Here is a 57,671-nt window from a genome sequence, read left to right as displayed (position 1 = left end):
AGGAGCTATTTTATTAATTGGGCTAGGGTTCTATATCGTATATTCGTCTATTTTAGAAGGGGAAGAGACTAGAACTGCTCCAATTGGAATTAGTTTATTTGTATTTGCATTTGGTGTCAGTATAGATAGTTTTTCAGTAGGTCTTAGTCTTGGAATTTACGGAGCAGAGACAATTATTACGATATTATTGTTCGGACTAATAAGTATGTTACTGGCTTGGATGGGTTTATTGCTTGGTAGCCATGCCAAAAATATACTTGGCACATACGGTGAAATAGTAGGTGGTATTATTCTTGTTGGGTTTGGATTGTATCTCCTTTTTCCTATATAATTTTATGTAGGAGGGAATTATGAACAAGCTATTGGAATGGTATGTTAAGCTTTTAACCTTCTTTCCTCGATGGCTAAGAAGACTTATAATATTGGGTGTTATTTTGCAAATTTCGATGTTAGGTTGGATTAAGTTAATTCGTGAATGGTGAGATAGTTCCTTTCTGTGCATAGTTTCGTTTGTACTATATTGATCACACTAAAAAATTACAAATATAGAAAGGATGAGATGAATGACGAGATTGAAGCAAGTTTTTGGTATTATTATTAGTTTTTTTGTTTTTTGGTTCAGTATGCTCGGTGTACAAATGTTTGCTGAGTTTTTAGATATTGAGTCATTGAAGTTTGTTGCAGGAAAATCGGAGGCGGCGCGTACTTTTTATTCTCCGTACCCGTTTTTAATTGTTTTCCTTATTACGTTACTTTCCTTATATTTCTTTGTAATAAAGCTTGGTAGATCTAAAAAAGAGAAATTCCCGGCATTAGAGGAGAAGAACGAAGAATTACGATAAAAAATCCCCCGCTGAAAGCGGGGGGTTTATGTTTAGGTGATGGAAGTGAACGTGCCCCTTCCGCTTTTAGGGGATATATCCAGTTCCAGTGGCCAGCTTCACCTCCTAGGCCCTTGAGTCTAAGAACCTTCCCCACGAGAAGATAAAAAGCATCTTCTGTGAGGAAGAACCTTAGCCACCGGGCCTGGGCAGTCGGTTCCACTTTTAAATGTATCCAGCTCCAGCGGCTAGAATGGTCGGTGGCTTCGCGCCTTCCTGCGAGGCAAAAAGCGCCTCTACGTCAGGAGCTCCATCCCCCTCTCATTCTGAACGAGCCGCTTCCGCCTTTAGGGTGTGATATCCAGTTCCGGCGACTAGCTCTTCGCATCTAAGAACCTTCCGCCCGAAAGGCAAAAAGCGCCTTTAGGGCGAAAGAACCTTAGCTGGTCAGAGCTGAACGAGTCGCCTCCACTTTTAGATAGGCCTCACTAATTCAAATTGTTCTCCTAGTTTTGCGTAGTTGTGTCCTGCTAGGCGGCTTATTGGTTTTAGTTCTTCGGCGTGAATTCGGCCGTTTTCGTATAAGTGTTCAGCGACGTGAAAGCGGACGACGCGGCCGATTAGTAGGTCACAAGCTGGCGAGTCTTCGGTTCCGCCGAGTGGGATAGCGCGTTCTAATATGCACTCCATTCGAATGTTTGCTTCTTTAACCCCTGGTACTGAAATGACATCACTGTCAATCGGTGTTAGTTTTGCTAATTCGATTTCACTTTCATTAGGAGGTAGGTTCGCTGCTGTTTCGTTGATTGCTTCTACGTAAGATTCATCAGAAATATGTACGACAAATTCCCCTTTTTCTATTGCGTTTCTGGAAGTGTCTTTCGGTTTTCCTTCTTTGCGTTGTACTGAAACTGAGATAAGTGGTGGATTGGCAGCGACGATATTGAAATAACTATATGGCGCACCGTTCAATACGCCATCTTTAGTTACAGAAGTAACGAATGCAACAGGACGTGGAATGATACTTCCTGTTAGTAATTTGTAATTATCTTTTTCAGTTTGTTCGTTTGGATTAATGGATAACATGTTGTAATCCCCTTTCTAAATATGAATACTTATTGTTCCTTTACAAGATATCAATGAGAATCTCCTGCTGAAAATAATATTTTTTTGATGATGTAAAAAAAAGAGATTACCTCGATTGTACTGAAGTAATCTCTTTTTTGGTAAATATCTTGAAATAGAGATAAATATTAAAGTAAAACGTAAGCGCCAGGTCCAATTAAAGCTACACCGATAGCGACAGCGATTAACATTAAATTATATTCGAATCCGTTTTGTGTTACCCAGTAACCATTTTTTCCGTGAACTGTGAAAATTGCTACTAACATTGTTCCTACGATAAATAATGAACCAACTACAGTGAAAATACCTGCTGCGAATAAGAAACCACCTAATAGTTCAGTTGCGCCAGCCATAAATGCCATAAATACACCAGGACGTAAGCCGATTGACTCCATCCAGCCGCCAGTTCCCTTTAAGCCGTAACCGCCGAACCAACCAAATAATTTTTGAGCACCATGACCCATGAATGTAATTCCTATAATAAGACGAATAATAAGAAGACCGATATCCATCATTTAAAAAAACCTCCTAAAAGTTATTAACTTATCTTATGTAAGTAATAATAAAATAGTTACTTACTTTAGTCAAGTTAGTTTCAACAAAAATTTGAAAGGAATTTTACAAATTAACAACAAAAAATAAAATGTAGTAAAGACCTCTAGACAAGTGAGTGGAAAAAAGAGAAAATATAAGTAGAAGTTAACTTCTCATTGTTATTCAGACAATCAGAATTGACTGGGATTTTGTGAAGCGCTACAATAAGAGTCTAGTAGTAATGACATGATTTATTTCGAAAGAGTTTTTACAATATAACATTCGAAGTATGAAGTCTTACGTGTATTTCGATCTTGAATAGAGATTGCCCTATAAACTTTTAGGTAAATTATAAGGAGGACTATCCTATGTTTAAAAAATTATTCGGTTTTGGTTCAAAAACAAATGAAGAAACAATCGTAGCTCCATTAACTGGAGCAGTGAAAAATATTGAAGAAGTACCAGATCCAGTATTCGCTGGTCGTATGATGGGTGACGGTGTTGCGATCGATCCTACTGAAGGTGTAGTTGTATCTCCAGTTGATGGTGAAATCGTACAATTATTCCACACGAAACATGCTATTGGAATTAAAGCGAAAAACGGTACAGAAATTTTAATCCACGTTGGATTAGAAACTGTAAAAATGGAAGGTGAAGGTTTCGAAGCTCACGTTTCTGAAGGACAAGCTGTAAAAGCTGGAGATAAATTAATCTCATTCGACTTAGAATTAATTCGTGAAAAAGCGAAAAGCACAATTACTCCAATCGTTATTACAAACACAGATGCAGCTGAGTCTATTAAGACAACTGTAGGTGTAACAGCTACAAAAGGTTCAACAGAAGTAATGAAAGTTACAATGAAATAATTATTTGATAGAAGGAATCCGTTTCATATGAAATGGATTCCTTATTTTGTTTCGTAGTGTGTTCATTATGTATGGTAAAATATTTTGGGCACTTGGAAATAGGGTTTCATATATGTGGATAAGGCGCATTTTTCTTAGAAAAAATATAAGAGAAATGCGCCTTTCGTATGTTCACATTTCTTTTGTTCTATTCTAATGTACGCTATGATAAAGTGAAACTTTAATGAGTGGAGGGTGTTCATCCCCCGCTGATTATTAGCCTTCACCAATCGGGATAAATGTAGGAAACAGAAAAAAAGGGGTGGGTTTAGATGAAACGGGTGTTATTTGTTTGCACTGGAAATACATGCCGTAGTCCGATGGCTGAGGCTTTGCTTCGTCATTATGGAGAAGGTAAATTTGAAGTGCAATCTGCTGGTGTTTTCGCCTATCCTGGAAGCGATGTGTCGATACATGCAAAGGAAGCTTTAGCTGAAAAAGGAATTGTAATCGATCATGCCGCGCAGCAGGTAAACGATACTTTGGTTGATTGGGCGGATATTGTAGTAACAATGACGGAAAACCATAAGCAAACTGTACTTGGGTATTATCCGAGCGTGGAAAAGAAATTGGATACATTATATGGATTAACTAAGGGTATAAGTAAGGATATTTCAGATCCATTTGGCGGATCGCTTTCTATTTATAAAGAAACGTTAGAAGAGATGGAAAAACTTGTACAGACTTTACTGAAAAAGCATTCAGAAGGTTGATGTTTCGTGTATAATACGATATTGGAGATCACTTTGTTCCATTAAGGTAGCGAGTGTGAAATGAAGATAATTGATTGAAACTTCGGAGGGGTAAAAATGAAAGTAGTAGTAGCATCTGATCACGGCGGTATGAATATCCGTAAAGAACTTGTAAGTTTATTAGAAGAGTTAAATATTGAATATATTGATTTAGGTTGTGAATGTGAAGCTGGTTCTGTTGATTACCCTGATTTTGCGTTTCCAGCAGCAGAAATGGTCGCGAATGGTGAAGTGGATCGTGGTATTTTAGTTTGCGGGACAGGCATTGGTATGTCAATCGCAGCAAACAAAGTAAATGGTATTCGTTGTGCATTAGTTCATGATACTTTCAGTGCGAAAGCGACGAGAGAGCATAATGACACTAACATGTTAGCGATGGGCGAGCGTGTAATTGGAGCTGGTCTAGCGCGTGATATCGCGAAAATTTGGCTAACAACTGACTATGAAGGTGGCCGTCACGAAAACCGCGTAGGAAAAATTAAAACGTACGAAACAAAGTAATAGATTCTAACTATAAGTAGTATGAAATATAATTTGGTGAACCAACCTGTGAAAGGAAGAGGCGTAATGACAGAAATCGTAAAGGTAAGAGAACAGCTACAAATGTCGCTTTCTGATTTCCAAGAACAAGCCACGCTGCAAAGAGGCCAAATTTTTGTAGTGGGGTGTAGCACGAGCGAAGTGCTAGGTGAAAGAATTGGAACATCAGGAACGATGGAAGTGGCAGAGGCGATTTTTTCTGAATTAAAACAATTTCAAGAGAGAACAGGTATTGAATTGGCGTTTCAATGTTGTGAGCATTTAAATCGTGCTTTAGTAGTTGAGAGAGATGTAGCGATGAAATATCAATTTGAAATTGTAACAGTTACGCCTGTTAGATCAGCAGGTGGTGCATTAGCGACGTATGCGTATCACAATTTTAAAGATCCGGTAGTAATTGAGTTTATTAAAGCAGATGCAGGAATGGATATCGGCGATACATTTATCGGTATGCATTTAAAGCATGTAGCTGTACCGGTTCGTACAAGTGTGAAGGAAATAGGAAGTGCGCATGTAACGATGGCGAAAACACGTGGGAAACTAATAGGTGGAGCACGTGCCGTTTATGCGGCAAATGAAGAAGCTATTCCTTGCCGTTAAACATGAAAAATTATAAAGTCTTATAACAGCTGTATATCGAAAGGTAAAAGGTATGTGGTCTGACTTTATAATAGAAGAAAGAAAAGACCAATTTTGGTCTTTTTTTTTCTTTTATGATATAGAAAGTCATGTTAGAATGTAGTTGAAAACATGAAGGTTCGAAAGAATTACAACCTGAATTTTCGTTTTTTCTGAATAAATGAGAAAAAACTATTGGGAATTGATGTAATTCGTTCAGAAAAGGGGGATTTTGGTGAATCATTTAAAACGTCAAGATGAAAAGGTATTTGCTGCAATTGAGGCAGAACTAGGAAGACAGCGTTCAAAGATCGAGTTAATTGCTTCGGAAAACTTCGTAAGTGAAGCAGTAATGGAGGCGCAAGGTTCTGTTCTAACGAATAAGTATGCTGAAGGATATCCTGGAAAACGTTACTATGGTGGTTGTGAACACGTAGACGTAGTAGAAGATATCGCACGTGATCGCGCGAAAGAAATTTTTGGCGCAGAGCATGTAAATGTTCAACCACATTCTGGTGCACAAGCGAACATGGCAGTATACTTCACGATTTTAGAGCAAGGCGATACAGTACTTGGCATGAATTTATCTCATGGTGGTCACTTAACACACGGAAGCCCTGTTAACTTCAGTGGAGTACAATATAATTTCGTAGAATATGGCGTGGATGCTGAATCTCACCGTATTAATTACGATGATGTATTAGCAAAAGCGAAAGAACATAAACCAAAATTAATCGTTGCAGGTGCAAGTGCATATCCTCGTGTTATCGATTTCAAACGATTCCGTGAGATTGCAGATGAAGTGGGCGCGTACTTAATGGTTGATATGGCACATATCGCCGGTTTAGTAGCAGCTGGTTTACATCCAAATCCAGTACCACATGCACATTTTGTTACAACAACAACACATAAAACATTACGTGGCCCACGTGGCGGTATGATTTTATGTGAAGAGCAATTTGCAAAACAAATTGATAAATCAATCTTCCCTGGTATTCAAGGTGGCCCACTTATGCATGTAATTGCTGCAAAAGCTGTTGCATTTGGTGAGACACTACAAGATGAGTTTAAAACATATGCACAAAATATCATTAATAATGCGAATCGTTTAGCTGAAGGCCTTCAAAAGGAAGGACTTACACTTGTTTCTGGTGGAACAGACAATCATTTAATCTTAATTGATGTTCGTAACTTGGAAATTACAGGTAAAGTAGCAGAGCACGTATTAGATGAAGTTGGTATTACAGTGAATAAAAATACGATTCCATTTGAAACAGCAAGCCCATTTGTAACAAGCGGTGTACGTATCGGTACAGCGGCGGTAACATCACGTGATTTCGGTTTAGAAGAAATGGATGAGATTGCAGCAATTATTGCTCATACATTAAAAAATCATGAGAATGAAGCTGAACTAGAAGAAGCGCGCAAACGTGTAGAAGCGTTAACGAGCAAATTCCCAATGTATACAAATCTATAATAGATTAAAAAAGACTGCTGAAACGTAATTGTTTTAGTAGTCTTTTTTTGTGGACATATATTGTTTTTAAAGTATGTATACAAATGATGAATAAATTTTGGCGATATAATGAAGGATACAGCTCCCATAATTGGTAAAGATACTAGATAGATTCATCGTAAAATCATGATTTTACCAAATTTGCCCTTGAATATTAGTAGCGTTTTCTTTACAATCGTAAATAGTGTAAAGAAGCGTGTAAACGCATGAATATCATCTAAAGGAGAGATTCACATGGGAAAACTGTATGTATTTGATCACCCGTTAATTCAACATAAGATTACATATATTCGCGATAAGAATACAGGTACGAAAGATTTTCGTGAATTAGTGGACGAAGTAGCAAGCTTAATGGCTTTCGAGATTACTCGTGACCTTCCACTTGAAGACATTGAAATTGAAACACCTGTAAGCAAAGCGACAACAAAAGTGATCGCTGGTAAAAAACTTGGTTTAATTCCGATTTTACGTGCAGGTTTAGGAATGGTTGATGGAATTCTGAAATTAATTCCAGCAGCAAAAGTAGGACACGTTGGTTTATACCGTGACCCTGAAACATTGCAACCGGTAGAATACTATGTGAAACTTCCAACGGATGTAGAAGAGCGTGACTTTATCGTACTAGATCCGATGCTAGCAACAGGTGGTTCTGCGGCTGAAGCAATTAATTCTCTGAAAAAGCGCGGTGCAAAGCAAATTAAATTAATGTGTATCGTAGCTGCTCCAGAAGGAGTAAAAGTAGTGCAGGAAGAGCATCCTGATGTTGATATTTATGTAGCGGCATTAGATGAGAAGTTAAATGACCATGGTTATGTAGTTCCAGGTCTTGGTGATGCTGGTGACCGTTTATTCGGAACGAAGTAAGACAACAGACGAGAGGGGGATTCCCCGCTCGTTTTTTTTTCGCCCTCAGCGCACGGGGGAGGGGGAGATAAATATACAGGGTATATACAACATAAGTTATATACACATCACATATAATATAGAAGTCTTACGTCTCGGGGACACTATATTATGGAAGGAAAGCGCTATATCTTAAAAATATAATAGTGACAAACTTGTGAACATTTTCTTCTATTATAAAGAGAAAACTGTTAGAAATTGCATATCTCTAACCAGTATTTAGAAGGGGAACGTTTTCATTTTTGGGAGGAAATGCCTAATACTCAAATTTTTTGATTTTTTACGATTTCTCGTTGACACTGTTAATACCCTATTGTATGCTAACAACGGGGATAGATGGTAGGGCTTTCAGTGACAAAAATGCATCTATTCCGTGACGAAAATGTAAACTTTTTATTTTGTATAGAATTTATGCAGAAAAATGAGTTATTATTAACACATCGTGAATGAGGGTTACATATTGGAGGGATGAATCCTTGCAAAAAAACGATCGCAGCCATATAAAAGCGTATGCTTTAATGTCAGGAATACTTGCTCAGTTAGTTGGTTCTATTCTTATCGGAATCTTTGGTGGGCAATGGATTGATAATAAGGTTGGAACGTTTCCGTTGTTTCTTATTATAGGGTTATTACTCGGGTTAGGAACAGGGGTATACGCAATGATTCGACTCATTCAACATTACTATTCGGGAGAGCAATGATGATAGACGTACATGGACTTGTCCAACGACAAAAGAAATATATGTACTACTTGCTTGCGCTTCTAGTGCTAGGATGGGGAATTACCTCTTACAAGGATGTATTTCTTGGACTGATTATCGGAACGATTTTCAGTTTTCTTAGTTTGCGCATCATTGCACGTAGAACAGACAAGCTATTAGATCGCGTAACAAATGGAGAAAACGTGAAGTTTAAGGCGACAGCGGTAAGTACATATTCAAGATTCGCCACGATTGGGTTATTAATTTTATTTGCAGCCAAATATCAAGAGTTAATTGCGATGTGGGGCTTAGGTGTAGGATTGCTGACAGGATACCTTGTCATGATCATAGATTTTCTTTATTTAGAGTATACGAGCAGGGAAGAGAGGTGAATTACTAGTGGAACACGGTAAATTAGTTGAATTTCTAGGTTTAACGTTCGATTTGTCATCAGTTATGATGGTTACTGTAGCAGCAGTTATTGTTTTCTTAATCGCTGTTATCGGAACTCGCAGCTTAGCGCTTCGCCCAACCGGGATGCAAAATTTCATGGAATGGGTGTTTGACTTCGTGAAAGGGATTATCAATAGTACGATGGATTGGAAAACAGGTGGACGTTTCTTAACGCTTGGCGTTACGCTCATCATGTTTATCATCGTATCGAACTTCCTTGGTTTACCATTCATGTATTCAACAGTTGAGGCTGGCGAACATATTGCATGGTGGAGATCACCAACGTCTGATCCAGCAGTTGCATTAACATTAGCCGTGATGGTAGTTACCCTCACCCATTATTATGGAATTAAGATGAAGGGTACGAAAGAATATGTTAAAGGTTATTTCCAACCTATGAAATTCTTATTCCCATTAAAGGTTATTGAGGAGTTTGCTAACACATTAACGTTAGGTCTTCGTTTATTTGGTAACATTTACGCAGGTGAAATCTTATTAGGATTACTTGCTAAGTTAGGCGGGGCATCATTCTTAGGAGCATTAGGTGCACTTGTACCGATGTTAGCATGGATGGGATTCAGCGTATTCGTTGGTTCAATCCAGTCATTTATTTTCGTAATGTTAACGATGGTTTATATGGCTCATAAAGTAAGCCATGACCATTAATATAATTTAAGTAAGAAAAAATTTATTTTTTTATAATACAAAGGAGGACAAATTAAATGAGTTTAGGTGTAATCGCAGCTGCAATTGCAATTGGTTTATCAGCATTAGGTGCAGGTATTGGTAACGGTCTTATCGTATCACGTACAATCGAAGGTGTTGCTCGTCAACCAGAATTAAAAGGCGCACTTCAAACAATTATGTTCATCGGGGTTGCATTAGTTGAGGCACTTCCAATTATCGGTGTAGTTATTGCTTTCATCGTAATGAACAAATAAGGGAGACTCCCCTTACATAGATGGCGAAGAGTGTTTTTCCGAACTTTCTTCGCCATTGCTTTATGAACGAAACGTATGTCTTTTTTTTTCATATGATCAATTTAGATATTTTGAAGGGAGTGAATCCTTGTGCCAACTTTATTATTAGGGGCTTCCATTCCATTTGGAACGATTGCTTATACATTGTTCATTTTCTTACTTCTATTAGTAATGCTACGCAAATTCGCGTGGGGTCCTTTAATGGGAATTATGAAAGAACGTGAAGAGCATGTTACTAATGAAATCGACGCTGCAGAAAGAAGTAATGCTGAAGCGAAGAAATTAGTAGAAGAACAACGTGAAATGTTAAAACAATCGCGTGTTGAAGCACAAGAGTTAATCGAAAGAGCGAAGAAACAAGCTGTAGATCAAAAGGATGTTATTGTTGCTGCTGCGAAAGAAGAAGCAGAATCAATTAAAACATCTGCTGTACAAGAAATTCAACGCGAAAAAGAGCAAGCGATTGCTGCTTTACAAGAACAAGTTGCTTCTTTATCTGTTCATATTGCTTCTAAAGTAATTGAAAAAGAATTAAAAGAAGAAGATCAAGTGAAGTTAATTCGCGATTATATTAAAGAAGTAGGAGAAGCGCGATGAGCAATGGGATTGTAGCAAAACGTTATGCTGTCGCTCTTTTCAAAATTGCAAAAGAAAAACACGTATTAGAAATGTTTGAAGAGGAATTACGCCTTGTACAAAACGTTTTTACAAAGAACGGAGAACTACATAGCTTTTTAACGCAACCGAACATTTCAAAAGAGCAGAAGAAAACGTTTCTTGCAAACGTATTCGCATCTGTTTCTGAATCTATTTTAAATACGTTATATATTTTAATTGATAACAAGCGTATTGATATCCTACCTGAAATTGCAAATGAATATGTTGTTCTTGCTAATGAAGAACGTAACGTAGCGGATGCAACTGTATATTCTATTCGTCTTCTATCGGAAGAAGAAAAACTTAACATTGCAGAAGCATTTGCAAAAAAAACAGGAAAAGATGCAATTCGCGTGAAAAATGTTGTGGATGAAGATTTACTAGGCGGCATTAAAGTACGTATTGGAAATCGCATTTACGACGGAAGCTTACAAGGAAAATTAGCACGTATTCAGCGTGAATTAATGAAGAATAGATAGGGGTGAAGCACATGAGCATCAGAGCTGAAGAAATTAGCGCACTGATAAAGCAACAAATCGAGAACTATCAGTCTGAAATCGAAGTTAGTGATGTTGGTACAGTTATCCAAGTCGGTGACGGTATTGCGCGTGCTCATGGTCTTGATAACGTTATGGCTGGTGAACTTGTAGAGTTCTCTAACGGCGTTATGGGACTAGCACAAAACTTAGAGGAAAACAACGTAGGTATCATTATTTTAGGACCTTACACAGAAATCCGTGAAGGTGACGAAGTTCGTCGTACTGGTCGCATCATGCAAGTACCAGTAGGAAAAGAACTAATCGGTCGTGTTGTAAACCCATTAGGTCAACCAGTTGATGGTTTAGGCCCAATCAATACAACAAACACTCGTCCAATCGAAAGTCCAGCACCAGGTGTAATGGATCGTAAATCTGTTCATGAGCCACTTCAAACAGGTATTAAAGCGATCGATGCTCTTGTACCAATTGGCCGTGGTCAACGTGAGTTAATCATCGGTGACCGCCAAACAGGTAAAACAGCAGTTGCACTTGATACGATCATTAACCAAAAAGATGAAGATATGATTTGTATCTATGTAGCTATCGGACAAAAAGAATCAACAGTACGTAACGTAGTAGAAACACTACGTAAGCACGGTGCATTAGATTACACAATCGTTGTAACTGCATCAGCTTCTCAACCAGCTCCATTATTATACCTAGCTCCTTACGCTGGTGTAACAATGGGTGAAGAGTTCATGTACAATGGTAAACACGTATTAGTAGTATATGATGACTTATCAAAACAAGCAGCGGCTTACCGTGAGCTTTCATTACTATTACGTCGTCCTCCAGGTCGTGAAGCATATCCAGGGGATGTATTCTACTTACATTCTCGCTTATTAGAGCGTGCAGCAAAATTAAGTGATGCAAGAGGCGGCGGTTCTTTAACTGCACTACCTTTCATCGAAACACAAGCAGGGGACGTATCAGCTTACATCCCAACAAACGTAATTTCTATTACGGATGGACAAATCTTCTTACAATCTGACCTATTCTTCTCTGGCGTACGTCCAGCAATCGATGCGGGTACTTCTGTATCTCGTGTAGGTGGATCAGCTCAGATTAAAGCGATGAGTAAAGTATCAGGTACACTTCGTCTTGACCTTGCATCTTATCGTGAGTTAGAAGCGTTCGCTCAGTTCGGTTCTGACCTTGATAAAGCAACACAAGCGAAATTAAACCGTGGTGCTCGTACAGTTGAGGTATTAAAACAAGGATTACACAAACCGTTACGTGTAGAGAAACAAGTTATCATTCTTTACGCTTTAACACGTGGATTCCTAGATGATATCCCAGTAGTAGATATCACTCGTTTCGAAGAAGAATTCCATGCTTGGTTAGATTCAAATGCAACTGACTTATTAAGCGAAATTCGCACAACTAAGAAACTTGCGGATGACGACAAATTTGCAGCAGCAATTAACGGATTTAAAAAAGTATTCGTAGCTTCTGAATAATAATTAAAAGTGAAGTCGACTGTTCAGCCCCATCGGCTAAGGTTCTTTCCCACAAAAGGTGCTTTCTACCTTTTGGTGGGGAAGGTTCTTAGACGAAAGGGGCTAGGAGACGGAACTAGATAAATAAAAGCGGAAGCGGCTCGTTCTGAATGTGAGGGGAAGAAGTGAAGCCACCGAGCATTCAAGCCGCTGGAGCTAGATAATATAAAGGCATCTCAAACTTTGAGATTGCTGACGGTTATGTAAAGGAAAAGAGTAGGTGCACCTATTCTTTTCCTTCAATCATGAGCAAGAATATCTTGCAACGTAGATTAGGAAGAGGATTCTTACTAATCGTGCCAACTTCCGGAAAAAAGGTGGTGAAAACTGTGGCATCTTTACGCGATATAAAAGCGAAGATTAACTCGACAAAGAAAACGAGTCAAATTACGAAAGCGATGGAGATGGTATCTGCATCTAAGTTAAACCGTGCAGAACAAAATGCTAAATCTTTCGTTCCGTATATGGAAAAGATTCAAGAAGTAGTAGCGAGCATTGCGCAAGGAAGTAAAGGGATTAATCATCCAATGCTAAATGCGCGTCCTGTAAAGCGTACAGGGTACATCGTTATTACATCTGATCGCGGACTAGCAGGTGGTTATAACAGTAACGTATTACGTACAGTAAGTAACGTAATTCGTGAACGTCATAATATGGATTCAAACCAATATTCAATTATTGTGCTTGGACGACTAGGACGTGATTATTTAAAACGTCGCGGCTTTAATATCATTGATGAAGTAGTTGGATTATCTGACCACCCATCATTTACTGATATTAAAGATATTGCTTCTCGAGCAATTGCGATGTTCGCAGATGGTGCTTATGATGAGCTGTATATTTACTACAATCATTATGTAAGTAAAATTTCACAAGAAGTAACGGAAAATAAAATTTTACCGCTTACGGATGTGGCGTCTGATAAACCGACGACAGCTTATGAATTCGAACCTTCTGAAGAAGAAATTTTAAAAGTATTATTGCCACAATACGCAGAAAGCTTAGTGTACGGTGCATTACTAGACGGTAAAGCAAGTGAGCACGCGGCGCGTATGACAGCAATGAAGAGTGCTACAGACAACGCAATGGAAGTTATCGATTCACTTACACTTTCATTCAACCGTGCGCGTCAAGCAGCGATTACGCAAGAAATTACGGAAATCGTTGGTGGAGTAGCAGCGTTAGAATAGTATTAAAAAGCGTAGGTGGCTTGCTCAGAAGGGGAGGGCATTGGAGCTCCTGACGAAGAGGCGCTTTTGGCCTCGTAGGAAGGCGCGAAATGACCGACTGTTCTAGCCGCTGGAACTAGATTCAATAAAAAGCGGAAGCGGTTCGTCCAGAACAGGAGAGTCGCGTAAGCTATAAACTAATAAAAATTAAAAGCCGACTTCTCTTAGAAAGCTGGCTAATTAAAAGAAAGCTAGGAGGGAACCCGATGAATAAAGGGCGCGTTACGCAAATCATGGGTCCGGTTGTAGACGTTAAGTTTGATGGCGGAAAGCTACCAGAAATCTACAACGCCCTTACGGTAAAACAAAGCAACGAAAACGGAGCAAGCATTAACTTAACATTTGAAGTTGCACTTCATTTAGGTGATGACACAGTTCGTACAGTTGCAATGTCTTCCACAGATGGACTTGTTCGTGGCACAGAAGTAGAAGATACTGGTAAAGCAATCTCTGTACCAGTTGGGGATGTAACACTTGGTCGTGTATTTAACGTATTAGGTGATGCAATTGACTTAGATGGTGATGTTCCTGCGGATGTACGTCGTGATCCAATTCACCGTCAAGCGCCTGCATTCGAAGAGTTATCTACTAAAGTAGAAATTCTTGAAACTGGTATTAAAGTAGTAGACTTACTTGCTCCTTACATTAAGGGTGGTAAGATCGGTCTATTCGGTGGTGCCGGCGTAGGTAAAACAGTATTAATTCAGGAATTAATTAACAACATCGCACAAGAGCACGGTGGTATCTCTGTATTCGCTGGTGTAGGTGAGCGTACTCGTGAAGGTAACGACTTATACCACGAAATGAGCGATTCTGGCGTAATTAAGAAAACTGCGATGGTATTCGGACAAATGAACGAGCCACCTGGAGCACGTCAACGTGTTGCATTAACAGGTTTAACAATGGCTGAACATTTCCGTGATGAGCAAGGACAAGACGTACTATTGTTCATCGATAACATCTTCCGTTTCACGCAAGCGGGTTCTGAAGTATCTGCCCTTCTTGGTCGTATGCCATCTGCGGTAGGTTACCAGCCAACACTTGCAACAGAAATGGGTCAATTACAAGAGCGTATTACATCTACAAATAAAGGATCTATCACGTCTATCCAAGCGGTATACGTACCAGCCGATGACTATACGGATCCAGCACCAGCTACAACGTTCGCTCACTTAGATGCAACAACAAACTTAGAGCGTCGTTTAACACAAATGGGTATTTACCCAGCCGTAGATCCATTAGCATCTACATCTCGTGCGCTTTCTCCAGAAATCGTAGGAGAAGAGCATTATGGAGTAGCTCGTCAAGTACAGCAAACTTTACAGCGTTATAAAGAGCTTCAAGATATCATCGCTATCTTAGGTATGGATGAGTTATCTGAAGAAGATAAGTTAGTTGTACATCGTGCTCGTCGTATTCAATTCTTCTTATCACAAAACTTCCACGTAGCTGAACAGTTTACAGGTCAAAAAGGTTCTTACGTACCTGTAAAAAATACAGTTAGTGGTTTCAAAGAAATTCTAGAAGGAAAATATGATGACCTTCCAGAAGATGCGTTCCGTCTTGTTGGTAGCATTGAAGAAGTTATTGAAAACGCGAAGAAAATGATGGCGTAAGGCCTTAGGAGGGACGAATTATGAAGACATTTCCAGTCAGTATTGTAACTCCTGATGGACCGGTTTACGAAAAAGAAGTAGAAATGGTAAGCGTAAAAGCAGAGAGTGGGGAAATGGGGATCTTACCAGGTCACATTCCAACTGTTGCACCTTTAAAAATTAGTGCGGTTCGTCTGAAAAATGGTGGGCACACTGATTATGTAGCAGTAAGCGGTGGCTTTATCGAAGTTCGTCCAGATAAAGTAACTGTGTTATCATCATCTGCTGAAGAAGCAAACCATATCGATATCCATCGTGCAAATGAATCGAAACGTCGCGCTGAGCAACGTATGCAAGATAAACAAGCGCATGTTGACTTTAGACGTGCAGAAATGGCCTTGCAGCGTGCTGTGAACCGTTTAAACGTTTCTGATATGAAGTAAAAAAATCCGTAAGGGCTCTTGCCTTTACGGATTTTTTGTTATGGATATAAATAAAAAGGGGAAAAAAATGCCTCTCTTTAGGTAGGAGAGAGCATTTAGCCGTCAGAGCCTTTTTTTGCCCGATGCCAAGTGAAAATCAAGAAATAAAAAGAACTGCAGGTTCGTTTTTTGTTATGCATAGATGTGTTTTATTTAAATGTCGAAGCTGAAACTCAATTTAATATATAGAATAAACTGACAAAATTGGTATAATTATATTGTTGTTGTATAAGTAGAAAATATATAACAATTTATATTTCATAAAGGAGATGAACAAATGATCGGTGAAATGAAACGAGAAGCATTGTACTCTTTAAAGGGAAAATGGGGACTAGGTGTTGGATCAACGATTTTACATATTATTTTAAGTTATGTTGTTTCAATGGCTGCAATGCTTATACTTTTAATTCCAGGAATTATTATATTTTTCTTAGTTGTTGGTTTAGCGGGTTCAATTGAAGAGGAAGCGATATCAGTCGGGGCAGGTATTACATTTGGAATTTTTTATTGCATAATGATCATTTTGAGTAATGCATCTTATGGTATTACATCATACGGTTATACGAATGTGTTGCTACAAATTAGTAAACGAGAAGATGCTAGAGTAGATTATTTATTTGAAGGATTTCGTGGCTTTAAAAGAATGATGAAAACAATGTGGGCTATGCTTGCGATTTTGTTATATACAGGTACGTGGATTCCGATGTTGTTACTAGGTGTATTCGCATTTTTTGGTGAGGAAGGGAATGTATCGTTAACAATTGCTTTCTTTGTACTATTAGCCATTTCGATTGTTGTAATGATTGTGATGTATTTTTCTTATGCGATGACGTATTATGTTATGGTTGAAAATCCAGATTATAGCGTTTCACAGGCGATGAAAGAAAGTAAGAACTTTATGAAGGGGCATAAACTAGATTTATTTCTTTTATGGCTTAGCTTCATAGGATGGGCTATTTTAGCAATTCTTACTCTTGGAATAGGATTTCTTTGGCTTAGTCCATATGTAGGTACAACGACAGCGCATTTTTATCGCTATATTGCAAAAGGTGAATTGCAGTAGGGACGTGCTATACTAATAGAATTATTACGTATAGGAGGTTAAGTATGATTAGTGATTTAAAAGGAGAAGCGCTAGATTCACTGGAAGGAAAATGGGGCTTAGCTGTTGGGGCAACATTACTTATTTCGATTCTTACTTCAGCTTTTAGTTTTAGTATTCAGTTCCTTCTCTCTCAGGTTTGGGAGTGGAAAGAAGTGAATAGCTCACTTTCAATAGAGGTTATTACAATATTGCTGGTGGGTCCTTTAACGCTAGGGGGTTATTGTTTAGCACTGCATATAATTCGTGAAAAAGAAGCGCGTATTGGGCATATATTTAGATGGTTTACAGAAGGAAGTAAGTTTATAAAGTCATTTTTATTATATATAGTAGTGAACATTTATATTTTCTTATGGTGTTTACTATTTATTATTCCAGGCATTATTAAATCATTTTCTTATGCGATGACGTATTTTATTATAAATGATCATCCTGAGTATTCAATAAATCAAGCTATTACAGAAAGTCGTCGTATGATGGCTGGACATAAGATGGAGTATTTCATTTTATGTTTAAGTTTTATTGGCTGGTTTATATTAAGTTGTATTACATTAGGAATTGGATTTTTATGGTTGATTCCATATTTTTATACAACGACAGCAGCTTTTTACGAAGAGATTGCAGAAGAATATTACGAAAAAAGAATTCCGACACTTTAAAAAACACCCAGTGTGAACTATTGGTTCATACTGGGTGTTTTTTGTAGGAATTTTATAAACTGTTTACTTGTTAGAGGTTTACTGAAATAGTAACCTTGCATGTATTTACAGTTGTTTTTTTGCAGAAACTTAAGTTGTTTTTCTGTTTCAATTCCTTCAGCAACGACAGAGAGATTTAAAGTATTTGCAAGGGAAAGGATAGTGGAGACGATGGCTCTTTCTTCAGGCCGATGATCGGCTAGTTGTGTAAATTCTTTTGGTACTTTTAATGTATCGATAGGGAAAATTGATAAATAAGCAAGAGAAGAGTAGCCGGTACCGAAGTCATCAATGGACGTTTGAATACCATATTCTTTTAATTGCTTTAGTCTCGATAATGTTTCTTTTTCATCAATCATCGCAATTCGTTCTGTTAGTTCAAGTGTTACATCTTTCGGGTCAATTTTAACGTCCTTTAGTATTTGTGAAATATTTTCGATTAATTGATTTTGTTGAAATTCTTTCGCTGATAAATTGACACTCATTTTTAAGTTTGTGTATCCAAAACTTTGCCATATTTTTAGTTGACGACAAGATTCTCGTAGCACCCAATGCCCAAGTGGGATGACCTGCGGAGTCTCTTCCACAATTGGAATGAACTCACATGGTGAAATGTCACCTAATAGTGGATGTTTCCAACGGATTAAAGCTTCGGCACCGATGATTTTATTCGTTGTAATGTCAACTTGTGGTTGATAGACGAGAAAGAATTCTTTATTTACTAAAGCAAGTGGTAAATCTTTTTCAATTCGAGCTTTTCGCTCCATTTTTTTATATAACTCTTTCGTATAAAGTGAGCTACCATTCTTTCCTTTATTTTTGGTTTCGTACATGGCCATATCAGCATGTTGTAAAATAGATAACGGATCTTCGCCTGCTTCTGGGTATATTGCAATCCCGATACTTGGCGAGATTTGTAAATGTTGATTTTCAATTTCGAATGGCTCATTCATAGATAGTACAATCATATCAGCTATTTTTTGTACATCTCTATCTTCTTTATAATCTTCTATAAGAATTGTGAACTCATCCCCAGCTAACCGAGCAAGTTTCATATTTGATGTCGATATTCGTTCTAGTCTTTTTGCTACAGCAATTAAAAGAAGATCTCCTACCCGGTGACCGAGAGTATCGTTAATAACTTTAAAACGGTCTAAATCGAGAAACATAACAGCAAAAGGTCTTTTCGATAGTTTTGCTCGTACAATTGCTTGTTCTAACTGCAGATGAAATGAACGGCGATTTGCAAGTTCCGTTAAAGTATCATGATATGCTAGGAAATTAATTTGCTCTTGTTGCTGCTTGCTTTCTGTAATATCTTTGATCATTAAATAGGCCCCAGAAATATGTTCCTTTAAAAAGATGGGAACAGCTGTAACATGTAAGTAGTAAATATCTCTATTTTTATGATATGCCCGTATTTCTAAAGAAATAGATTTCCCTTTTTTCACGTGATGAAAGGCAGTAATGATTTCTTCTAAATCTTCTTCATACATAAGTGAATAGTATGGTTGGTTTAATAATTCATTCGTTTGATAACCGAGTAAAGTAGTTCCAGCGTTGTTCACATTGAGAAAATTACCGTACAAATCTAATGTGAAAATTGGATCTGGATGATGCTCGTATAAAGATTTAAACATTTGTTGGTTATGATATAACTCATTTTTTTGTTCTACTAAATCTTCTGTACGTAGTTCGATTTGTTTCTCGAGTTCTAAGCTGAATTGCATTTGTGCTAGCAATAATATTTTATTTTGTCTTCGAACTAACATATGGCGTATGAGAACGAAGGCGAAAGTTACCATAAGTCCAATTACTACGATAGGTGCAAAAACATTTTCGACCAATATAAAAACAATAAGCATCACGACAGAAATATACGGTAATGATAATCGGATTGATTCACCAAATTGAGGCGTTAGTAATATTTGTTCTTGTTTTTCAGGCTCTTTTGTGTGAAGTATACAAGCGATTGCTACCAATAATAAGGTTACTTGATAGAATGGAGCAACTGTGAACATAGAGTGCTCAGGCTGGAAGTATTTTATATAAGCATAAATAGAATCCGTAGTAGCATACAAAATTAAAGCACTGCCAAGAAGAGCACCAACTTGCTTTGGTAGTAAGGATAATGGTCTGAATAAAAGGTTGATTCCTATTAAAAGAAAGAGTAGATCAGCCATTGGATACGTGAGTTGAACAAACATGTCGATATATGATGTTGTAAAAATATGAATGGTTCTTTCAATAAGTAAATAGTAGCTTAAAGTAAATTGAGCAGTAACAATAATACAAATATCACATATCGTAAAAAGCTGTTCCAATAAATCTCGGCCATAAATAATTTCATATAGAAAGGCAAATGCAAAGCTAATTAAAAATAATAAGTAAAAAAAGTCTGATGGATCAACGAATGTATAGTAGTCATGCAGAATTAAGCGTTGATAAGCAACTACTATATCGCCGATGAAATAAGAGAAGGATCCGATAGTTAATGTTATCCAAAACAAACGAGATAACCCTTGTTTTATATTTGAAAAATAAAATATATAACTGCAAATTGTAATATCAATTAATATGGTACTTATTCCAGTTAATATTTGAAATGGGAGTGCGTACTCATATAAAAAGGACATTGATACGTAATGAATAGCTATATACAACAATGAAATGCTTATAAGAATACTTACATGTGTTTGTTTTTTCATTTATATCACCCACTGTATATACATAAGAACCACCTTTTTGTAGTTTATGTTTTTTATGATTGCTTGAAAACATATAGAATTTCTATATTTATTTTACACATTTATAATGAGTTGTAAAAATAGATTTGCTCAGCAAGTATTAATTGTTGTTTCTGTTCCCAATATATCGACATAGGAATTTGAAGTTTGCTATAATGAATTAAATAGTTGCATTATTTAGAAAAATTTAAAAATAATAAATAATGCAAGTAAGACATATTGTTTACTATGTGAACTTGTTCTTAATTCAGGGGGGAGGGTTTCACAATGGCAAGTGTATATGAAAATAGTTATATGATCGTTTTGATTTTCTTGCTATTAGGTATATTGCTGCCGGTAGTGGCTCTTACATTAGGGAAAATGCTGCGTCCAAACAAACCGAGTGCAGCGAAAGCGACGACGTATGAGAGTGGAATTGAGCCTTTTCATGATGCAAATATTCGGTTTCATGCTCGTTATTACATTTTCGCTTTATTGTTCGTCATCTTTGATGTAGAAACTTTATTTTTATACCCATGGGCTGTTGCATATGACAAACTTGGTTTATTTGCACTGATTGAAATGCTCATTTTTGTTGTGATGTTGCTAGTTGGATTAGCGTATGCTTGGAAAAAGAAGGTGTTACAATGGTTATAAATTTTGAGGAATTACACCCACAGGAGCGAGCGGAATTAGAAAGAAATATCTTTTTTTCTACATTGGAACAGTTGAAGGGATGGGCGCGGAGCAACTCTTTATGGCCGATGACATTTGGACTGGCATGCTGTGCGATTGAAATGATGGGAGTAGGCTCATCACATTACGATTTAGATCGATTTGGGTCATTTTTTCGGACTTCACCAAGACAATCGGACGTCATGATTGTGTCAGGAACGGTAACGAAGAAAATGGCACCTATTGTTCGGCGCCTATATGATCAAATGCCTGAACCGAAGTGGGTAATTGCGATGGGATCTTGTGCAACGGCCGGTGGTCCGTATGTGAATTCGTATGCTGTTGTGAAAGGTGTAGATCAAATTGTACCAGTTGATGTGTATATTCCTGGATGCCCTCCAAATCCTGCTGCTTTAATTTATGGAATTAATAAATTAAAAGAAAAAATTCGTTACGAGGCGAGGACCGGGAAGCAGGTGACGAATAAATGAGTGATCCAAATAAAGACTTAGAAAGCATGAAAAGAGAAGCAGCTCGTCATGCGAAAGAGGAAGCGCGAAAACGTCTTGCTGCGAAACATGGGGCGGAAATGTCTAAACTTGAAGGAGAACATCGAGAAAAAGAGAAAGCGCTACCAAAAGATAAGGGGATTAATGTAGAAGAAGCGAAGGCAAAGGCCGCAGCAGCTGCAAAAGCAAAAGCAGCGGCATTAGCGAAGCAAAAGCGAGAAGGATCAGAAGAAGTAACGGATGAAGAAAAAGCCAAAGCGAAGGCGAAAGCTGTAGCAGCCGCAAAAGCAAAAGCAGCGGCATTAGCGAAGCAAAAGCGAGAAGGATCAGAAGAAGTAACGGATGAAGAAAAAGCCAAAGCGAAGGCGAAAGCTGCAGCAGCAAAAGCAAAAGCAGCGGCATTAGCGAAGCAAAAGCGAGAAGGATCAGAAGAAGTAACGGATGAAGAAAAAGCCAAAGCAAAGGCAAAGGCCGCAGCAGCCGCAAAAGCAAAAGCAGCGGTATTAGCGAAGCAGAAGCGAGAAGGATCAGAAGAAGTAACAGACGAAGAAAAAGCCAAAGCGAAGGCAAAGGCCGCAGCAGCTGCAAAAACAAAAGTAGCGGTATTAGCGAAGCAAAAGCGAGAAGGATCAGAAGAAGTAACGGACGAAGAAAAAGCCAAAGCGAAGGCCGTAGCAGCTGCAAAAGCCAAAGCAGCAGCGTTAGCGAAGCAGAAAGCCTTACAAGGTGAGGGGGATTCTGGAGATGAGAAAGCAAAGGCAATTGCAGCCGCGAAAGCGAAAGCCGCTGCTGCGGCAAGGGCAAAGGGGTCTGTAAATAAGATAGAAGACGAACCGCAGCAGGAAGAACCATCAGTTAACCAACCATATTTAAATCGCTATGTGGAGGTTGTTAAGGAGAGGGTAGGAGAATATGCATTAGTAGATTCCTATATTAATAAGCTTTCAAAAGATGTTCCAACGCTTATGGCGGAGCCTTCGAAATATTATGAAGTGATGGAATTGCTAAGATTCCATGAGGGACTTGCTTTTGATTATATGTCAGAGCTACATGCGACGGATTTTGTGACACATATGGAAGTATACGTTCATTTATTTTCATATGGAAAGAAACAGTCAGTAGCAGTGAAGGTAAAGCTGGATAGGGAAGCGCCGCAAGTAAAATCGGTGACGCCGCTTTGGAAAGGGGCAGATTGGCCGGAGCGTGAAGCGTATGATTTGCTCGGTATTGTATTTGAAGGTCATCCTAATTTATCTCGCATTTTAATGCCGGATGATTGGGTGGGGTATCCGCTTAGGAAGGATTATGAACCGTATGATGTGGAGGTGTAGCTTGTGATCCGTACGGAAGAGATGCTCTTAAATGTAGGGCCGCAGCATCCGAGTACACATGGTGTGTTTCGGCTTGTAATTAAGATTGACGGGGAAATTATTAAAGAGGCTACACCGGTTATCGGATATTTGCATCGCGGAACAGAAAAGATAGCTGAGAGCTTGCAATATACACAAATTATCCCGTATACAGATCGAATGGACTATTTATCAGCAATGACGAATAATTACGTCCTTTGCCACGCTGTAGAGACGATGATGGATCTTGAGATTCCAGAGCGTGCTGAATATTTACGGGTGCTTGCGATGGAGCTTGGGAGAGTTGCGAGCCATCTCGTCTGGTGGGGAACGAACCTGCTTGATATAGGAGCGGTTAGTCCATTTTTATATGCCTTTCGTGAACGAGAGATGATTATAAATTTATTAAGTGAATTGTGCGGTGCAAGGCTTACTTTCAACTATATGAGAGTCGGCGGTGTGAAGTGGGATGCGCCAGACGGCTGGATTGAAAAGGTGAAAGAGTTTGTTCCGTATATGAGAGAGCAATTGGCAGGTTACCACGACCTCGTTAGCGGAAATGAAATTTTCTTAAATCGTGTGAGGGGCGTTGGCGTATATAGCCCGGAAGAGGCGATCTCGTATTCATTAAGCGGCGCAAATTTGCGGTGCACGGGAGTAAAGTGGGATCTTCGCAAAGATGAACCGTATTCTATTTATGATCGTTTTGACTTTGATATTCCTGTTGGGAGCACGGGAGATGCTTGGGACCGCTACGTTTGCCGGATGGAGGAAATTGAGGAGTCATTGAAAATTATTGAGCAAGCAGCCGAGCAGTTCCCGAAAGACGGCGCTGTGCTGGCGAAAGTGCCGAAAATTATTAAAGCACCTAAGGGAGAAGCGTTCGTCCGTATAGAGTCACCGCGGGGAGAGATTGGCTGTTATATTGCTAGTGATGGAAAGAAAGAGCCGTACCGCTTGAAATTTCGCAGACCGTCTTTTTATAATTTGCAAATCTTACCGAAGTTATTGAAAGGTGAAAACATCGCCAATTTAATTACGATTTTAGGTGGGGTTGATATTGTACTTGGGGAGGTTGACGGCTAATGATTGAGACGCTCTTACAATCACCTTCAAGCTGGACGAATTTCTTCATTTTTTTCGGATTAGCGGTGCTTCTATTATTTGCAGTCCTTGGCTTCGTTACATACGGTATTTTGGCAGAACGGAAAGTGATGGGATTTATGCAAGGGCGGATTGGACCAAACCAAGTTGGGGGCCGGTTCGGTTTACTCCAAACGGTAGCTGATGTGTTGAAATTATTATTAAAAGAAGATAGTATTCCGAAAGCTGCTGACAAACCGTTGTTTATATTAGCACCTGTTATTGCATTCGCACCAGCATTTATGGTGCTTGCGGTTATCCCGTTTACTGATAAATTTCAGTTCGCGGATATTGGCGTAGGATTGCTGTATTACATTGCTGTTTCTGGGATTACGACGATCGGAGTTGTAACTGGGGGATGGGCATCAAATAATAAATATTCCCTTTTAGGAGGGATGCGCGCAGCAGCGCAAATGATTTCTTATGAGATTCCACTTGTGATGAGTGTAATTGGCGTCGTTTTGTTAGCTGGTAGTCTTAACTTGAATGAAATTGTAGCGGCGCAGGAAAAGGTATGGTACATTTTCGCACAGCCAATCGGTTTCGTCATTTTCTTAATCGCGGCAGTTGCAGAGTTAAATAGGACACCGTTTGATTTACCCGAAGCGGAGTCAGAACTTGTTTCAGGATACCATACGGAATACTCAGGTTTTCGATGGGCGTTTTTCATGCTTTCAGAGTATGTGTATTTCTTCGGGATGTCATCTTTAATTACAGTACTCTTTTTAGGAGGCTGGAATCCAGTTATGTTCCTTGGGTTTATTCCAGGAGCCGTATGGTTTGCTTTGAAATTCAGCAGTGTGGTCTTTCTATTGATTTGGTTCCGCGTTACGTTCCCGCGCATAAGAGGTGACCAGTTAATGGAGTTTGGTTGGAAAGTATTATTACCAATCGCACTTGCAAATATTTTCTTAACGGCATTGATTAAGGAGCTATTCTTCTAATCTATAAAGGGGGTGCCAGTAAGAGATGAAAGGACTATTTAAAGGGTTAAAATATACGCTTAGTAATTTGAGTAAGAAAAAGGTGACGTATGATTATCCAAATCAACCGTTGCCATTACCAGACCGATTTCGAGGTATTCAAAAGTTTTATCCAGAGAAATGTATTGTTTGTAATCAGTGTTCCAACATTTGTCCGACAGATTGCATTCAATTAACAGGAAAAAAACATCCTGATCCTACGAAAAAAGGGAAAATTATCGACACGTATGATATTAATTTTGAAATTTGTATTCTTTGCGATTTATGTACAGAAGTTTGCCCGACAGAGGCGATTGTAATGACAAATAACTTTGAACTTGCAGAGTATTCACGTGATGATTTATTTAAAAATTTGCAGTGGCTTGACGAGAACGACGAGAACATCAGGAAGGAGAATAAAGCATGAACGGCGAGTTTGTAGCTTTCTTTATATTATCCTTGTCTGCGATTATCGGCGGCGTTCTTATGCTGAATTTAACGAAAGTAATGCATATGATGCTGGCCCTTGTGCTTACGTTCCTTAGCATTGCGGGTTTGTACTTTCTCTTATCAGCCGAATTTATCGGAGTGGCACAAATTTTACTTTACTCTGGTGCAATCACTATTATTATGATTTTTGGCATTATGTTAACGAAACATAACGCGGAAAATGAATCGCGCCTTACTCTTCGAAAATGGATTATCTTCTTTGCGGTTGTAGCATTTGGAGCAGTTATGTATTTCGCTGTTAATAGTATCGATTTTTCAAATCAAAGCACACAAGGAAGTTTACCTCTCCATGAAAATAACACACTTCAAATCGGTACACTTCTCTATTCAAAATATATTATTCCATTCGAATTAACCTCAGTTATTTTACTTGTAGCACTTGTAGGAGCGATTATCCTTGCGAAGAAGGATGAGGGAGAGGAGGATTCCCATGAGTAGCGTTCCGGCTTCTGCGTATTTAACACTTGCGATTATTTTGTTTTGCATCGGCTTATTTGGAGCTTTAACAAAGCGAAATACAGTAATTGTATTAGTTTGTATCGAATTGATGTTAAACGCCGCCAATTTAAACTTAGTAGCGTTTAGTAAATTAGGCTTGTTTCCGAATTTAACAGGACAAATCTTTTCGCTGTTTACGATGTCTGTAGCGGCAGCGGAGGCAGCGGTAGGTCTTGCAATTTTGATTGCTTTGTACCGTAATCGCCCGACAGTTCATGTAGATGAGATGGATACGCTCAAAGGATAGCATTGTGACCGAAAAGGGGGAAGGAAACAATGATCGATTATGCATGGCTCATACCGCTTTTCCCGCTTGTTTCGTTTTTGTTACTTATTGTGTTCGGGAAGAAAATTAGAGAGGGAAGTAGTGTACTAGGTATTTTCTTTACCTTTCTCTCCTTTATATCCGCGGTAGTGGTACTAATAGAACGATTTTCATCCGAGGCAGTGAAGCATAAGTGGGTATGGCTTAGGGTAGGAGATATAGATATATCATTTGGTTTTGAAGTTACCGCATTAGGGGCTTTAATGTTGTTTATCGTTACACTTGTGAGTTTTCTTGTACATGTGTACTCAAAAGGTTATATGAAAGGTGACACTAGATTACCAACCTTTTATGCATATTTAGGGCTCTTTACCTTTGCGATGCTTGGGCTAGTTATATCGACGAATTTATTACAGCTTTATATATTTTGGGAGTTAGTCGGCCTTGGTTCGTTTTTACTTATCGGTTTTTATTTCTTTAAAGAAGAAGCGAAGGCTGCTGCGAAAAAGGCTTTTATTATGACACGCATTGGGGATGTTGGGCTATTTATTGGGATGATATTAATTTTTTGGCACGCAGGTAGTTTTGAATATGACGCGATTTTTAAAGCGATTCATACGGGCGACCTCTCTCCTTCTATGATTACAATAACGGCGATATTAATTTTTATCGGTGCGATGGGGAAATCGGGTCAGTTCCCGCTTCATACATGGTTGCCAGATGCAATGGAAGGACCGACGCCTGTTTCGGCGCTTATTCACGCGGCAACGATGGTTGCAGCCGGCGTATATTTAGTAGCGACGATGTTCCCGCTATTTTCAGCAAGTGCGGTAGCGATGCAAACTGTGGCAATCGTTGGGGCTTTCACCGCAATCTTTGCGGCCTCTATCGGTCTAGTGCAAACAGATATTAAGAGGGTTCTTGCTTACTCTACAGTTAGTCAGCTCGGGTATATGATGCTTGCGCTAGGCTCGGCTGGTTATGTAGCTGGTATCTTTCACTTAACGACACACGCCTTTTTTAAAGCATTATTGTTCCTGGCAGCAGGAAGTGTAATTCATGCAGTCCATACGCAAAACATTAATAAAATGGGCGGTTTACAGAAAAAGATGAAAGTAACCGGTGCACTATTTTTAATAGGCGCACTTGCAATTAGTGGTGTTCCTCTTCTTTCCGGATTTTTTAGTAAAGATGAAATTTTAGCGGCGGCGTGGATGAATGGCAATTACTTTCTATTCGTTTTAGCAGTAATTGCGGCATTTCTAACAGCATTTTATATGTTCCGTCTATATTTTCTTGTCTTTATGGGGGAAACGAAGACGAAGGAAGAGGTGCATGAATCACCTCGCACCATGACGTATCCAATGATTGTCCTTGGTGTTCTTGCGGTAGTGGCCGGTTATATAAATACACCGTGGTTCGGAACGTTTCTTGGGGATTGGCTTACGAAAGATATAGGATTCCAGGTGAAGGAAGTGCATGGACCTGTTTGGATTATGGTTGTTGCGACGCTCGTTTCATTTGCGGGAATTGCCCTCGCATATTTCATATATGGCAAGAAATCTATCTCTAGAGATTGGGCCGGCGGAGAAGGGACGTCTTTTTATAACCTTTTGAAAGAAAAATATTATGTGGATGAACTATACAATGCGACAGTGATTCCTATTACGAAAGGAATCGCTCATGTGCTTCGCTTATTTGAAGTATACGTTGTAGAAGGAATCGCAGTTTTAATTGCTGGACTCGTTAAAGGTATGAGTGGACTAGGATCGCGGCTTCAAAACGGGAATGTACAAGTGTATGGAACTGTAACAGCAGTTTCGCTCGCAGTGCTCCTAATTATTTTGTTATATACGGGAGGGGATTTACGGTGAATGGATTGCTATTAACGTTCTTCATTTTTTCCCCGCTTTTAGGAATTCTCTTGCTTTTATTAACGCCGAAACGAGAATCGCGTACAGTGCAGGCGCTTGGTTTATTCGGAACGGCGCTTCCATTTGGAATTGCTATCGTCCTTGCTTGTACATACGCTTCAGGAAAGAGCTTATCGATATTTGATGAAAAAGTGAAATGGATTAAATTTGGGGATTTCACAGCAGTGGACAAAAGGTGGTTTTCAATTTATTACGAGCTCGGCATTGATGGTTTATCGCTTGTAATGATGGTGCTCACAGCCCTTCTAGCGATGCTTGCAGCTATTGCGGTATTTTCTATTAAAAGAAATTTGAAAGCATTCTACATGCTGTTACTCATGTTAGAAATAGGTATGCTCGGTGTCTTCGCTGCTCAAAATTTAATGTTGTTCTTCATGTTCTTTGAGATTACGTTGCCACCAATGTTTTTATTAATTGGCAAGTGGGGGAAATTGTCGAGTGAAAAGGCTGCATATAGTTATTTAATATATAACGGTATTGGATCAGCTATTTTACTTATCGTTTTCTCGGTTTTATTTGCGAAAACAGGTACAACAAATATTGCGGAGCTTAAAGAAATATTAACGAGTGTAGGTGCTGGGGGAGGAATGGCTGTCTCAAGTAGCGTACAGTTCGGCTTGTTTCTTGCCATAATGATTGCTTTTGCGATTAAACTCCCTGTTTTCCCTTTGCATCGCTGGATGGTCAATGTACACATAGAAGCGCATCCTGCTGTAGTTATGCTTCACGCGGGGGTTTTGCTGAAGATTGGCGCGTACGGTATTGTTCGCTTCGGGAAAGGATTATTCCCAGAATATTTTCGTGATTTTGCAACGCTAATTGCGGTTTTAGGGGTAATTAATTTATTGTATGGGGCCTTTCTAGCACTCATCCAAACGGACTTTAGAAAGGTACTTGCTTACTCTAGTATTTCGCATATGGGCATTGTATTAATGGGGCTGGCGGCGTTAAATGCACCAGGTATACAAGGGGCATTGTTCCAAGTTGTGTCTCACGGTTTAATTGCGGCCTTGCTCTTCTTCTTGCTTGGCATTATTGAAGAGCGTTTCGGGACTTCGGATATTACAGCACTTGGTGGACTCGCAAAAAGTGTTCCAGTGCTTAGTGGTTTCTTCTTAGCGGGCGGTATGGCATCGCTTGGAATGCCAGGGATGTCTGGATTTATTAGCGAATTCCTTGCCTTTCTCGGTTTATTCCAAGGGAAACCTGTTATCGCCGCCGTCGGTGTAATTGGAATTATTTTAACCGCTGTATACGTATTAAGAGCGACACTTCAAGTGATATTTGGTAAGAAAGAATGGGAAGCGAAATTTGATATACACGGATGGGAGTACGTTCCTGTTATAGTGCTTATCGTTTGTATTATTGCAATTGGGGTAATGCCAGAACTACTAGGGGATCCACTTCAAACTACATTGAAAACATTGGGGGTGAAGTAGGATGGATATGAACACGTTACTTAGCTTATCATGGCATCTCATGGTACCAGAATTCATTATTCTCGGGGCAGCCATCCTTCTTTCCATATGTGATTTGTTTTTTAAGCTAAACCATAGGTACGTTGCGATGGGTGCAATTGCCGCTGCCTTGTTAGCGATAGTGTCATTAATGACGCTATATAGCGAACCGGCAGGAGATATTTTAAATGGATCGTTTGTACTAGATGGATTTTCAAAAGGATTTAAAACGTTGTTATTAGGCGGAGCAGCTCTCGTTTTATGTATGGCAATAAGCGATGACAAGAAGGAGCCTATTCAAGATAAAGGAGAATATTATTATTTGTTTTTAATGGCGCTTCTTGGAGCGATGTTCATGGCTTCTAGCGTTGATTTCATCACATTGTTCGTTGGTTTAGAGTTGCTTTCGCTTTCTTCCTATATTTTAGTAGGAATCCGAAAAAGAAACCGCACATCGAATGAGGCTGCAATGAAATATGTCATTAACGGAGGAATTGGAACAGCAATTACACTCTTTGGAATGAGCTATTTATACGGTATTACAGGGTCGACCAACATAGTGGAAATGCAAAAGGTATTTACGCAAGGATTGGCTGGGGGCATTCAGTTATTGTTAGCTCTCGCATTTCTACTTTTGCTCGTTGGACTCTCATTCAAAATTGCAACAGTGCCATTTCATATGTGGGCACCAGATGTGTATGAGGGAGCGGCTACACCTGTCACTGCTTTTCTCGGAACGATTTCTAAAATTGCTGGTTTTCTACTCATTACGCGTTTGTTTCTTATGGTGTTTGCAGGTGTGGCAATCCAAGGAGACGCACAATCTTTGTACGGGCGTATGAGTATATACATTGCGGTACTAGCTAGTATTACGATGATTGTTGGGAACGTAGTAGCATTAAAGCAATACAACGTAAAACGTCTATTTGCCTATTCAGGTATCGCGCATGCTGGGTATTTGCTAGTCCCTCTTGTAGCGCTATCACAGTTTACGATGGATAGTATGTGGTTTTATATGCTTGCATATATGCTTATGAATATAGGAGCATTTGCAATCATCCACGGATTAATCTTACAAAATGATAAGGAAAACATGACGATTTTTACAGGGTTATATAAGCGATCCCCCTTTACAGCTATAGTGATGACGGTCTTTATTTTATCGTTAGCTGGAATACCGGGGACAGCAGGTTTCATCGGAAAAATTAACATTTTTTTAGGGGCACTTCATGTTGAACCTGCTCATTACGTATTAGCTTCTATTATGATGGGGACGACGGTTATTTCATTCATATATTATTTCCGAATATTACAGCAAATGTTTTTCCGCAAGGGAGAGACAGAAGAAAAGCTCCGATTACCGTTAAATATAAAGATTGTCATGAGTCTTTGCGCAATTTCAATTGTAATACTAGGGATTATGCCGATGATTGGTTACAATTTCTTTTATGAACATTTTCCATTAATGAAGGATTTCTTCTTCTTGGGGAACGTGGTACAATAGTGGAAATAAAAGGTGTAGAGTCCGTACTCTACGCTTTTTATTTTGGAGTAACAGCAAATGAAAACGTCTATAGGTATATGTTTTCCGAGAGAAAATTACGATGTAAGATGCTTATTTGCGTTTGAAAAAGTGTGGCTCCTACTTATTTATGGTATCGTTTTTTACATTTTGCGTAAGTAGTAGCCAAGCAAAAAAAGGGGTCGATTTTTTGGCACATCTTTTAGGGCAACAAGCACTGATTGCCATTGTTTCGCATTTATTGTTTATTACCATTACGTGGTGGGCCTTACAAGGTATTCACATTGAGCGCTTAATGAAGTCTGGAAAAGTGATGCAGACGAGAGTATTACTTATCCTAATTACAATTGCAATTGGGACATCTGTAAGTAACTTTTTCCTTGATTATTTAGGCTATTCAAAGAGTTTAACGTATTTAGTAAAGTAAGTGTATAGAACCTCATATCTCCGTTAACAATGGGGATAGGAGGGGATGAAATTGAAGTTTAAAGCCATTCTTATCGTTATCGTAAGTGTTGTTTTATTTTTGGTTGGATATAAAGAGATGAAACCTATAAGCGACGAACAGAAAATGGAGAGCATGATTGCAGCTTTAGAGAAGAACGATGCAAAAGTAGAGCGGTGGTCATGGTTAGCGCGAGAAACGAAAACAATTTCTAATATACATACGTTTCAAAAATTGTTAAACGATGTGAAGGAAGAGGCAAACATCGAAAGTTGGGAATTAGAACAATCTCCAGATGGATATAAGGCTACATCCTATAAAAAATCTTCTTCACATGAAGAACGAATAGTAGTAACTTGGAGTAAGGAAAATACTAAAGAAAACACTTTTATTATTTTTGAAGTGAGCGGGGCGAAATGGGACCCGAAGTACGTTCAGAACATGGATAAAATTTTTAGTGAAAAACCTATAATTTACACTTGTGTTCAAGGTGTACTGAATGATAAGATTGAAGGTGTTTTGCAAAATAAAACCAATCAGGTTTTGAAAGATCTTTCAGCAAGAGCGATCGAACAGATAGAAGAAAGAGCATTTGTATCAGTCTCCGCATATAATAAAAAGTGGAATGACGCTCTTTCAACAAATAGAGAGAAAATAAATGTGCAAATAGCAATACGTTCTACAAACAACAAAGATACAATTGTGGTTGGCACACCGATCATAACTTCTGAGTATTGAGTGAATAGATACTGAAAAAAGGACACGGAGGGGAATAATTTGGAAAAGATCATCGTCCGTGGCGGAAAGCGGTTAAGCGGCACAGTGCGTGTTGAGGGCGCAAAAAATGCTGTATTACCTATAATCGCTGCAGCCCTATTAGCGAGTGACGGAAAGAATGTACTATCTGAAGTACCAGTATTATCTGATGTATACACAATTAACGAGGTATTACGTCATTTAAATGCTGAAGTCGTATTTGAAAATAACCAAGTAACAATCGATTCTTCTAAAGAATTAAACATTGAGGCACCATTTGAGTATGTACGTAAGATGCGTGCATCTGTTCAAGTAATGGGACCATTATTAGCACGTAACGGTCGTGCTCGTATTGCACTTCCTGGTGGATGTGCAATTGGTTCACGTCCAATTGACCAACATTTAAAAGGCTTCGAAGCAATGGGAGCGAAAGTAAAAGTTGGTAACGGATTTGTTGAGGCACACGTAGAGGGCGAACTAAAAGGAGCTAAAATTTATTTAGACTTCCCAAGCGTAGGCGCGACAGAAAACATTATGTCTGCAGCTACATTAGCAAAAGGGACAACAGTCCTTGAAAACGCAGCGAAAGAGCCAGAAATCGTTGACTTAGCTAACTTCTTAAATGCAATGGGAGCGAAAGTACGCGGAGCTGGAACTGGAACGATTCGTATTGAAGGCGTTGAAAAATTATATGGTGCAAACCACCCTATTATTCCTGACCGTATTGAAGCAGGAACATTCATGGTTGCAGCGGCAATTACAGGTGGAGACATCTTAATTGAAAATGCTGTGCCTGAACATTTACGCTCAATTACAGCGAAAATGGAAGAAATGGGTGTTAAAATTATTGAGGAAAATGAAGGTGTACGTGTTATCGGCCCAGATAAGTTAAAAGCGGTTGATATTAAAACTATGCCTCATCCAGGTTTCCCAACAGACATGCAATCACAAATGATGGCATTATTACTACATGCTGATGGAACAAGTATGATTACAGAAACGGTATTCGAAAACCGCTTTATGCACGTTGAAGAATTCCGTCGTATGAATGCTGATATTAAAATCGAAGGTCGTTCTGTAATTATGAACGGTCCAAGTAGCTTGCAAGGAGCTGAAGTTGGCGCAACTGATTTACGTGCTGCAGCAGCATTAATCTTAGCTGGTTTAGTATCAGAAGGTTATACTCGTGTAACAGAGTTAAAACATCTTGACCGTGGTTATGTAGATTTCCATAAGAAATTAGCTGCATTAGGTGCAACTATTGAACGTGTAAACGAAAAAGTAGAAGAAGTGAAAGAACAAGAAGTTTCTGATCTTCACGCTTAATTGAAGTAGTCTCTATGTCTTTTGACATAGGGGCTATTTTTTTTGGGTTATTACTGTTATAGTCAATAAATTCCATACTTATGCACGTCTCAGTGAAAATATTTAGAGAATTTTTGTTTTATTCCACTATTTGCGGTCAGTAAAACCCCACTGATTATAGCTTCACTTTATATCGATACCCCCAAGTATGTTCTAAAAGATCCCGTATTTCCATAAGAATGAAAGGAATCCAACTTTATATTGGGGGAATAGGATGAAATTTTCAAAGCCACTTTTCATTACAGTAGCGCTCTTAATAGCGCTCGTTATCATTGTACCTGCTGCTCTTGTTATTCCGTTTGCGAAAGCAAAAGTAGGGGAAGAAGCAGCTTCTAAAACTCCTCCAGCGATAGAAAGTATACCAGCTCCAGGGAAAGTGGATACAGCGGTTCAAGTTGCTGTATATCGTGATCAGCAGAAGAAGGTAGAAACATTACCTATGGAGGAGTATGTGGCCGGTGTAGTAGCTTCTGAGATGAATGCCAGCTTTGAAATAGAGGCGCTAAAGGCGCAGGCATTAGCAGCAAGAACATTTGTAGTGCAGCGTATGCTAAGCGGTGGTAAGAAAAACAATGCGGATGTGACAGATACAGTGAAAGATCAAGTGTACAAAAGCAAAGAGGAATTGAAGAAACAATGGGGTAATAACTACGAAAATAATTTAAAGAAAATTGAGGAAGCCGTTTCGAAAACCGCAGGACAAGTTTTAACGTATGATGGAAAACCAATTTCAGCATCCTTCTTCTCAACGAGTAACGGACGAACAGAAAATGCAGCTGATTATTGGGGAAATGATTATCCGTACTTGAAAAGCGTAGATAGTCCGTGGGATCAAGCCTCTCCAAAATTTACGAGTGAGCAAAAATTCACAGTAGCTGATTTTCAAAAACGTCTCGGTGTGAAAGTACTAGCGGACGGAAAGGTTGGTAATATTAAAGACCTTACGGAAGGAAAACGAGTAAAGGATGTAGAGTTTCAAGGGAAAACATTAACAGGAAAACAAGTTCGTGAAAAGTTAGACTTACGCTCCTCAGACTTTACGTGGAAACAAGAAGGAGATAACATCACCGTTACAACGAAAGGGTTCGGTCACGGCGTCGGTATGAGCCAGTACGGTGCAAATGGTATGGCAGCGGAAGGTAAGAAATATACAGAGATAGTCGCTCATTACTATAAAGGCATTGAAATAAAGACGATGAATGATTATGAAGGAAAATTGATGGTGAAAAAATAGGCTGTAGGATTGGACGTATAGTGATTTTTCGACATAGTAAAAAAGGAGCTAATTTAAACTAGCTCCTTTTTGTTCTGTTTAAAATATCATAATTTCCCATTATTTGTTTGGTATAATGAACTAAAAAACATTTGGGGGAGACAGAATGGCGTTACTGGAGTTGAGACAGTTAGGGAAGACAAACCAGTTACCAGCAATTGAGCTGGAGGTTGGAAAAGGACAATGTGTTGTTTTGCAGTGCAATAATCATACAGCTAAAGTTTTGCACCGTATTATTATCGGAGAAGAAGAAGCATCTTCGGGAAGTGTGTTATTTGAAGGAGAACAGATTGGAAAGAAGATGTATTCACGTATTGGCTTTTGTTTTCTGAAAGATGAGGCATACGACCGTTTGAAGGTAAAAGAATACTTCAAGTTCTTATTAGGGCTGTATGAATCAAATATGAGTGTAGAAGAAGTGATCCAATATGTCGGACTTCTAGATAAGTTAAACGTTAAAATAGAAAAATTGTCATTTTCAGAGAAACGCCGTCTTCATATGGGGCGTGTTATGATTCATAATCCAGATTTAGTTATTTTGGAAGAGCCGGAGCAAAATGTAGATACAGAGAGTACGATTATTATTCGAAAAGCGATTATGAAAATGAAAGAACAAGGAAAAGCGATCTTTATTACGTCCTCCTTCTTATCGGATGCCCTTTCGCTGACAGAAGATGTATATATATTAAACCAAGACGGTGTGAAAAAGGTAGAAATAGAGCAAGAAGAAGCTGAAGAGATCGATCGAGAAAAAGTAGTTCAAATGATTCCGCAAATGAAGTTAGAAAGAATACCAGCGAAAGTGAATGATAAAATCATTTTACTGGATCCGATGGAGATCCATTTCATTGAAACGCAAAATGGAGTGACACATATTCATGTGCGCGAAGGTGATTTCGTATGCGCATTAACATTAAGTGAACTAGAAGTGAGATTAACAGGATTCGGATTTTTTAGATGTCATCGCTCATACCTCGTTAATTTACAAAGAGTACGAGAAGTTATTACGTGGACACGAAATAGTTTTAGTTTAATTTTGGATGATGAACGGAAAAGCTCCATTCCGCTTTCGAAAGGACGAATGGATGAATTAAAAGGTGTAATTGGGCTATGAAAAACGCTCCAATAAGCTCAAAATAGGATTCATTCACCGGTAAAAATACTCCTTTTACCGGTATTTTACTGCGTAATCCCTTTGTTTTTCATATGATTGAGTCAAGAAAAGTGAAACAAACAAATCGAAACTTGCGAAAGCGAATTTCATCTATAAAAAGAAAAACAAAGGGGATAACGAAATGACATTGGCAATTGAAATGAAAGATGTAATGAAAAGTTTCGATGGAAAAACGGCCCTTCGAAATGTAAATATTGAGGTGAAGCAAGGAGAAATTTTTGGATTCCTCGGACCAAGTGGATCTGGGAAAACGACAACAGTGAAAATTTTAACTTCTCAATTGCTTCATAGTGTTGGAACAGTAAGAGTATTGGGTAAGGATATTACAGGTCCAAGCAGCATCGATTATAAACGAATCGGTATTTTAACAGACAATAGCGGCTTATACGAAAGACTTAGCATTTATGATAACTTACTATTATTTTGTGACTTATACGATTGCAAAAAAGAACGAATTGATGAAGTGTTAGCACAAGTGAACTTATTGGATGATAAAAAAACACAAGTGAAAAAATTATCAAAAGGAATGAAGCAGCGTGTCACACTAGCGAGAGCGATTCTTCATAAACCAGATATCCTCTTCTTAGATGAACCAACATCTGCACTTGATCCTGTAAACGTACAAAACATTCATAAAATCTTAAAAGACTTAAATAAAGAAGGAACAACGATTTTCTTAACGACGCACAACATGGACGAAGCAGAAACGCTTTGTAACCGCATTGCCTTTCTGTGCGGGGGAGAAATTGTAGCACTTGATACACCAGAAAACTTGCGATTAAAATACGCGAAAGATCAAATACAAGTTGTGTTAAAAGATAAACAAAAAGAAACGGTACAAAAAGATGAATTAGGAGCAAAACGCATTTCAGAATGGATGAAAAAAGGCGAATTACTATCTATTCATTCACACGAGCCAACGTTAGGCGATATCTTTATTGAAGTTACTGGGAGGGGACTATAATGACATTTTCAATGAGACGATTTTCAGCTATTTTTCGGAAAGAGGTACAGGATTTTAAAACGAATTCACAAACTTTAATTATGTTGGTAATGCCACTTGTCTTTTCGGTATTATTTAGTCGCTCAGATAATATGAGAGAAGTTGGAGCAAGTACGTTAACCGCGATGGCCTTAGTTATGGTCGGAGGCTTTGTACAGGCAATGCTCATCGCTGAAGAAAAGGAAAAAAATACGCTTCGTGTTCTTATGCTATCACCAGCATCATCTATTGAAGTATTAATTGGTAAAAGTTCATTAACAGGTATGATTACAGTTGCAATCTGTTTTATTAATCTACTTATTTTAGGTAAATTAGAAGGTAATTTTGCATTATTATTACTCATCTTTGTTCTTGGAATGCTAATATTTAACCTCATTGGTACTTGTATTGGATTATTAGCTCAAAATGTGCCGCAAACATCAACAATTGGATTACCAATATTAATGACATTCCTTTTCGGTGATTTAATTGGAATGTTTGTGAAGAATGAAGTCGTTACAAAGATAGTCGATTATTTGCCAACTCGTCATATCGGTCTTGCAGTTAGTAGTGTTATAAAAGGTGAAGGTTTTAGTGCAATTACTAGTAATTTATTGAATATAACTATTTGGTTAGTTGCAGTACTTGTTATTACGCTCTTCATTTATAGAAAGAAACAAATGGACTAAAAACTGAGCTGAAACGCTCAGTTTTTTCCTTTTTCTATCATTTCCTCGGAAATTTTGCAATTCCTATACATATTTTTACAGATTTTGTCGAAAAGTAATTAGTTATAGGTTGTATAGGATGAGTGAATATTGTTCAAAATGATTGCTGAGGTGATGATGGAATGCGAGGAAGAAATAGTAAAAAGTCGCAAAAAGTAGTACATTTATTTCAAAAAAGATGGGTGTTTCCGGCACTATACATTGCTTGTGCAGCGGTAATCTTAATGGTTGCGCTATGGTTCCAGGGAGCTAATCCAAAGAAAGCTCCGAACCAAGATCAAGCAACACCGTATACACAAACGGAAGATCCGGCAGTACCAGTAACAAAATCTTCAGAAGTAGTGAAAATGCCAGCTGCAGTAAATGCAGAAGTAGTAGTACAGAAGAAATTCTATGAAGATGCAGCATCAGAGGCGGAACAAGAAAAAGCACTTGTCTTTTATAACAACACATATTCCCCGAATAAAGGAATTGACATTGCTGCGAAAAACGGAAAAGAATTTGATGTTACAGCTGCTTTAAGTGGTACAGTAACGAAAGCTGAAAAAGATTCACTTCTTGGTTATGTTGTAACAGTAGATAGTGGAAATGGTGTAGCAGCATCTTATCAAAGCTTAGGCAGTGTGAAAGTAGAAAAAGGTGCAAGAGTCGCGCAAGGTGAAGTGTTAGGAAAATCAGGTCTAAATGCAATGAATAAAGATGCAGGTTCTTACGTTCACTTTGAAGTACGTAAAGACAATGTGGCTGTGAACCCTGAGCGTTATTTAAATAAATCAGTAGCAGAAATTAAAGCTGATGCAGGTGCTGCAAAGGCGACAAATGCTTCTGGTAAAAAAGCTGATGACAAATCTCAAAAAGAAGAAAAGTCAACAAGCACGAAACCAGAAGATAAGTCTCAAAAAGAAGAGAAATCAACAAGCGGCTCGACTAGTGATAAAGAGACGAACGGCAAACAAGATGAGAAATCTCAAAAAGAAGAGAAATCGACAAGCGGTTCGACTAGTGATAAAGAGACGAACGGCAAACAAGATGACAAATCTCAAAAAGAAGAAAAATCAACGAATGGTTCTACAGAATCATCTAACGGTTCTTCTTCACAAGAATAATAAAGTGAAAAAATCAGTTCTCATTAGGAGAGCTGATTTTTTTATCCCGCATTAACGGGCAGTAAGACTCCCACCTCAAAATTCAGCTGGAGCAAAGAAGTTAGGTGGGAGATCAACTGCCCGTAAACGCCCGATTGGTTCAACTAATAATCAGTGGGGGATGAACAAAACCCCCACTGATTAAAGTTTCACTTTATTTTCATATAAAAATAATCAATTTCGAGAAAAAAGTTGCAATAACAAGGAAAAATGACGAGATTCTCGAATATATATTACAAAAGGGAGGGGATACTGTGTCATTTTTATCTGTTCTGTCGATTGCTATCATTTTATTGTTTGTTTTATTCGCCTTATATTATTATATTGCCGGTAAGAAAGAAGTCCCCCACCATCAGTTGTTAGAAGAAGAGTATGAAAGAGAAGAGTGACACCTTTTATAAAGAGGTGTCACTTTTTTTCGCCATAATTGTCATTGTTAACGTATTTCTCACAAAAAAACGTAATTTTTCTTAACTTAGTCCGCAAAAATAGTGAACATGTAGCATATATCAGTAGTGCGGGCAATACAATGGTATAAACCAATGCAAAGAGAGTGTTTGAGGTGAGAAATCGTGAATCATTTCATTATAAATCCAAGAATGTTTAACGCTTACAAACAGCACTCACATTTACTTCATAGTCGTATGCAGCGAGTCTCATTTCACACTTCTCACATCCAATTTAGGGAGGCGAGTGGTGTGCACGATTACATCAAAGAGAGAACTATCAAGATTGGCAAGTATATCGTGGAGACAAGAAAGACAGTGCGTGTAATTGCAAAGGAGTTTGGGGTATCAAAGAGTACAGTCCATAAAGATTTAACAGAACGTTTGCCAGAAATTAATCCAGAGCTCGCAAATGAAGTGAAAGAAATTCTTGATTATCATAAGTCTATTCGTCATTTAAGAGGAGGAGAAGCAACAAAGCAGAAGTACCGTAAAGAAGATACAGAAAACCCTGTGCGCCAATAAATCTAAAATAGCAAACATTCCTTGCGAATTCGGTAATATTTTTCAGAAGAATTCTTTTTGCGAATATTACGTTTCTGTTAAATTTATGATAAAATCAGAAATTAGGTGTAAAAGAATTCGGGTATAACCTGATTTTGAATATCGAGGAGGAAATGACGGGAATGTTTGCGCGAGATATCGGAATTGACCTAGGTACGGCTAACGTATTAATTCATGTTAAAGGTAAGGGTATTGTATTAAATGAGCCATCTGTTGTGGCAATTGATCGTAATAGTGGAAAAGTATTAGCAGTAGGTGAAGAAGCAAGAAGTATGGTGGGACGTACACCTGGTAATATTGTGGCAATTCGCCCACTTAAAGATGGTGTAATCGCAGATTTCGAAATTACAGAAGCAATGTTAAAGTATTTCATTAACAAATTGGACGTGAAGAGCTTCTTTTCAAAACCTCGCATTTTAATTTGCTGTCCAACAAATATCACATCTGTAGAGCAAAAAGCAATTCGTGAGGCTGCTGAACGTTCAGGTGGTAAAACAGTATTTTTAGAAGAAGAACCAAAAGTAGCCGCAGTTGGTGCTGGTATGGAAATCTTCCAGCCAAGCGGAAACATGGTTGTTGATATTGGTGGAGGTACAACAGATATTGCCGTACTTTCTATGGGTGATATTGTTACCTCTTCCTCTATCAAAATGGCTGGCGATAAGTTTGATATGGAAATCTTAAACTACGTTAAACGTAAGTATAAGCTATTAATTGGAGAACGTACTTCAGAAAATATTAAAATTAAAATTGGTACAGTATTCCCAGGTGCACGCAGTGAAGAGCTTGAAATTCGTGGACGTGACATGGTAACAGGTTTACCACGTACAATTACAGTATGCTCTGAAGAGATTACAGAAGCACTAAAAGAAGACGCAGCTATCATTGTACAAGCTGCAAAAGGCGTACTAGAGCGCACACCACCAGAACTATCTGCGGACATTATCGACCGCGGTGTTATTCTAACAGGCGGTGGAGCTTTATTACACGGTATCGACATGCTTCTAGCAGAAGAATTAAAGGTACCAGTATTAATCGCTGAAAACCCAATGCAATGTGTTGCTATTGGTACAGGTATTATGTTAGAGAATATTGATAAATTACCACGTCGTGCATTGAAATAAAGTGAGAAAGAGCTAAGGGAAAACCTTAGTTCTTTTTTTTTATTTTTTTAATTCTAATTTTTTACGAAAACGGAAGAATAATAGAGGAAAATAAAGAAATAAGGTGATATATCCGTATATACAGTTAAATTTAATGTTTTCTTATTTGAAAACGTATGTAATATAATGATTCGGAATACGACATTAAGGCAAAAAATGTTCAAATACATATTGCCTTTCCCTAATTTGGGCATACACTCTTTTCTACCTCCGTGTCAGTTGCTGAGAAGTGCAACTATTTTAATGGAATAGAGTGTATGCATTTTTTTATAATTGGAAGTAAAGTAGTACTTTATAATGACAAATAATAAACAAAATGGGATAATAACAATATGTCCAAGTGGTAAGACCAATATTGTAAAAGGGGCGATTGTTACATGCTAAATATAGAACAAATTAAAGAAATCATTCCACACCGCTATCCGTTTTTACTTGTCGATAAAATATTAGAAGTGGATGAGGGGAAAAGAGCGGTTGGAATTAAAAATGTATCTGCAAACGAGGAGTTCTTTAATGGACACTTCCCAGATTATGCCGTTATGCCTGGTGTACTTATTGTAGAAGCATTAGCACAAGTTGGGGCAGTTGCTGTATTAAAGAAAGAAGAAAACCGCGGGAGACTTGCTTTCTTCGCAGGCATCGACAACTGTCGCTTCAAAAAACAAGTACGCCCAGGTGATCAACTTCGTTTAGAAGTAGAAATGACGCGTGTACGTGGCCCAATTGGAAAAGGAAAAGCGATCGCAACAGTAGATGGTGAAGTTGCGTGTGAAGCTGAAATTACATTTGCAATTGGTGATAAGAAAGAATAGATAGTAATTAAAAAAATCCTTCTGTAATATGCAGAAGGATTTTTTTAATTACTATATTTTTTGTTTGAAATATTAAAATGCAGAGTAATCAGAATTTTATTTGTAAATGAATGGGAGTTTGTATATAATGACGCTATAAATATCTTGAAATCAAGATGAATGATAGCGTGATAAAGATAGAGATGCCGTTGTCACATTATGGAGGTTATAAGATAGGACAAAGGTTATTATGATTCGTTATGATGAACTGTAGAGGAAAGTAATGGGGAAATTTAACGGTAGAAGTAAATGAAAAATAGGCGTAGCATATCGAGCATAAAAGAGAAAAAGGGAAAAAGGTCGCATTTTGAAAAAGGAGACTAGAACATGTTCGGAAGAAAGAAAAGAAAACCATTACGACAATTAATTACACATAAAGAGCCTAAATCACGTATTACAGAACAATACCGTAACATTCGTACGAACATTGAATTTACATCTGTAGATAACCATATTCGTTCTATCATTGTAACTTCGGCTGATCCTGGAGATGGGAAAACAACGACTATTTCTAATCTAGCAGTTGTTTTTGGTCAACAAGGAAAGAAGGTATTGTTGATTGGGGCTGACTTACGTAAGCCGACATTACAAAACTTATTTGCGGTTCACAATCCAAATGGTTTAACAAATTTATTATCAGGACAGGCTTCGTTTATGCAATGTATTCAAAAAACAGATATAGATAATGTATATGTCATGCCAGCAGGCCCAATCCCGCCAAACCCTGCAGAACTACTAGGATACCGTAAAATGGACGAAATGCTTTTAGAGGCATATAAGATGTTCGACGTCATTCTAATCGATACGCCTCCTGTGCTGGCGGTTACAGACGCGCAAATACTTGCGAATAAATGTGATGGAATCGTACTCGTTGTACGCAGTGAAAAGACAGAAAAAGATAAAATCGTAAAAGCGAAACAAATATTAGATAAAGCATCTGGCAAAATACTCGGTGTCGTTTTAAACGATAAAAAGGAAGAAAAAGAGCAGTATGGTTATTACTAAAATATAAAAAGCCAACAAAATTTTTGTTGGCTTTTTATTGTTTTCTGAAAATTCTTTATCAAGTTACACAGCATGAAAAACATGATAAAATAAAAATTTTGGGAAATGATTGGAATGTGTTGTCATATTTAAGATTATTTTGTAAGATTAAACTTGTTTCTTGTGAACAAATATAGAACTGAATTATTAAAAATAAAAAATGTAAGATTTATATGTTATAATTTTTCCTATGTGTAAATTTTAGAAAGTTGGAGGAACTTATGGAAGAAACAATTAGTTTGAAAGATTTATTTCATATTTTAAAAAAACGTTTAGCAATGATCCTCGTAATCGCCTTTGGTGCAGCTATTGTAAGTGCTATCATTAGCTTCTTCTTCATGACACCAATCTACCAATCTTCAACGCAAATTCTTGTGAATCAGAAGAAACAAGAAGGTGCAATGATTCAAGCTGGTGAAGTTCAAACAAATATTCAATTAACGAATACATATAAGGTCATTATTAAAAGTCCAGTAATCTTAGATCAAGTGAATGAAAAATTAAATTTAAATACGACAGCACAAGATTTAACTGGAAAGATTAATGTTGCAAATGAAAAAGATTCACAGGTTATTTCTGTTACGGCTGAGGACAAAGATCCGAAACTAGCTCGTGATATTGCTAACACAACTGCAGAAGTATTTAAAGGTGAAATTGCGAAAATTATGAGCGTTGATAGCGTAACTGTACTTTCAAAAGCAGAAGTTGCAGAAAATCTATCTCCGATTAAACCACGTCCGATGTTAAATGTAGTAATGGTTTTCGTTGTGGGTTTAATGGCTTCAGTTGGTCTTGCATTCCTACTAGAATACTTAGATAACACAGTGAAAAAGGAAGAAGATGTAGAAAACTTACTTGGCTTACCAGTGTTAGGTATTGTCGCTCGTATGGATGAAGAAACAATGAATGTGAAATCACACGCTCCATCATCAAGAAAAGTGAGGGGACAAACAATTGGCTCTTAATTTATTTAAAAAGAAAAAAAATCATCGTCAACGTCGTCAATTAATTGCTCATCAACAACCGAAATCACCAATTTCAGAACAATATCGTAATATTCGAACGAATATTGAGTTTGCGTCTGTTGATAAAAATATACATTCATTAATGATAACATCTGCGAATCCAAGTGAAGGAAAAACGACAACGACAGCGAATATGGCGGTTGTGTTTGCTCAACAAGGAAAGAAAGTATTATTAATTGATGCAGATATGCGTAAACCAGCGATGCATCAAATGTTCCAAGTAGACAATATTGTCGGATTAACGAATGTATTAACACATAGTGAACGTTTAGAGAAATGTGTACAAACGACAGCAGTTGATAATTTACACTTTTTAGCGTGTGGTCCAATCCCGCCAAACCCAGCGGAATTATTAGGTTCGAAATCAATGAAAGAACTTCTTGCTCAAGCGTATAGTATGTATGACTTAGTTATTTTCGATTTACCGCCAATTTTAGCTGTTACAGACGCGCAAATTATGGCAAACGTATGTGATGCGTCTATTCTTGTTGTTCGTAGTGAATCGACAGAAAAAGAAGCAGCGGTAAAAGCAAAAGGATTATTAGAATCAGCAAAAGGTAAATTGTTAGGCGTTGTTCTAAACGATCGTGAACGTGAACAAGGCTTATATTATTACTACGGTGCAAACTAATTCAAAAGTGAGATATGGTAGAAACATATCTCCTTTTTTCCTTTGAATATGAGATAACTCGTATTCAAGGGAAAAAAGATTTTTTATATGAGAGAGGGAGGATGAAACAAATGATTGATTTACATTGTCACATTTTACCTGGCATCGATGACGGTGCACAAACAGTAACAGATAGTCTGGCCATGGCACAAAAGGCTGTCCAAGAAGGAATACATACAATCGTCGCAACACCACACCATCAAAATGGAAAATATACAAATGAACGTACTTCAATTATTCATCAAGTAAAACAACTAAATGATGAGCTACAACAACATGAAATTCCACTAAAAATTTTACCGGGGCAAGAGGTCAGGTTATATGGTGATTTATTAGAAGACTATGAAGCTGGTAAAATCGTTACCTTAAATGAAACGAATAAATACATATTAATTGAATTTCCATCTAATCATGTACCTCGCTATGCAGAACAACTATTATATGAACTACGTGTTAAAGGAATGATTCCAATTATCGTCCATCCAGAGCGTAATGCCGAGTTAATCGAGCGGCCAGATAAGTTATACAATCTTGTAAGTAAAGGTGCATTAACACAAGTAACGGCAGGAAGTTTACTAGGAAAATTCGGCAAAAAGATAAAAAAATTCTCACTACAACTCGTTGAACATAATTTAACTCATATGATCGCATCAGATGCACATAACACAACAACAAGAGGATTTCATTTAGCAGAAAGCTATGAATTAATCGGAAAAGAATTTGGAATGAACGTTATGAGTGATTTAAAAGAAAATCCGTATTTATTAATTAGCGGAAAAGCAATTTATAAAGAAGATCCAGAACAAATTCGTCGTAAAAAATTGTTCGGTATTTTTTAATTGAAGAGCTTTGGTGATGTCTCCTAACCGTTATCAATGGGGGCACTCGGTCGTGCTGTGGGTAGAAATTTTTATTTCGAACCTACCTTAGACGCTTGTCGTCGGGAGTATGACGTGAGGATGGGTTAGATGCCCATAAATTTATTTCTATTAGAAACTCTACCTATGGAGTTATAACTATGACTCTATAGGTAGGGTTTTTGTTATTGTTACATGCAGATAAAACAATATTTGTTAGGGGGACAAAATTTGAAAAAAGTAAGAAAAGCAATTATCCCAGCTGCTGGTCTAGGTACAAGGTTTTTACCAGCGACGAAGGCGATGCCGAAAGAAATGTTACCAATCGTCGATAAACCGACAATTCAATACATAGTAGAAGAAGCGATAGAATCAGGAATTGAAGATATTATTATTGTTACTGGAAAAGGAAAACGTGCAATTGAAGATCATTTTGATCACTCTTTCGAGCTAGAACAAAGCCTATTTGAAAAAGGAAAGCATGAAGTACTGGAAAAAGTGCAAGCTTCTTCAAAAATTAACATTCACTACATAAGACAAAAAGAACCAAAAGGTTTAGGTCATGCGGTATGGTGTGCGCGTAAATTTATTGGAAATGAGCCGTTTGCAGTGTTATTAGGTGATGACATTGTACAAGCAGAAACACCGTGTTTACGTCAATTGATGGACCAGTATGAAGGTACACAGTCTTCAGTTATTGGTGTACAAACGGTGCCAGAAAATGAGACACATCGTTACGGTATCATTGATCCAGTTGAACAAAACGACCGTCGTTATCAAGTGCGTCAATTTGTTGAAAAACCAGCAGAAGATACAGCACCATCTAATTTAGCGATTATGGGGCGTTACGTATTAACGCCAGAAATTTTTATGTTCCTTGAAGATCAGCAAACAGGTGCTGGTGGAGAGATTCAATTAACTGATGCGATTCAACGTTTAAATGAGATTCAACGTGTATTTGCTTATGACTTTGAAGGAACTCGTTATGATGTTGGTGAGAAGTTTGGGTTTATTAAGACGACGATTGAGATGGCACTTCAAAATGAAGAATTGAAAGTAGATTTAATGAAATATATGAAAGAACTTGTAAAGAAAGAAAATGTACATGTATAAAAGTGAGGTGAGAGAGCATTGACCTTGGTAAAAGTATCAAGCGGAGATCTGGAAAAGGAAAATAATATAGAACTGGACTGGGAAAAAGTAAATGCACGTAAAGGATATTTAGTAGCTAAACGCTGTATTGATTTTATTGGAGCGTTATGTGGACTGATTTTATTATCTCCTGTTTTTTTGATTGTAGCAGTGTTAATTAAATATCAAGATCCGAAAGGGCCTATGCTGTTTAAACAAATTCGTATTGGAAGAGATGGAAAAGAGTTTTATATGTACAAGTTTCGCTCAATGGTTATAGACGCGGAAGAGAAATTAAAGGACTTATTAAAACATAACGAAGTGTCGGGTGCAATGTTTAAAATGAAAGAGGATCCACGAGTTACAAGAATTGGGAAATTTATTAGAAAAACAAGTATTGATGAATTGCCACAGCTATTAAATGTATTAAAAGGTGAAATGAGTCTAGTTGGACCACGTCCACCACTTCCAAGGGAAGTAAAGGAATATACAGCGTATGATAAGCAGCGTTTACTTGTTACTCCAGGATGTGCGGGGCTTTGGCAAGTAACGGAGAGAAATAGTGTTGGATTCAAAGAAATGGTTGAACTAGATTTAGAATATATAAACAAACGAAGCGTACTCTATGATTTGAAAATCATTTTTAAAACGATTCAAATTATGATTAAGTCTAATGGTGCATCTTAGTAGCTAATTCATAGGAAAGAGGTTAAAAAAATGGATAAAAAGATTTGTGTAATGGGATTAGGTTATATTGGTCTACCTACTGCTAGTTTACTAGCAACAAAAGGGTTTCAAGTACATGGTGTTGATGTAAATGAAAGTGCAGTCGAAATGATTAATAGTGGTAAGGTACATATTTATGAACCAGATTTAGACATTTTAGTTAAAGCGGCGGTACAAAGTGGGAAATTAAAGGCTTCATTACAGCCTGAAGCAGCTGATATTTTCATTTTGGCAGTGCCAACGCCATTTAAGGATGGCCATAAGCCAGATTTAACATATGTAGAAGCCGCTGCAAAAACAATCGCCCCAGTTATAAAAAATGGGGATATCGTTATCCTTGAATCAACGAGCCCAATTGGTACAACTGAAAAAGTTGCGGAATGGATTTTGGAAGAACGACCAGATTTAACAACCTCTGAAGAAATGCATAGTGACAAAGGAAGAGTCTATGTAGCTCATTGTCCGGAACGTGTATTACCAGGGCAAATTTTAAAGGAATTAGTAGAAAATGATCGTATTATTGGTGGATTAGATAAGGAGTCTACAAAACGTACAGTAGAATTTTATAAGCGATTTGTAAAAGGACATATTTTAGATACAAATGCAAGAACAGCAGAAATGGCAAAACTAACGGAGAATTCATTCCGTGATGTAAATATCGCTTTTGCAAACGAACTATCATTAATATGTGATAAGTTAAATATTAATGTTTGGGAATTAATTCGTTTAGCAAATCGTCACCCTCGTGTGAATATTTTACAGCCTGGCCCAGGTGTAGGGGGGCATTGTATCGCGGTAGATCCATGGTTTATTGTGGATGCGGCACCTGAGGAAGCTAAACTTATACATACTGCGAGAAATGTAAATGATTATAAACCGATGTATGTGGTTGAAAAAGTCAAAGAAAAAGCAAATCGATTTAAAAATCCAGTAATTGCTTGTTTAGGATTAGCGTTTAAAGCGAATATTGATGATTTACGTGAAAGTCCAGCGTTAGAAATTGTGAAGAAATTAGCGGGCTTAAATGTTGGTGAAGTGATTGCGGTTGAACCACACGTAAATGAATTGCCGGACTCCTTAAAAGATGAGAAGATTACACTTCTTTCAGTTGAGGATGCTATGGCGAAGTCAGATATTATTTTAGTATTAGTGGATCATGAAATTTTTGGTTCGATTGATTTTGATCAACTAAAGGAAAAAGTTGTAATTGATACAAAAGGATTTATTAAATAATTTATTAACTATTTTGGAGGCATGAATGTCAAGATTCCTACAAAGAGTACGCAAGTTAAGAAGAAAACCAGCTCATATAATCGCTCACAAGATAGCTCGTAAATCATATGATGCTATATATTATAGGGGACGTAAAATAGTTGTTGCGAAGAATTTAATAGATGTGAAACAAGAAGCTTTTAAAAATTTCCAACCACTATGTAATTTTCTATTTGAAACAAAGAATAAATTAAATTACATTAGTAATTTAAAAAAATTGGACGGAGAAGCAGAACTTATTAGAGATGCTGAAAAAATATGTGATCATATCTTTAATTTATTAGGCTCTGGTGATGTCCAATTAGGTGAAAATATATTATGGAACAAGGACTTTAAAACAGGATTTATTTGGGATAATCAGTTTTATAAAGAAATTAAAATAATCGACTTGCAGAATAAAGCCGATGTTAAGGTACCATGGGAATTATCAAGATTCCAGCATGTTTTTACATTAGGGAAAGCATATTGGGTAACGGAAGACGAAAAATATGCACTTGAGTTTAAAGAACAGATAATAGATTGGATAGAGAAGAATCCTGCCGAAATGTCTGTGAATTGGACATGTACAATGGATGTAGCAATTAGGGCTGTAAACTGGATAGTTGGTTATTATCTTTTTAAAGATTCTCGGGAAATAGATAAGGATTTTTGGGAACTTTTTAATAAGAGCTTATATATGCATGGAAAGTTCATTTATAAAAATTTAGAGAATAAAGGTGAACATACTGGTAATCATTATTTATCTAATATAGTAGGGTTAGTCTGGTTAGGGCTATATTTCAAGCAGTTTAGTCTTTCCTCAGTCTTTAATAGCAATACTCCTGAGAAATGGCTGACCTATGGAGTGGCGGAACTGGAAAAAGAGATGTTTGTACAAGTAAATGAAGATGGGACAAATTATGAAGCCTCTACCTCATACCATAGATTGGTTACTGAATTATTTTTAATTACAACTATATTATGTAATGAGAATAGCATTGTTTTTTCTAAAAAGTATATTAAGCGTTTAGAAAAAATGTGTGATTTCTTAATGTATTTGAATCAACCTAATGGAAAAAGTCCGTTAATTGGGGATGCGGATGATGGAAGGCTTATTATTTTTTCTAATTATGGTACTTGGAATAAGAATGATTTTCGACATTTACTAGCAATTGCGGGTGAATTCTTCAATAGAAATGATTTTCGATATTTTGGTATAAGCTATAGGGAAGATGCTTTATGGTGTATGGGAAGCTGGAGCGATATCGAACAGCAGTTTTTATTAGAGTCCAAAGCATTTAATAATGGTGGATATTACATTTTACGGAACGAGGCTATATATTGTTGTATCCGATGCGGGGAATTGTCATTTAGAGGACAAGGAGCACATAGCCATAATGATCAGCTGAGTTTTACTTTAAGCGTTGCGGGCGAAGATATTTTTATTGATTCAGGCACATTTACGTATACAGCTGATTATAAAATGCGAAATTTATTTAGAAGCACGGGTGTGCATAATACGCTGGAAATCCCACCGTATGAACAAAATGACTTCGAGAAATATCATTTGTTCGAGATGGCAGAACAAAGTTTTTCAAAGGGCACTTATGTTAACGATAGTAAATTTATAGGTCAGCATAGAGGATATTTAAAAAAATGTGGAGTAATTCATGAGAGATCTATATATATAGAAAGAAATAGAGTGAATATCAAAGATAATATAATAGGTGAAAAAAAAATTGACCTGTGTAACTTTAATTTTATTCTAGATCCTGAAGTTAAGGTCAGGTTTGAAGAAAATGAGGTACATATTTCAAAAAATCATGTTAATGGTGTCTTACAAGTAAGTAAAAATATGAAAATAGATCAGGAAACTATTTTTGTCTCTGATGGTTATGGGAGGAAAAAGGAAAGTATAAAGTTAATAGTGAAAACTTCGGCCTCCTACCTAGAGACATCTATAGTATTTAAAAATTATAAGGATGATTAGTTTGAAGAATACTATAAAAAAATTACCGTATCCATTTAAATTACCGCTATTATATATGGCTGCATTAATTCCTCAAAAATTGAGAGAAAGTAAAGAGTATAAAGAGTACGTAAGATTCTTAGAACTTTCTTCTTCATGGGATGCTACAAAAATAGCCGAATTTCAAAATACACAATTACAGCTATTAATTAAGCATGCTTATGAAAATGTTCCTTTTTATACTCAAATGTTTAATCAATATGGGATAGGTGTAAAGGATATTAGGGATGTCAGTGATTTGAGGAAAATCCCTATTATAGATAAGTCCGTGGTTAAAGAAAATAGAGAAAAATTTATAGCTAAAAATATTGATATGAGTAAACTTAGGGCTATTAATACAGGAGGTACGACCTCTAGTCCAATGCATTTCTTCAATACAGATACTACAAATAATAGGGAAGCTGCCTTTTTTAATCGTATATGGAAGAGGTATGGTTATGAAGGGCAATTATGCTTAGTGTTAAGAGGAGATGCAAATGATAGCGAACAATTATATAAATATAGTCCTTATAATAAAGTAATATCTATAAATACTAGAAATTTGGATGAAGAAAAAATGAAGGGGATATTAAATGTTATTTCAAAATATGAACCTTCTTTTATACAAGCATATCCTTCGTTGATTTATCTATTATCAAAATATATTAATGGAAATGGATTATCTGGAAAAATAGGGGTATTTAAAGCTATCTTTTGTTCCTCAGAAAAAATGTATGATTTTCAAAGGGAAGAAATAAAAAAGGCCTTTAATACTCAAGTGATTGACTATTATGGACATAATGAGCGTCTAGCTTTAATGGAATATTGCCCAGAATGTAACAGGTATCATGTTTTACCTGAATATGGTATTGTTGAATTTTTGGATAACAATGGTTCCTTAGTCAATCAAGAAAATCAAATGGCCGAAATTGTGGGGACAGGTTTTAATAACTATGCTTTTCCACTTATTCGTTATAAAACATCAGATATGGCAACAATATCTGGAGAAGATTTTCAATGTAAATGTGGTAAACCATATATCAGCGTAAAAGAAATTGATGGACGATCTGGGGACTTTTTAGTGACCGAGGATGGGAAACATTATTCACCAACTATGTTGGAGTTTGCTATTCGTCATATTGAAAATTTTAAAGATTTGCAGTTAGTACAAAAAAGTTATGATCATTTGGAAGTACTTATTGTACCAAATCAATATTATAAAGAAGATGAGGGAAGTCGTTTTAGTAATGAACTTCAAAAAAGAATAGATACTCATATTAATATTGAAATAAAAACAGTGAACCATATAGATAGACCGTTAAATCAAAAACATAGATTTATTATCTCTAATATAAAGTGAGGGGCTAAACAGTGAAAAAAACAATTGGATTTCCTATAAGTGACAAGAAAAATGAAAAAAGAAGAGCTTTAGTACCTGAAGATATAGTAAACATTAGTAATAAAGATATGATATATGTTGAAAAGGGATACGGTGAGATTTTAGGAATTACAGATCAACAGTATAGTGATATGGGAGTTAATGTAGTTGAAAGAGATATTGTTATGTCTAGAGATGTTATATGTGATCCTAAAGCTGGTGATGCTGGATATCTGGACGATTTAAAGGAAGGACAACTTATTTTTGGTTGGATACATGCAGTTCAAAATAAGGACATAACAGATCAGTTTATAGATAATAAACTAACTGCAATTGCTTGGGAAGATATGTTTGAAAGTGGGAGACACGTTTTTTGGCGAAATAATGAGATTGCTGGAGAAGCTGCAATTTTACATGCTTATAATTTATATGGGAAATTACCATACGAGACAAAGGTTGCTATTTTAGGGCGTGGAAATATAGGAAGAGGTGCATATAAAACATTAGTTGCTCTTGGGGCCGATGTTGTAATGTATGATAGAAGAACAGAAAAGTTATTTCAAAAAGAACTTGAAAAATATGATGTGCTAGTGAATGCGATCCTTTGGGATGTTGATCGCACAGATCATATTATTTATAAAGAAGATTTAAAACATATGAAAAAGGGAGCAATGATTATTGATATTAGTTGCGATGCACATAAAGCTGTAGAGACAAGTGTTCCAACTAGTATAAGTAATCCTGTCTATGAAATTGATGGAGTTTTACATTATGTAGTAGATCATACTCCAGCTATGTTTTATAAAACTGTTTCTAGATCTTTAAGTTTAGAGATTTGTAAATATATAGATTTTATTGTTGAAGATATAGAAAATGAGGTATTATTAGGAGCTTTAATTATAGACAAAGGAATAATTAGAGATAAACGCATAGTAGATTTTCAAAATCGCTGTTTAGAAACAGTGTAGAGAAATAACTAGCTCTTAAAAAGAACTAAAAGGAGAGCTTATATAATGAAAATTAATATAATTGGTACAGTCCCACCCCCTATAGGTGGGATTTCTGTTCATATAAAAAGGACAAAAAAGTTTTTAGATGAACGAAAAATAGAAAGTGTAGTATACAATGAAGCAAATTGGGGAAGAGAAGAAGATGATATTTATCCTATAAAAAATTATAAATTTTTTATGTGTAGACTTCCCTTTTTAAAAGCTGATGTGTTCCACTTTCATTCCATAAATATAAAAATTCGTATTCTTTTAGGAGTGTATAATTTTTTTGGAAAAAAAATTATATTAACAGTACATGGAGAAAGTCTAACTGATCAATTGAAAAGTTCTAGTTGTATTACTAGGTATTTATTATTAAAAAGTCTAAATAAACTTGAAAGAATTGTTTGTGTAAACAATTCAATTACAAATAACCTAATTCAATTTGGAGTAGAACATCAAAAAGTGATTACAGTTCCAGGGTATATCCATCCGCAAGAGGATAAGGAAGATATCCTTAGTATACCAGAAACAGTTTGGGGTTTCATAAAAAGAACGCCTTTCCTTATTAGTGCAAACGGATGTGTACGTTTTTATAAAAATGAGGATTTGTACGGAATTGATATGCTTATTGAATTAATGAAGAAATTAAAAGATAACAGAATAGAAACGAGCTTACTATTTGCTGTTTTAGATAAAGATAGTCAGACAGAACTTGAAAAAACGTATTATCAAGAGTTAAAAGAAAGAATAATAAGATATAAATTGGAAAATCACATTATGTTTTATGAGGTAGAAAATACAGAATTTTATCCTATTCTCCAAAAAACAAATCTGTTTATAAGGCCTACTAATACTGATGGTTTGGGAGTATCAATTACAGAAGCAATTCATTATAGAGTACCTTCTATAGCAAGCAAAGTCTGTGAAAGACCAACAGGTACGATATTGTTTGAATCCCGGAACGTAGATGATTTATTTGAGAAAGTAATTAAGGTTATTCAAAATTATAATGAGTATGTTGATGAGATAAGTGTGATAAATAATCAAGATTATGCAGAAAACTTGCTCAGTATTTATAGAGAGGTAAGCTCTAAGTAAAAAAATTAAATTAGTAAGGTTTGGAGGATAAAATGTATCAGATTAATGTATGTAGCTCATTAGAAGATGTACAAAATAAAAAAAACGAGTGGTTGAACTTTGAAAAAAAAATAAACAATCAAAATATAACCACTTCGTATTATTGGATAGAAAGCTTTCTAAAAGTATTTTTTCCAAGAGAAGATAATCAATTTGGTTATAAAAAAAAGATCATTGTAATCTTTCTGTATAAAGAAGGAGAGTTAATTGCAATAGCTCCATTAATACAAGTAGTGCATAAAAAATATGGAATTAAATTAAAAATGATAGAATTTATAGGCCAACAATGGGGTGGGACCTTTATTGATATTATTGGTAGAGGTTTAAGCGAAGAGGACGTAGATCATATCATAAGATATGTTTATGGTAATTATAAATTTGATTTATTACAACTTAAATATATCAGAAAATCTACTGAGAATTTTGATTTGAATAGTAAAGATGCAGAAGTTTTATCAGGATGCCCATATCTAGTAATTGAGGATTTCAATGAGTTCGATGAATACAAAAATCAGATATATTCAAAAAAATTAAAGCAAAATATTAGAACAGCATTTAATAAAATGAAGAAAAAAGGATTAATTTATGATTCAGTAATTGAAAGAATAAATAATCAAAACTTTGAAGAAATTGTAAGGATTTCCCGCTCAAAACTTGAGGATGGTAAAGGTAGTATTTATTTAGATGAAGATAAGAAGAAATTTGTAAAAACAATTATTGATAGTTTACCAAGCGAGGTTATATTTGGAAGGGTTAATAATGATTGTGTTGCTTACAGACTGAATTTATTTTTTAATGATATAAAATTTTGCTTTGACGCAGCCTATGATAGGGAATTTAGAAATCTAGAATTAGGCACTCTATCAGTAGAAGAAAGTATTAAGGATAGTTTTAAGAAGAATATTAAATTACATTCGGAGGGTGCGGGAACAGATTTTTATAAGTTGAAATTTATGAAAGAAGTAGAGCAGATCTATACATACACCAAAAAGGGAAATACTTTATTAAGCTTTATACATTATAAGAGGCATTTAATTAAAGTAAGAAAAAATAATGACTAGATAGAATAATGATGTGATTCTAAGAAAATAATGAAAGGTAATAGATGATGAGCTTAGTAAATAAAATTAGAAATCGGAGTATCAAAATTATAATTAAAAAAATTAAAACAAAATTTCTCACGGTTTCCAATGGATATATATTAAACTTGAATAATTATAATATGGTTTCTTATGAGGAAAAATACAATTGTTATGCATTAATTCCAATGCAAATGTATCATTTGAAAACAATGATTGAGTTATATGGTAACCAAATAGGTAGTTACAAGTACGATATTCTAAAAAAGAGAATTGCGGAACAGAATAAACATATACCGTATGTAGTAGTAGACAAAGAAGGGGATTTATATGGTTATTTCCACCTCTCCATTGGAGATACGCGAGATGGCACTATAAATATTGATGTCCAAGTTAGTAAAAATACAGTGTATTTATTTGATGATTACACATTTTTGGGGAAACGTGGTAAAGGTGTACATAAATTTTCGGTTTACTCGCGTTTGGAGTTGGCTAAGAAACTAGGATATTCAAAAGCTATTGTAAACATATTAAAAGGAAATTTGTATTCTGAAAAAAGCTATCAGGGATTAGGCTTTATAAAAAATTTAGTTTATTATTATGTTCACATTTTAAACTTTAAAAAAACTTTTACGCGTGTGGTTAAGAAATAATTTTAAGTTAAGGAATAGTGGTAAGTATGAGTTTAAATAGTAATAAGTTGATATCTAGTGGAGCTGTATATTTTATATTTTCAATTCTAACACAACTAATAAATATGTTACTCATCCCTTTATATACTAGTAATTTATCACAAAATGATTATGGGAAATATGAATTATTAAATACCATACAACAATTATTAGGCCTTGCTATTACGATTGGAGTATATTCGGGATTAAAAAGATTTTTTTATGATGTAGAAAATAAAATAGCATTGAAAAATACAGCGTTAAATTTTTCAGTATTATGGGGGATTGTTGTTTTTTCATTTGTATATTTTATTAGTCCGTTAATAAGTGACTATGTTTTTAGTGGTGATAATGAGGTCACTCTTTATATTAGAGTTATAGTAATAACTTCTTTATTGACATGTTTGATTGCTATATATACTAGTTATTATGAAATGGAATTTAAAGCTTTTAGGGTAGCCATAGTACAATTAAGTATCTTAGTTTTAACATTTTTATTAGCCACATATTATATTTTGATTTTAGGCAATGGAATTATAGGTATATTAAAGGCTACTTTAATTTCGAATCTATTAGTTTTTATTGTATTGTTTATATTAGACTTTAAAAATTATAAAATTGCTATTCATGTACCATATCTCAAAAACATACTGTATTATGGTGGAGGTTTATTGTTAGGACAAATTTCTGCATGGATATTAAATTTGATAGATCGCTTTTTTATTAAAGAATTAATCAATTATTCAGCAGTTGCGGTGTATTCAATATCTTCAAAAATTGGAATGTTAATAAATCCAGTTTTTATCACGCCATTTGCGCAAGTATTTACAGCTTATAAATTTAAAGTTTATAAAGAAGAAGGCGGTCAACAAAAAATCCAAAATATGTTTCGAATCTACAATATTGTAGGTTGTTTTTGTATTTTCGGCTTGGCTATATTTGGTAAGATAATGATCAGTATTTTAGCTACAAATGAATATTTAGAGGCGTATAAGATTATTCCATTAATTGCTGTTTCCCATTTTATATGGGGAATTGGACAATTTTATTCTTTAGGTTTACATGTAGCAAATAAAATGATGTTAAATTCCCTAATTGTTGTAATTAGTGCTCTTATAAATATAGTTCTAAATATATTACTGATTCCTCATCTTGGGATAAATGGTGCAGCTTTAGCTACAATTGTATCTTATATAGTAGCTAATATTCTTTATTATTATTTTAGTGAAAAATACTATAGTTTAGGACTAGGTTTACTATATCCATATAAATATTTTACCGTTTTTGTTTTATTATATGGGGTATATTGGATGTTAATTTCTCCAATTCAAAATTTGTACATTGAATTTATTTGTAATGTATTTCTATGTATAGTATATGTTTTATTATTGATTGTTTTCAAGTTTACTAATATTCAAGAAATTAGGGGCTTTCTGTTATCAATTGTAAAAAAGAAATAGACAACACTCAAAAGTATTTAATTTTTTGAGCTAATGCATAATAAAGATTAAATGAAAAGTAATTTAAAGTAGTAAGTATTTTAATAGGGAGAAGATATGATGAATATTGAAATATGTAAGTGGTTTAATAATTCAGATTCTCCAGTTATGT

At 36.5% G+C, this 57,671-nt stretch carries 63 protein-coding genes (2 of these 63 only partly in view); 60 read left to right on the top strand and 3 right to left on the bottom strand.

The annotated features are described in order from the left end of the window. The 3 genes from NSQ08_RS25325 to NSQ08_RS25315 all read left to right on the top strand — a co-directional run. A protein-coding gene (locus tag NSQ08_RS25325) for a manganese efflux pump MntP (protein WP_002016298.1) crosses the window boundary here: on the top strand, positions 1-331 show its 3' portion. 218 nt of this gene lie to the left of the window's left edge; 331 of the gene's 549 nt are visible here — the last part of the coding sequence; its start codon lies beyond the left edge, outside the window; it ends in the stop codon at positions 329-331. 19 nt (positions 332-350) lie between these two features. After that, positions 351-482: a hypothetical protein gene (locus NSQ08_RS25320; protein WP_002139014.1), complete on the top strand. Its 132-nt coding sequence runs from the start codon at positions 351-353 to the stop codon at positions 480-482. 81 nt (positions 483-563) lie between these two features. Continuing rightward, positions 564-842 carry a DUF3935 domain-containing protein gene (locus NSQ08_RS25315; protein ID WP_002034899.1) on the top strand — a complete coding sequence of 93 codons (279 nt, stop codon included), beginning with the start codon at positions 564-566 and terminating at the stop codon, positions 840-842. 453 nt (positions 843-1,295) lie between these two features. On the opposite strand, the gene NSQ08_RS25310 is transcribed toward NSQ08_RS25315, so the two are convergent. Further along, positions 1,296-1,907, bottom strand: coding sequence for a flavin reductase family protein (locus tag NSQ08_RS25310; protein WP_002034901.1), 612 nt, complete (start codon positions 1,905-1,907; stop codon positions 1,296-1,298). A gap of 167 nt (positions 1,908-2,074) precedes the next feature. Then, on the bottom strand, positions 2,075-2,461 hold the full coding sequence (locus NSQ08_RS25305; protein ID WP_002068579.1) for a DoxX family protein: 387 nt from the start codon (positions 2,459-2,461) through the stop codon (positions 2,075-2,077). 387 nt (positions 2,462-2,848) lie between these two features. Here NSQ08_RS25305 and NSQ08_RS25300 point away from each other — a divergent pair, with 387 nt between their 5' ends. From NSQ08_RS25300 to NSQ08_RS25210, 19 genes are all read left to right on the top strand, one after another. Then, complete coding sequence (locus NSQ08_RS25300; RefSeq protein WP_002016294.1) at positions 2,849-3,346, top strand: PTS sugar transporter subunit IIA; 498 nt, start codon at positions 2,849-2,851, stop codon at positions 3,344-3,346. A 311-nt stretch (positions 3,347-3,657) separates the two neighbouring features. Then, complete coding sequence (locus tag NSQ08_RS25295) at positions 3,658-4,098, top strand: low molecular weight protein arginine phosphatase (protein WP_002191294.1); 441 nt, start codon at positions 3,658-3,660, stop codon at positions 4,096-4,098. A gap of 96 nt (positions 4,099-4,194) precedes the next feature. Then, complete coding sequence (gene rpiB / locus NSQ08_RS25290; protein WP_000869917.1) at positions 4,195-4,638, top strand: ribose 5-phosphate isomerase B; 444 nt, start codon at positions 4,195-4,197, stop codon at positions 4,636-4,638. Between the two features lie 66 nt (positions 4,639-4,704). Beyond that, a complete protein-coding gene (locus NSQ08_RS25285; RefSeq protein ID WP_002089746.1) occupies positions 4,705-5,277 on the top strand; it encodes a TIGR01440 family protein in 573 nt (190 codons plus the stop codon). 253 nt (positions 5,278-5,530) lie between these two features. Further along, on the top strand, positions 5,531-6,772 hold the full coding sequence (gene glyA / locus NSQ08_RS25280; protein WP_002034906.1) for a serine hydroxymethyltransferase: 1,242 nt from the start codon (positions 5,531-5,533) through the stop codon (positions 6,770-6,772). A gap of 273 nt (positions 6,773-7,045) precedes the next feature. Next, positions 7,046-7,675 carry a uracil phosphoribosyltransferase gene (gene upp / locus NSQ08_RS25275; RefSeq protein ID WP_002034907.1) on the top strand — a complete coding sequence of 210 codons (630 nt, stop codon included), beginning with the start codon at positions 7,046-7,048 and terminating at the stop codon, positions 7,673-7,675. Positions 7,676-8,050: 375 nt separating this feature from the next. Next, on the top strand, positions 8,051-8,164 hold the full coding sequence (locus NSQ08_RS25270) for a DUF4024 domain-containing protein (protein WP_000232963.1): 114 nt from the start codon (positions 8,051-8,053) through the stop codon (positions 8,162-8,164). Between the two features lie 26 nt (positions 8,165-8,190). After that, positions 8,191-8,415: an AtpZ/AtpI family protein gene (locus tag NSQ08_RS25265; RefSeq protein WP_002089742.1), complete on the top strand. Its 225-nt coding sequence runs from the start codon at positions 8,191-8,193 to the stop codon at positions 8,413-8,415. Beyond that, on the top strand, positions 8,415-8,807 hold the full coding sequence (locus NSQ08_RS25260; RefSeq protein ID WP_002016288.1) for an ATP synthase subunit I: 393 nt from the start codon (positions 8,415-8,417) through the stop codon (positions 8,805-8,807). The genes NSQ08_RS25265 and NSQ08_RS25260 overlap by 1 nt, the downstream gene beginning before the upstream one ends. 7 nt (positions 8,808-8,814) lie before the next feature. Next, a complete protein-coding gene (gene atpB, locus NSQ08_RS25255) occupies positions 8,815-9,534 on the top strand; it encodes a F0F1 ATP synthase subunit A (protein WP_000399874.1) in 720 nt (239 codons plus the stop codon). Between the two features lie 56 nt (positions 9,535-9,590). Further along, positions 9,591-9,809 (top strand): F0F1 ATP synthase subunit C, encoded by a 219-nt coding sequence (gene atpE, locus NSQ08_RS25250; RefSeq protein WP_000052064.1) that lies wholly within the window; start codon positions 9,591-9,593, stop codon positions 9,807-9,809. Positions 9,810-9,938: 129 nt separating this feature from the next. Further along, on the top strand, positions 9,939-10,445 hold the full coding sequence (atpF, locus tag NSQ08_RS25245; RefSeq protein WP_002016287.1) for a F0F1 ATP synthase subunit B: 507 nt from the start codon (positions 9,939-9,941) through the stop codon (positions 10,443-10,445). Beyond that, a complete protein-coding gene (gene atpH, locus NSQ08_RS25240; protein WP_002130060.1) occupies positions 10,442-10,984 on the top strand; it encodes a F0F1 ATP synthase subunit delta in 543 nt (180 codons plus the stop codon). Before atpF ends, atpH begins: the two co-directional genes overlap by 4 nt. Before the next feature lie 11 nt (positions 10,985-10,995). Then, complete coding sequence (atpA, locus tag NSQ08_RS25235) at positions 10,996-12,504, top strand: F0F1 ATP synthase subunit alpha (RefSeq protein ID WP_002016284.1); 1,509 nt, start codon at positions 10,996-10,998, stop codon at positions 12,502-12,504. Between the two features lie 368 nt (positions 12,505-12,872). Next, positions 12,873-13,733, top strand: a complete 861-nt coding sequence (gene atpG, locus NSQ08_RS25230) for a F0F1 ATP synthase subunit gamma (protein WP_002016283.1) — start codon at positions 12,873-12,875, stop codon at positions 13,731-13,733. Positions 13,734-13,978: 245 nt separating this feature from the next. After that, on the top strand, positions 13,979-15,388 hold the full coding sequence (atpD, locus tag NSQ08_RS25225) for a F0F1 ATP synthase subunit beta (protein WP_002016281.1): 1,410 nt from the start codon (positions 13,979-13,981) through the stop codon (positions 15,386-15,388). A gap of 20 nt (positions 15,389-15,408) precedes the next feature. Further along, complete coding sequence (atpC, locus tag NSQ08_RS25220) at positions 15,409-15,810, top strand: F0F1 ATP synthase subunit epsilon (protein ID WP_002016279.1); 402 nt, start codon at positions 15,409-15,411, stop codon at positions 15,808-15,810. A 316-nt stretch (positions 15,811-16,126) separates the two neighbouring features. Then, positions 16,127-16,912, top strand: a complete 786-nt coding sequence (locus NSQ08_RS25215) for a DUF975 family protein (RefSeq protein ID WP_002016277.1) — start codon at positions 16,127-16,129, stop codon at positions 16,910-16,912. Positions 16,913-16,956: 44 nt separating this feature from the next. Next, entirely contained in the window at positions 16,957-17,610 is a 654-nt protein-coding gene (locus NSQ08_RS25210; RefSeq protein WP_061688678.1) for a DUF975 family protein, read from the top strand. A gap of 17 nt (positions 17,611-17,627) precedes the next feature. Here the strand turns inward: NSQ08_RS25210 and NSQ08_RS25205 are convergent, their stop codons facing one another. After that, positions 17,628-20,357 (bottom strand): EAL domain-containing protein, encoded by a 2,730-nt coding sequence (locus NSQ08_RS25205; RefSeq protein WP_215560116.1) that lies wholly within the window; start codon positions 20,355-20,357, stop codon positions 17,628-17,630. A gap of 306 nt (positions 20,358-20,663) precedes the next feature. Between NSQ08_RS25205 and nuoA the strand changes: the two genes are divergently transcribed. From nuoA to NSQ08_RS25015, 38 genes are all read left to right on the top strand, one after another. Further along, positions 20,664-21,032 carry an NADH-quinone oxidoreductase subunit NuoA gene (gene nuoA / locus NSQ08_RS25200; RefSeq protein WP_000179270.1) on the top strand — a complete coding sequence of 123 codons (369 nt, stop codon included), beginning with the start codon at positions 20,664-20,666 and terminating at the stop codon, positions 21,030-21,032. Further along, the gene (gene nuoB / locus NSQ08_RS25195; protein WP_002089729.1) at positions 21,023-21,541 is read left to right on the top strand and encodes an NADH-quinone oxidoreductase subunit NuoB; all 519 of its coding nucleotides are present in this window, start codon (positions 21,023-21,025) and stop codon (positions 21,539-21,541) included. The genes nuoA and nuoB overlap by 10 nt, the downstream gene beginning before the upstream one ends. Further along, entirely contained in the window at positions 21,538-22,890 is a 1,353-nt protein-coding gene (locus NSQ08_RS25190) for an NADH-quinone oxidoreductase subunit C (RefSeq protein ID WP_340779593.1), read from the top strand. Before nuoB ends, NSQ08_RS25190 begins: the two co-directional genes overlap by 4 nt. A gap of 3 nt (positions 22,891-22,893) precedes the next feature. Further along, positions 22,894-23,994, top strand: a complete 1,101-nt coding sequence (gene nuoD, locus NSQ08_RS25185; protein WP_340779590.1) for an NADH-quinone oxidoreductase subunit NuoD — start codon at positions 22,894-22,896, stop codon at positions 23,992-23,994. Then, on the top strand, positions 23,994-24,995 hold the full coding sequence (gene nuoH, locus NSQ08_RS25180) for an NADH-quinone oxidoreductase subunit NuoH (RefSeq protein ID WP_002068471.1): 1,002 nt from the start codon (positions 23,994-23,996) through the stop codon (positions 24,993-24,995). Before nuoD ends, nuoH begins: the two co-directional genes overlap by 1 nt. A gap of 25 nt (positions 24,996-25,020) precedes the next feature. Beyond that, the gene (gene nuoI / locus NSQ08_RS25175; RefSeq protein WP_002016193.1) at positions 25,021-25,440 is read left to right on the top strand and encodes an NADH-quinone oxidoreductase subunit NuoI; all 420 of its coding nucleotides are present in this window, start codon (positions 25,021-25,023) and stop codon (positions 25,438-25,440) included. After that, on the top strand, positions 25,437-25,961 hold the full coding sequence (locus NSQ08_RS25170) for an NADH-quinone oxidoreductase subunit J (RefSeq protein WP_001012819.1): 525 nt from the start codon (positions 25,437-25,439) through the stop codon (positions 25,959-25,961). Before nuoI ends, NSQ08_RS25170 begins: the two co-directional genes overlap by 4 nt. After that, the gene (gene nuoK, locus NSQ08_RS25165) at positions 25,954-26,268 is read left to right on the top strand and encodes an NADH-quinone oxidoreductase subunit NuoK (RefSeq protein WP_000100081.1); all 315 of its coding nucleotides are present in this window, start codon (positions 25,954-25,956) and stop codon (positions 26,266-26,268) included. The genes NSQ08_RS25170 and nuoK overlap by 8 nt, the downstream gene beginning before the upstream one ends. Positions 26,269-26,297: 29 nt before the next feature. Next, positions 26,298-28,160 carry an NADH-quinone oxidoreductase subunit L gene (gene nuoL, locus NSQ08_RS25160; RefSeq protein ID WP_340779585.1) on the top strand — a complete coding sequence of 621 codons (1,863 nt, stop codon included), beginning with the start codon at positions 26,298-26,300 and terminating at the stop codon, positions 28,158-28,160. After that, positions 28,157-29,659: an NADH-quinone oxidoreductase subunit M gene (locus NSQ08_RS25155; RefSeq protein ID WP_340779582.1), complete on the top strand. Its 1,503-nt coding sequence runs from the start codon at positions 28,157-28,159 to the stop codon at positions 29,657-29,659. The genes nuoL and NSQ08_RS25155 overlap by 4 nt, the downstream gene beginning before the upstream one ends. 7 nt (positions 29,660-29,666) lie before the next feature. Next, positions 29,667-31,181: an NADH-quinone oxidoreductase subunit NuoN gene (gene nuoN, locus NSQ08_RS25150; RefSeq protein ID WP_340780262.1), complete on the top strand. Its 1,515-nt coding sequence runs from the start codon at positions 29,667-29,669 to the stop codon at positions 31,179-31,181. Positions 31,182-31,389: 208 nt separating this feature from the next. Further along, positions 31,390-31,626, top strand: coding sequence for a DUF1146 family protein (locus NSQ08_RS25145; RefSeq protein WP_002016201.1), 237 nt, complete (start codon positions 31,390-31,392; stop codon positions 31,624-31,626). A gap of 51 nt (positions 31,627-31,677) precedes the next feature. Continuing rightward, entirely contained in the window at positions 31,678-32,382 is a 705-nt protein-coding gene (locus tag NSQ08_RS25140; RefSeq protein ID WP_002139032.1) for a YwmB family TATA-box binding protein, read from the top strand. 39 nt (positions 32,383-32,421) lie between these two features. Further along, entirely contained in the window at positions 32,422-33,726 is a 1,305-nt protein-coding gene (murA, locus tag NSQ08_RS25135) for a UDP-N-acetylglucosamine 1-carboxyvinyltransferase (RefSeq protein WP_002068497.1), read from the top strand. Between the two features lie 253 nt (positions 33,727-33,979). After that, positions 33,980-34,999, top strand: a complete 1,020-nt coding sequence (gene spoIID / locus NSQ08_RS25130) for a stage II sporulation protein D (protein WP_002166416.1) — start codon at positions 33,980-33,982, stop codon at positions 34,997-34,999. 145 nt (positions 35,000-35,144) lie between these two features. Then, positions 35,145-36,152 carry a LytTR family transcriptional regulator DNA-binding domain-containing protein gene (locus tag NSQ08_RS25125; RefSeq protein WP_340779577.1) on the top strand — a complete coding sequence of 336 codons (1,008 nt, stop codon included), beginning with the start codon at positions 35,145-35,147 and terminating at the stop codon, positions 36,150-36,152. A gap of 181 nt (positions 36,153-36,333) precedes the next feature. Continuing rightward, positions 36,334-37,176 (top strand): ABC transporter ATP-binding protein, encoded by an 843-nt coding sequence (locus NSQ08_RS25120; RefSeq protein ID WP_088040467.1) that lies wholly within the window; start codon positions 36,334-36,336, stop codon positions 37,174-37,176. Then, positions 37,176-37,883, top strand: a complete 708-nt coding sequence (locus tag NSQ08_RS25115) for an ABC transporter permease (protein WP_002130038.1) — start codon at positions 37,176-37,178, stop codon at positions 37,881-37,883. Before NSQ08_RS25120 ends, NSQ08_RS25115 begins: the two co-directional genes overlap by 1 nt. A gap of 161 nt (positions 37,884-38,044) precedes the next feature. Further along, positions 38,045-39,028 carry a M23 family metallopeptidase gene (locus NSQ08_RS25110; protein ID WP_002034849.1) on the top strand — a complete coding sequence of 328 codons (984 nt, stop codon included), beginning with the start codon at positions 38,045-38,047 and terminating at the stop codon, positions 39,026-39,028. 293 nt (positions 39,029-39,321) lie between these two features. Beyond that, positions 39,322-39,456: a hypothetical protein gene (locus NSQ08_RS25105; RefSeq protein ID WP_002016211.1), complete on the top strand. Its 135-nt coding sequence runs from the start codon at positions 39,322-39,324 to the stop codon at positions 39,454-39,456. Between the two features lie 309 nt (positions 39,457-39,765). Continuing rightward, positions 39,766-40,038 (top strand): sporulation transcriptional regulator SpoIIID, encoded by a 273-nt coding sequence (gene spoIIID / locus NSQ08_RS25100; RefSeq protein WP_002089714.1) that lies wholly within the window; start codon positions 39,766-39,768, stop codon positions 40,036-40,038. 161 nt (positions 40,039-40,199) lie between these two features. Continuing rightward, positions 40,200-41,201 carry a rod shape-determining protein gene (locus tag NSQ08_RS25095; RefSeq protein WP_242247579.1) on the top strand — a complete coding sequence of 334 codons (1,002 nt, stop codon included), beginning with the start codon at positions 40,200-40,202 and terminating at the stop codon, positions 41,199-41,201. 416 nt (positions 41,202-41,617) lie between these two features. Then, on the top strand, positions 41,618-42,052 hold the full coding sequence (gene fabZ / locus NSQ08_RS25090) for a 3-hydroxyacyl-ACP dehydratase FabZ (RefSeq protein ID WP_000931959.1): 435 nt from the start codon (positions 41,618-41,620) through the stop codon (positions 42,050-42,052). A gap of 366 nt (positions 42,053-42,418) precedes the next feature. Beyond that, on the top strand, positions 42,419-43,096 hold the full coding sequence (locus NSQ08_RS25085) for a CpsD/CapB family tyrosine-protein kinase (protein WP_340779566.1): 678 nt from the start codon (positions 42,419-42,421) through the stop codon (positions 43,094-43,096). 260 nt (positions 43,097-43,356) lie between these two features. Next, entirely contained in the window at positions 43,357-44,100 is a 744-nt protein-coding gene (locus tag NSQ08_RS25080; protein WP_340779564.1) for a YveK family protein, read from the top strand. Beyond that, the gene (locus NSQ08_RS25075; protein ID WP_340779561.1) at positions 44,090-44,791 is read left to right on the top strand and encodes a CpsD/CapB family tyrosine-protein kinase; all 702 of its coding nucleotides are present in this window, start codon (positions 44,090-44,092) and stop codon (positions 44,789-44,791) included. The genes NSQ08_RS25080 and NSQ08_RS25075 overlap by 11 nt, the downstream gene beginning before the upstream one ends. Before the next feature lie 110 nt (positions 44,792-44,901). Next, a complete protein-coding gene (locus NSQ08_RS25070) occupies positions 44,902-45,669 on the top strand; it encodes a tyrosine-protein phosphatase (RefSeq protein WP_340779558.1) in 768 nt (255 codons plus the stop codon). Between the two features lie 249 nt (positions 45,670-45,918). Next, on the top strand, positions 45,919-46,800 hold the full coding sequence (bpsC, locus tag NSQ08_RS25065) for a UTP--glucose-1-phosphate uridylyltransferase BpsC (protein ID WP_340779556.1): 882 nt from the start codon (positions 45,919-45,921) through the stop codon (positions 46,798-46,800). An 18-nt stretch (positions 46,801-46,818) separates the two neighbouring features. Continuing rightward, positions 46,819-47,505, top strand: coding sequence for a sugar transferase (locus tag NSQ08_RS25060; RefSeq protein WP_340779553.1), 687 nt, complete (start codon positions 46,819-46,821; stop codon positions 47,503-47,505). 30 nt (positions 47,506-47,535) lie between these two features. Next, positions 47,536-48,777 carry a UDP-N-acetyl-D-mannosamine dehydrogenase gene (wecC, locus tag NSQ08_RS25055; protein WP_340779551.1) on the top strand — a complete coding sequence of 414 codons (1,242 nt, stop codon included), beginning with the start codon at positions 47,536-47,538 and terminating at the stop codon, positions 48,775-48,777. Between the two features lie 25 nt (positions 48,778-48,802). Next, complete coding sequence (locus tag NSQ08_RS25050; protein WP_340779548.1) at positions 48,803-50,785, top strand: alginate lyase family protein; 1,983 nt, start codon at positions 48,803-48,805, stop codon at positions 50,783-50,785. A 1-nt stretch (position 50,786) separates the two neighbouring features. After that, positions 50,787-52,163, top strand: coding sequence for a phenylacetate--CoA ligase family protein (locus NSQ08_RS25045; protein WP_340779546.1), 1,377 nt, complete (start codon positions 50,787-50,789; stop codon positions 52,161-52,163). Positions 52,164-52,174: 11 nt separating this feature from the next. Next, the gene (locus tag NSQ08_RS25040) at positions 52,175-53,149 is read left to right on the top strand and encodes a N(5)-(carboxyethyl)ornithine synthase (protein ID WP_340779543.1); all 975 of its coding nucleotides are present in this window, start codon (positions 52,175-52,177) and stop codon (positions 53,147-53,149) included. A gap of 45 nt (positions 53,150-53,194) precedes the next feature. Beyond that, a complete protein-coding gene (locus tag NSQ08_RS25035; protein WP_340779541.1) occupies positions 53,195-54,271 on the top strand; it encodes a glycosyltransferase family 4 protein in 1,077 nt (358 codons plus the stop codon). Between the two features lie 32 nt (positions 54,272-54,303). Continuing rightward, positions 54,304-55,371, top strand: coding sequence for a GNAT family N-acetyltransferase (locus NSQ08_RS25030; protein WP_340779539.1), 1,068 nt, complete (start codon positions 54,304-54,306; stop codon positions 55,369-55,371). A gap of 44 nt (positions 55,372-55,415) precedes the next feature. Beyond that, on the top strand, positions 55,416-56,042 hold the full coding sequence (locus tag NSQ08_RS25025) for a hypothetical protein (protein WP_340779538.1): 627 nt from the start codon (positions 55,416-55,418) through the stop codon (positions 56,040-56,042). 26 nt (positions 56,043-56,068) lie between these two features. After that, positions 56,069-57,520, top strand: coding sequence for an oligosaccharide flippase family protein (locus NSQ08_RS25020; protein ID WP_340779535.1), 1,452 nt, complete (start codon positions 56,069-56,071; stop codon positions 57,518-57,520). A gap of 99 nt (positions 57,521-57,619) precedes the next feature. Further along, positions 57,620-57,671: the 5' portion of a hypothetical protein gene (locus NSQ08_RS25015; RefSeq protein WP_340779533.1), read on the top strand. It continues 1,160 nt past the right edge of the window; the window shows 52 of its 1,212 coding nt (coding positions 1-52); it begins with the start codon at positions 57,620-57,622; the stop codon falls past the right edge of the window.

It is taken from the genome of Bacillus sp. FSL E2-8887, assembly GCF_038007205.1.
Taxonomy (GTDB): domain Bacteria; phylum Bacillota; class Bacilli; order Bacillales; family Bacillaceae_G; genus Bacillus_A; species Bacillus_A mycoides.
This window is presented reverse-complemented; position numbering and strand designations above follow the sequence as displayed.

Coding starts and splice junctions, on each gene's coding strand:
- NSQ08_RS25260 (WP_002016288.1), top strand. CDS start 8,415: ATGATAGACGTACATGGACTTGTCCAACGACAAAAGAAATATATGTAC.
- NSQ08_RS25270 (WP_000232963.1), top strand. CDS start 8,051: ATGGTAGGGCTTTCAGTGACAAAAATGCATCTATTCCGTGACGAAAAT.
- NSQ08_RS25050 (WP_340779548.1), top strand. CDS start 48,803: ATGTCAAGATTCCTACAAAGAGTACGCAAGTTAAGAAGAAAACCAGCT.
- NSQ08_RS25020 (WP_340779535.1), top strand. CDS start 56,069: ATGAGTTTAAATAGTAATAAGTTGATATCTAGTGGAGCTGTATATTTT.
- NSQ08_RS25025 (WP_340779538.1), top strand. CDS start 55,416: ATGATGAGCTTAGTAAATAAAATTAGAAATCGGAGTATCAAAATTATA.
- NSQ08_RS25205 (WP_215560116.1), bottom strand. CDS start 20,357: ATGAAAAAACAAACACATGTAAGTATTCTTATAAGCATTTCATTGTTG.
- nuoK (WP_000100081.1), top strand. CDS start 25,954: ATGAGTAGCGTTCCGGCTTCTGCGTATTTAACACTTGCGATTATTTTG.
- atpH (WP_002130060.1), top strand. CDS start 10,442: ATGAGCAATGGGATTGTAGCAAAACGTTATGCTGTCGCTCTTTTCAAA.
- atpC (WP_002016279.1), top strand. CDS start 15,409: ATGAAGACATTTCCAGTCAGTATTGTAACTCCTGATGGACCGGTTTAC.
- nuoH (WP_002068471.1), top strand. CDS start 23,994: ATGATTGAGACGCTCTTACAATCACCTTCAAGCTGGACGAATTTCTTC.
- NSQ08_RS25095 (WP_242247579.1), top strand. CDS start 40,200: ATGTTTGCGCGAGATATCGGAATTGACCTAGGTACGGCTAACGTATTA.
- NSQ08_RS25110 (WP_002034849.1), top strand. CDS start 38,045: ATGCGAGGAAGAAATAGTAAAAAGTCGCAAAAAGTAGTACATTTATTT.
- nuoI (WP_002016193.1), top strand. CDS start 25,021: ATGAAAGGACTATTTAAAGGGTTAAAATATACGCTTAGTAATTTGAGT.
- fabZ (WP_000931959.1), top strand. CDS start 41,618: ATGCTAAATATAGAACAAATTAAAGAAATCATTCCACACCGCTATCCG.
- NSQ08_RS25320 (WP_002139014.1), top strand. CDS start 351: ATGAACAAGCTATTGGAATGGTATGTTAAGCTTTTAACCTTCTTTCCT.
- wecC (WP_340779551.1), top strand. CDS start 47,536: ATGGATAAAAAGATTTGTGTAATGGGATTAGGTTATATTGGTCTACCT.
- upp (WP_002034907.1), top strand. CDS start 7,046: ATGGGAAAACTGTATGTATTTGATCACCCGTTAATTCAACATAAGATT.
- nuoN (WP_340780262.1), top strand. CDS start 29,667: ATGAACACGTTACTTAGCTTATCATGGCATCTCATGGTACCAGAATTC.
- nuoB (WP_002089729.1), top strand. CDS start 21,023: ATGGTTATAAATTTTGAGGAATTACACCCACAGGAGCGAGCGGAATTA.
- NSQ08_RS25295 (WP_002191294.1), top strand. CDS start 3,658: ATGAAACGGGTGTTATTTGTTTGCACTGGAAATACATGCCGTAGTCCG.
- NSQ08_RS25070 (WP_340779558.1), top strand. CDS start 44,902: ATGATTGATTTACATTGTCACATTTTACCTGGCATCGATGACGGTGCA.
- NSQ08_RS25285 (WP_002089746.1), top strand. CDS start 4,705: ATGACAGAAATCGTAAAGGTAAGAGAACAGCTACAAATGTCGCTTTCT.
- nuoA (WP_000179270.1), top strand. CDS start 20,664: ATGGCAAGTGTATATGAAAATAGTTATATGATCGTTTTGATTTTCTTG.
- NSQ08_RS25300 (WP_002016294.1), top strand. CDS start 2,849: ATGTTTAAAAAATTATTCGGTTTTGGTTCAAAAACAAATGAAGAAACA.
- NSQ08_RS25305 (WP_002068579.1), bottom strand. CDS start 2,461: ATGATGGATATCGGTCTTCTTATTATTCGTCTTATTATAGGAATTACA.
- NSQ08_RS25030 (WP_340779539.1), top strand. CDS start 54,304: ATGTATCAGATTAATGTATGTAGCTCATTAGAAGATGTACAAAATAAA.
- spoIID (WP_002166416.1), top strand. CDS start 33,980: ATGAAATTTTCAAAGCCACTTTTCATTACAGTAGCGCTCTTAATAGCG.
- NSQ08_RS25115 (WP_002130038.1), top strand. CDS start 37,176: ATGACATTTTCAATGAGACGATTTTCAGCTATTTTTCGGAAAGAGGTA.
- atpD (WP_002016281.1), top strand. CDS start 13,979: ATGAATAAAGGGCGCGTTACGCAAATCATGGGTCCGGTTGTAGACGTT.
- NSQ08_RS25210 (WP_061688678.1), top strand. CDS start 16,957: ATGATTAGTGATTTAAAAGGAGAAGCGCTAGATTCACTGGAAGGAAAA.
- NSQ08_RS25125 (WP_340779577.1), top strand. CDS start 35,145: ATGGCGTTACTGGAGTTGAGACAGTTAGGGAAGACAAACCAGTTACCA.
- NSQ08_RS25120 (WP_088040467.1), top strand. CDS start 36,334: ATGACATTGGCAATTGAAATGAAAGATGTAATGAAAAGTTTCGATGGA.
- atpA (WP_002016284.1), top strand. CDS start 10,996: ATGAGCATCAGAGCTGAAGAAATTAGCGCACTGATAAAGCAACAAATC.
- NSQ08_RS25170 (WP_001012819.1), top strand. CDS start 25,437: ATGAACGGCGAGTTTGTAGCTTTCTTTATATTATCCTTGTCTGCGATT.
- atpE (WP_000052064.1), top strand. CDS start 9,591: ATGAGTTTAGGTGTAATCGCAGCTGCAATTGCAATTGGTTTATCAGCA.
- NSQ08_RS25035 (WP_340779541.1), top strand. CDS start 53,195: ATGAAAATTAATATAATTGGTACAGTCCCACCCCCTATAGGTGGGATT.
- NSQ08_RS25310 (WP_002034901.1), bottom strand. CDS start 1,907: ATGTTATCCATTAATCCAAACGAACAAACTGAAAAAGATAATTACAAA.
- NSQ08_RS25190 (WP_340779593.1), top strand. CDS start 21,538: ATGAGTGATCCAAATAAAGACTTAGAAAGCATGAAAAGAGAAGCAGCT.
- nuoL (WP_340779585.1), top strand. CDS start 26,298: ATGATCGATTATGCATGGCTCATACCGCTTTTCCCGCTTGTTTCGTTT.
- NSQ08_RS25215 (WP_002016277.1), top strand. CDS start 16,127: ATGATCGGTGAAATGAAACGAGAAGCATTGTACTCTTTAAAGGGAAAA.
- NSQ08_RS25085 (WP_340779566.1), top strand. CDS start 42,419: ATGTTCGGAAGAAAGAAAAGAAAACCATTACGACAATTAATTACACAT.
- rpiB (WP_000869917.1), top strand. CDS start 4,195: ATGAAAGTAGTAGTAGCATCTGATCACGGCGGTATGAATATCCGTAAA.
- NSQ08_RS25315 (WP_002034899.1), top strand. CDS start 564: ATGACGAGATTGAAGCAAGTTTTTGGTATTATTATTAGTTTTTTTGTT.
- NSQ08_RS25080 (WP_340779564.1), top strand. CDS start 43,357: ATGGAAGAAACAATTAGTTTGAAAGATTTATTTCATATTTTAAAAAAA.